This window comes from Crossiella sp. SN42 (assembly GCF_023897065.1).
Taxonomy (GTDB): domain Bacteria; phylum Actinomycetota; class Actinomycetes; order Mycobacteriales; family Pseudonocardiaceae; genus Crossiella.
On sequence record NZ_JAMHIV010000024.1, the window covers coordinates 1 to 57,671 of the forward strand.

Annotated in this window: 49 protein-coding genes (1 of these 49 running past the window's edge); 22 read left to right on the forward strand and 27 right to left on the reverse strand. The window is 71.1% G+C overall.

Annotated elements, in window-relative coordinates:
• The first annotated feature begins 398 nt into the window (after positions 1 to 398).
• The 3 genes from rsmG (at position 399) to M8C13_RS27190 (ending at position 3,051) form a co-directional block, all read left to right on the forward strand.
• Positions 399 to 1,100, forward strand: a complete 702-nt coding sequence (rsmG, locus tag M8C13_RS27180; protein WP_374213160.1) for a 16S rRNA (guanine(527)-N(7))-methyltransferase RsmG — start codon at positions 399 to 401, stop codon at positions 1,098 to 1,100.
• A 107-nt stretch (positions 1,101 to 1,207) separates the two neighbouring features.
• On the forward strand, positions 1,208 to 2,080 hold the full coding sequence (locus M8C13_RS27185) for a ParA family protein (protein WP_374213161.1): 873 nt from the start codon (positions 1,208 to 1,210) through the stop codon (positions 2,078 to 2,080).
• A complete protein-coding gene (locus M8C13_RS27190; protein WP_252483549.1) occupies positions 2,077 to 3,051 on the forward strand; it encodes a ParB/RepB/Spo0J family partition protein in 975 nt (324 codons plus the stop codon). The genes M8C13_RS27185 and M8C13_RS27190 overlap by 4 nt, the downstream gene beginning before the upstream one ends.
• 52 nt (positions 3,052 to 3,103) lie before the next feature.
• Here M8C13_RS27190 and M8C13_RS27195 read toward each other — a convergent pair whose 3' ends face one another.
• Both M8C13_RS27195 and M8C13_RS27200 read right to left on the reverse strand, forming a co-directional pair.
• Positions 3,104 to 4,051 carry a D-alanine--D-alanine ligase gene (locus M8C13_RS27195; RefSeq protein WP_252483550.1) on the reverse strand — a complete coding sequence of 316 codons (948 nt, stop codon included), beginning with the start codon at positions 4,049 to 4,051 and terminating at the stop codon, positions 3,104 to 3,106.
• An 81-nt stretch (positions 4,052 to 4,132) separates the two neighbouring features.
• The gene (locus M8C13_RS27200; protein WP_374213162.1) at positions 4,133 to 5,482 is read right to left on the reverse strand and encodes a PLP-dependent aminotransferase family protein; all 1,350 of its coding nucleotides are present in this window, start codon (positions 5,480 to 5,482) and stop codon (positions 4,133 to 4,135) included.
• Between the two features lie 162 nt (positions 5,483 to 5,644).
• On the opposite strand from M8C13_RS27200, the gene M8C13_RS27205 reads away from it, so the two are divergent.
• On the forward strand, positions 5,645 to 6,283 hold the full coding sequence (locus M8C13_RS27205; RefSeq protein WP_252483551.1) for a GNAT family N-acetyltransferase: 639 nt from the start codon (positions 5,645 to 5,647) through the stop codon (positions 6,281 to 6,283).
• A gap of 60 nt (positions 6,284 to 6,343) precedes the next feature.
• On the opposite strand, the gene M8C13_RS27210 is transcribed toward M8C13_RS27205, so the two are convergent.
• From M8C13_RS27210 to M8C13_RS27250, 9 genes are all read right to left on the reverse strand, one after another.
• Positions 6,344 to 7,498, reverse strand: coding sequence for an N-acetylmuramoyl-L-alanine amidase (locus M8C13_RS27210; RefSeq protein ID WP_252483552.1), 1,155 nt, complete (start codon positions 7,496 to 7,498; stop codon positions 6,344 to 6,346).
• Positions 7,499 to 7,789: 291 nt separating this feature from the next.
• Positions 7,790 to 8,116 carry a thioredoxin gene (trxA, locus tag M8C13_RS27215; protein WP_252483553.1) on the reverse strand — a complete coding sequence of 109 codons (327 nt, stop codon included), beginning with the start codon at positions 8,114 to 8,116 and terminating at the stop codon, positions 7,790 to 7,792.
• 43 nt (positions 8,117 to 8,159) lie between these two features.
• Positions 8,160 to 9,122: a thioredoxin-disulfide reductase gene (gene trxB / locus M8C13_RS27220; RefSeq protein WP_252483554.1), complete on the reverse strand. Its 963-nt coding sequence runs from the start codon at positions 9,120 to 9,122 to the stop codon at positions 8,160 to 8,162.
• 106 nt (positions 9,123 to 9,228) lie between these two features.
• A complete protein-coding gene (locus tag M8C13_RS27225) occupies positions 9,229 to 10,041 on the reverse strand; it encodes a hypothetical protein (protein WP_252483555.1) in 813 nt (270 codons plus the stop codon).
• Positions 10,038 to 10,655, reverse strand: coding sequence for an RNA polymerase sigma factor SigM (gene sigM, locus M8C13_RS27230; RefSeq protein WP_252483556.1), 618 nt, complete (start codon positions 10,653 to 10,655; stop codon positions 10,038 to 10,040). Before sigM ends, M8C13_RS27225 begins: the two co-directional genes overlap by 4 nt.
• A gap of 44 nt (positions 10,656 to 10,699) precedes the next feature.
• A complete protein-coding gene (locus M8C13_RS27235) occupies positions 10,700 to 12,298 on the reverse strand; it encodes a protein kinase family protein (RefSeq protein WP_252483557.1) in 1,599 nt (532 codons plus the stop codon).
• Between the two features lie 89 nt (positions 12,299 to 12,387).
• Complete coding sequence (murJ, locus tag M8C13_RS27240) at positions 12,388 to 14,037, reverse strand: murein biosynthesis integral membrane protein MurJ (RefSeq protein ID WP_252483558.1); 1,650 nt, start codon at positions 14,035 to 14,037, stop codon at positions 12,388 to 12,390.
• Complete coding sequence (locus M8C13_RS27245; protein WP_252483559.1) at positions 14,034 to 16,208, reverse strand: DUF6049 family protein; 2,175 nt, start codon at positions 16,206 to 16,208, stop codon at positions 14,034 to 14,036. Before M8C13_RS27245 ends, murJ begins: the two co-directional genes overlap by 4 nt.
• A complete protein-coding gene (locus M8C13_RS27250; RefSeq protein ID WP_252483560.1) occupies positions 16,205 to 16,726 on the reverse strand; it encodes an NUDIX hydrolase in 522 nt (173 codons plus the stop codon). The genes M8C13_RS27245 and M8C13_RS27250 overlap by 4 nt, the downstream gene beginning before the upstream one ends.
• Before the next feature lie 35 nt (positions 16,727 to 16,761).
• On the opposite strand from M8C13_RS27250, the gene M8C13_RS27255 reads away from it, so the two are divergent.
• The 3 genes from M8C13_RS27255 to M8C13_RS27265 all read left to right on the forward strand — a co-directional run bounded on the left by M8C13_RS27255 (position 16,762) and on the right by M8C13_RS27265 (position 19,173).
• On the forward strand, positions 16,762 to 18,243 hold the full coding sequence (locus tag M8C13_RS27255) for a CCA tRNA nucleotidyltransferase (RefSeq protein ID WP_252483561.1): 1,482 nt from the start codon (positions 16,762 to 16,764) through the stop codon (positions 18,241 to 18,243).
• Positions 18,244 to 18,297: 54 nt separating this feature from the next.
• On the forward strand, positions 18,298 to 18,672 hold the full coding sequence (locus M8C13_RS27260) for a PASTA domain-containing protein (RefSeq protein ID WP_252483562.1): 375 nt from the start codon (positions 18,298 to 18,300) through the stop codon (positions 18,670 to 18,672).
• A 96-nt stretch (positions 18,673 to 18,768) separates the two neighbouring features.
• Positions 18,769 to 19,173, forward strand: a complete 405-nt coding sequence (locus M8C13_RS27265) for a hypothetical protein (protein ID WP_252483563.1) — start codon at positions 18,769 to 18,771, stop codon at positions 19,171 to 19,173.
• On the opposite strand, the gene M8C13_RS27270 is transcribed toward M8C13_RS27265, so the two are convergent.
• Positions 19,131 to 20,480, reverse strand: coding sequence for an MFS transporter (locus M8C13_RS27270; protein ID WP_252483564.1), 1,350 nt, complete (start codon positions 20,478 to 20,480; stop codon positions 19,131 to 19,133). The two genes, M8C13_RS27265 and M8C13_RS27270, sit on opposite strands and share 43 nt — an antisense overlap.
• A 103-nt stretch (positions 20,481 to 20,583) precedes the next feature.
• On the opposite strand from M8C13_RS27270, the gene M8C13_RS27275 reads away from it, so the two are divergent.
• The gene (locus M8C13_RS27275; protein WP_252483565.1) at positions 20,584 to 21,165 is read left to right on the forward strand and encodes a YqgE/AlgH family protein; all 582 of its coding nucleotides are present in this window, start codon (positions 20,584 to 20,586) and stop codon (positions 21,163 to 21,165) included.
• On the opposite strand, the gene M8C13_RS27280 is transcribed toward M8C13_RS27275, so the two are convergent.
• Positions 21,152 to 21,595 (reverse strand): SdpI family protein, encoded by a 444-nt coding sequence (locus M8C13_RS27280; protein ID WP_252483566.1) that lies wholly within the window; start codon positions 21,593 to 21,595, stop codon positions 21,152 to 21,154. The two genes, M8C13_RS27275 and M8C13_RS27280, sit on opposite strands and share 14 nt — an antisense overlap.
• 75 nt (positions 21,596 to 21,670) lie before the next feature.
• Here M8C13_RS27280 and M8C13_RS27285 point away from each other — a divergent pair, with 75 nt between their 5' ends.
• The 4 genes from M8C13_RS27285 to M8C13_RS27300 all read left to right on the forward strand — a co-directional run bounded on the left by M8C13_RS27285 (position 21,671) and on the right by M8C13_RS27300 (position 27,539).
• Positions 21,671 to 22,768 (forward strand): esterase-like activity of phytase family protein, encoded by a 1,098-nt coding sequence (locus tag M8C13_RS27285; RefSeq protein WP_252483567.1) that lies wholly within the window; start codon positions 21,671 to 21,673, stop codon positions 22,766 to 22,768.
• A 141-nt stretch (positions 22,769 to 22,909) separates the two neighbouring features.
• Positions 22,910 to 25,744, forward strand: a complete 2,835-nt coding sequence (gene leuS / locus M8C13_RS27290; RefSeq protein WP_252483568.1) for a leucine--tRNA ligase — start codon at positions 22,910 to 22,912, stop codon at positions 25,742 to 25,744.
• A 32-nt stretch (positions 25,745 to 25,776) separates the two neighbouring features.
• The gene (locus M8C13_RS27295) at positions 25,777 to 26,460 is read left to right on the forward strand and encodes a DUF4433 domain-containing protein (protein WP_252483569.1); all 684 of its coding nucleotides are present in this window, start codon (positions 25,777 to 25,779) and stop codon (positions 26,458 to 26,460) included.
• The gene (locus tag M8C13_RS27300) at positions 26,457 to 27,539 is read left to right on the forward strand and encodes a macro domain-containing protein (RefSeq protein WP_252483570.1); all 1,083 of its coding nucleotides are present in this window, start codon (positions 26,457 to 26,459) and stop codon (positions 27,537 to 27,539) included. Before M8C13_RS27295 ends, M8C13_RS27300 begins: the two co-directional genes overlap by 4 nt.
• 7 nt (positions 27,540 to 27,546) lie before the next feature.
• Here the strand turns inward: M8C13_RS27300 and M8C13_RS27305 are convergent, their stop codons facing one another.
• On the reverse strand, positions 27,547 to 28,293 hold the full coding sequence (locus M8C13_RS27305; RefSeq protein ID WP_252483571.1) for a TetR/AcrR family transcriptional regulator: 747 nt from the start codon (positions 28,291 to 28,293) through the stop codon (positions 27,547 to 27,549).
• Between the two features lie 166 nt (positions 28,294 to 28,459).
• On the opposite strand from M8C13_RS27305, the gene M8C13_RS27310 reads away from it, so the two are divergent.
• The 4 genes from M8C13_RS27310 (at position 28,460) to M8C13_RS27325 (ending at position 34,427) form a co-directional block, all read left to right on the forward strand.
• Positions 28,460 to 30,631 (forward strand): MMPL family transporter, encoded by a 2,172-nt coding sequence (locus M8C13_RS27310; RefSeq protein WP_252483572.1) that lies wholly within the window; start codon positions 28,460 to 28,462, stop codon positions 30,629 to 30,631.
• A gap of 147 nt (positions 30,632 to 30,778) precedes the next feature.
• A complete protein-coding gene (locus tag M8C13_RS27315; RefSeq protein ID WP_252483573.1) occupies positions 30,779 to 31,507 on the forward strand; it encodes a hypothetical protein in 729 nt (242 codons plus the stop codon).
• Positions 31,508 to 31,541: 34 nt separating this feature from the next.
• A complete protein-coding gene (locus tag M8C13_RS27320) occupies positions 31,542 to 32,291 on the forward strand; it encodes a MerR family transcriptional regulator (RefSeq protein ID WP_252483574.1) in 750 nt (249 codons plus the stop codon).
• Between the two features lie 204 nt (positions 32,292 to 32,495).
• A complete protein-coding gene (locus M8C13_RS27325) occupies positions 32,496 to 34,427 on the forward strand; it encodes a DUF2339 domain-containing protein (protein ID WP_252483575.1) in 1,932 nt (643 codons plus the stop codon).
• Here the strand turns inward: M8C13_RS27325 and rbsD are convergent.
• The 8 genes from rbsD to M8C13_RS27365 form a co-directional block, all read right to left on the reverse strand.
• Positions 34,424 to 34,813 carry a D-ribose pyranase gene (gene rbsD / locus M8C13_RS27330; protein WP_252483576.1) on the reverse strand — a complete coding sequence of 130 codons (390 nt, stop codon included), beginning with the start codon at positions 34,811 to 34,813 and terminating at the stop codon, positions 34,424 to 34,426. The genes M8C13_RS27325 and rbsD overlap by 4 nt on opposite strands.
• Positions 34,810 to 35,721 (reverse strand): ribokinase, encoded by a 912-nt coding sequence (gene rbsK, locus M8C13_RS27335; RefSeq protein WP_252483577.1) that lies wholly within the window; start codon positions 35,719 to 35,721, stop codon positions 34,810 to 34,812. The genes rbsD and rbsK overlap by 4 nt, the downstream gene beginning before the upstream one ends.
• 34 nt (positions 35,722 to 35,755) lie before the next feature.
• On the reverse strand, positions 35,756 to 36,697 hold the full coding sequence (locus M8C13_RS27340; RefSeq protein ID WP_252483578.1) for a substrate-binding domain-containing protein: 942 nt from the start codon (positions 36,695 to 36,697) through the stop codon (positions 35,756 to 35,758).
• 54 nt (positions 36,698 to 36,751) lie between these two features.
• Positions 36,752 to 37,699 carry a substrate-binding domain-containing protein gene (locus M8C13_RS27345; RefSeq protein ID WP_252483579.1) on the reverse strand — a complete coding sequence of 316 codons (948 nt, stop codon included), beginning with the start codon at positions 37,697 to 37,699 and terminating at the stop codon, positions 36,752 to 36,754.
• A 33-nt stretch (positions 37,700 to 37,732) separates the two neighbouring features.
• Complete coding sequence (locus M8C13_RS27350; RefSeq protein WP_252483580.1) at positions 37,733 to 38,704, reverse strand: ABC transporter permease; 972 nt, start codon at positions 38,702 to 38,704, stop codon at positions 37,733 to 37,735.
• Positions 38,701 to 40,320 (reverse strand): sugar ABC transporter ATP-binding protein, encoded by a 1,620-nt coding sequence (locus tag M8C13_RS27355; RefSeq protein ID WP_252483581.1) that lies wholly within the window; start codon positions 40,318 to 40,320, stop codon positions 38,701 to 38,703. Before M8C13_RS27355 ends, M8C13_RS27350 begins: the two co-directional genes overlap by 4 nt.
• Positions 40,317 to 41,312 carry a LacI family DNA-binding transcriptional regulator gene (locus M8C13_RS27360; protein WP_252483687.1) on the reverse strand — a complete coding sequence of 332 codons (996 nt, stop codon included), beginning with the start codon at positions 41,310 to 41,312 and terminating at the stop codon, positions 40,317 to 40,319. The genes M8C13_RS27355 and M8C13_RS27360 overlap by 4 nt, the downstream gene beginning before the upstream one ends.
• Before the next feature lie 382 nt (positions 41,313 to 41,694).
• Positions 41,695 to 42,348, reverse strand: coding sequence for an SdrD B-like domain-containing protein (locus M8C13_RS27365; RefSeq protein WP_252483582.1), 654 nt, complete (start codon positions 42,346 to 42,348; stop codon positions 41,695 to 41,697).
• Between the two features lie 238 nt (positions 42,349 to 42,586).
• On the opposite strand from M8C13_RS27365, the gene M8C13_RS27370 reads away from it, so the two are divergent.
• The gene (locus tag M8C13_RS27370) at positions 42,587 to 44,227 is read left to right on the forward strand and encodes a phosphoenolpyruvate--protein phosphotransferase (protein ID WP_252483583.1); all 1,641 of its coding nucleotides are present in this window, start codon (positions 42,587 to 42,589) and stop codon (positions 44,225 to 44,227) included.
• Positions 44,228 to 44,233: 6 nt separating this feature from the next.
• Here the strand turns inward: M8C13_RS27370 and M8C13_RS27375 are convergent, their stop codons facing one another.
• From M8C13_RS27375 to macS, 3 genes are read right to left on the reverse strand one after another with little or no spacing between them, the layout of a single operon-like run.
• The gene (locus M8C13_RS27375; RefSeq protein WP_252483584.1) at positions 44,234 to 44,815 is read right to left on the reverse strand and encodes a DUF1707 domain-containing protein; all 582 of its coding nucleotides are present in this window, start codon (positions 44,813 to 44,815) and stop codon (positions 44,234 to 44,236) included.
• 2 nt (positions 44,816 to 44,817) lie between these two features.
• Complete coding sequence (locus M8C13_RS27380) at positions 44,818 to 45,489, reverse strand: response regulator transcription factor (RefSeq protein ID WP_252483585.1); 672 nt, start codon at positions 45,487 to 45,489, stop codon at positions 44,818 to 44,820.
• Positions 45,486 to 46,625, reverse strand: coding sequence for a MacS family sensor histidine kinase (gene macS, locus M8C13_RS27385; RefSeq protein WP_374213164.1), 1,140 nt, complete (start codon positions 46,623 to 46,625; stop codon positions 45,486 to 45,488). The genes M8C13_RS27380 and macS overlap by 4 nt, the downstream gene beginning before the upstream one ends.
• 222 nt (positions 46,626 to 46,847) lie before the next feature.
• Between macS and M8C13_RS27390 the strand changes: the two genes are divergently transcribed.
• Positions 46,848 to 47,972, forward strand: a complete 1,125-nt coding sequence (locus tag M8C13_RS27390; RefSeq protein ID WP_252483586.1) for a GGDEF domain-containing protein — start codon at positions 46,848 to 46,850, stop codon at positions 47,970 to 47,972.
• On the opposite strand, the gene M8C13_RS27395 is transcribed toward M8C13_RS27390, so the two are convergent.
• Entirely contained in the window at positions 47,969 to 49,141 is a 1,173-nt protein-coding gene (locus tag M8C13_RS27395) for an AI-2E family transporter (protein WP_252483587.1), read from the reverse strand. The two genes, M8C13_RS27390 and M8C13_RS27395, sit on opposite strands and share 4 nt — an antisense overlap.
• 100 nt (positions 49,142 to 49,241) lie before the next feature.
• On the opposite strand from M8C13_RS27395, the gene M8C13_RS27400 reads away from it, so the two are divergent.
• The 4 genes from M8C13_RS27400 (at position 49,242) to M8C13_RS27415 (ending at position 56,964) form a co-directional block, all read left to right on the forward strand.
• On the forward strand, positions 49,242 to 51,494 hold the full coding sequence (locus M8C13_RS27400; protein ID WP_252483588.1) for a translocation/assembly module TamB: 2,253 nt from the start codon (positions 49,242 to 49,244) through the stop codon (positions 51,492 to 51,494).
• Between the two features lie 119 nt (positions 51,495 to 51,613).
• The gene (locus tag M8C13_RS27405) at positions 51,614 to 52,462 is read left to right on the forward strand and encodes a hypothetical protein (RefSeq protein WP_252483589.1); all 849 of its coding nucleotides are present in this window, start codon (positions 51,614 to 51,616) and stop codon (positions 52,460 to 52,462) included.
• 248 nt (positions 52,463 to 52,710) lie between these two features.
• A complete protein-coding gene (locus M8C13_RS27410; RefSeq protein WP_252483590.1) occupies positions 52,711 to 55,953 on the forward strand; it encodes a hypothetical protein in 3,243 nt (1,080 codons plus the stop codon).
• A 111-nt stretch (positions 55,954 to 56,064) separates the two neighbouring features.
• Positions 56,065 to 56,964, forward strand: a complete 900-nt coding sequence (locus tag M8C13_RS27415; RefSeq protein ID WP_252483591.1) for a cobalamin-binding protein — start codon at positions 56,065 to 56,067, stop codon at positions 56,962 to 56,964.
• Here M8C13_RS27415 and M8C13_RS27420 read toward each other — a convergent pair.
• Positions 56,957 to 57,671, reverse strand: partial view of an E3 ubiquitin ligase family protein gene (locus tag M8C13_RS27420; protein ID WP_252483592.1) — the 3' portion only. 50 nt of this gene lie beyond the right edge of the window; 715 of the gene's 765 nt are visible here — the last part of the coding sequence; the start codon falls outside the window, past its right edge — the gene reads right to left on this strand; it ends in the stop codon at positions 56,957 to 56,959. The genes M8C13_RS27415 and M8C13_RS27420 overlap by 8 nt on opposite strands.

Consider the following 57,671-nt stretch of genomic DNA (forward strand, 5'->3'; position numbering starts at 1 on the left):
GGTGTGGGCGCGGGGCTGGGTTGTGGGTTTGAGAGGCGAGGCGGCTGGCGGTCTGGGGTCGTTTCTGGGGCGGGGTGCTGCGTGTTGCTGAGACCGGCTCTGCTCGGTGGGCCGGGTTGGCTGGGCGTGGCCGTTGGTTGCGGCCGTGGCTTCGGGTGAAGGGTGGCGCTTGTCCGGGCCGCTGGTTCCCCGCCCGCGCCTCCGCTTCCTCTGCGGAACGCTTTTCGGGGCGAAAAGGTTGCTTTCCGTCTTGATCTTGGGGGCGGGTTGGTGGGGAGCGTGGGGTGTTGGGGTGGAGTTGGGGGCTGGGGTGGCGGGGGTTCGTGGGGTCGGGCGGGGTTCGTGGTCTCATTGGGAGTCGTGTGGGGCGGTCGCCGTTTCACGTGAAACGGCGACGGATGGGACGGGGTGTGGGCGTGGTTTCACGTGAAACGGTGGCGGTGCCGGAGGTTGCGGCGCGTGTCTTTGGGGACCGGCTTGGGTTGGCGGTGCGGTTCGCCGAGATGCTCATCGAGCAGGGTGAGACTCGTGGACTGATCGGGCCCCGTGAGGTTGAGCGGGTGTGGGATCGGCACATGTTGAACTCGGCGGTGGTCTCCGACCTTCTGGCTCCGAACGCCTCGGTGGTTGACGTGGGTTCTGGGGCCGGGCTTCCTGGGTTGCCGATGGCGATTGCTCGGCCCGATGTGTCCATCACGTTGTTGGAGCCGATGGCTCGGCGGGTGGCTTGGCTGACCGAGGTCGTGGAAGAGCTGGATCTCGATGTGACCGTTGTCCGGGGCCGCGCTGAGGAGAAGGCCGTTCGGGAACAGCTTGCTGGCGCCGATGTAGTGACTGCGCGGGCAGTCGCTCCATTGGCGAAGTTGGCTGGGTGGTGTCTTCCGTTGACCCGGCCCGAAGGGCAGCTGCTGGCGTTGAAGGGGTCCAGTGCGGCTGAGGAGTTGGCGCGGGATGAACAGGCTGTGGCGGCGGTGGGGGGCGTGAACGGTCGGATTGTGGTGTGCGGGGAAGGGGTTCTTGAGGTGCCGACGACGGTAGTTGTGGTCGATCGTGCTCCAGGGCGTGACGGGAAGCGTCGGAGAAGGAAGGATCGGGGATGAGGCCGGAGTCGCCCCTGTTTTCGCATCCGGAGCGCGAAACGGCCGCTGTTCCACGTGAAACACTCGCACCGGATTCGGTGACACCCCACGCGCCCGAGGAGAGCACCGTGTGGACCCCCATTGCCGAGGAAGCCGAGCGCGCCACCCGCGTTCTTCACCCCGACGCCCTGCAGTTGCCGCGCCCAGCCCGGCGCCGCGTCCTCACCGTGGCCAACCAGAAGGGCGGCGTCGGTAAGACCACCAGCACGGTCAACCTGGCCGCCGCGCTCGCCCTGCACCACCTCAAAGTCCTGGTGATCGATCTCGACCCGCAGGGCAACGCGAGCACCGCCCTCGGCGTCGAACACCGCTCCGGCACCCCCTCCATCTACGAGGTGCTGATCGGGGAGATCTCGCTCGCCGACGCCGCCGCGCCGAGCAACCAGACCGACAACCTGGTGTGCGTGCCGGCCACCATCGACCTGGCCGGCGCCGAGATCGAGCTCGTCTCGATGGCCTCCCGCGAGTCCCGGCTCAAGGAAGCCCTCTCTCCCGAGGCGCTCGACTCGCTGCAGCCCGACTACGTCTTCATCGACTGCCCGCCCTCGCTCGGCCTGCTCACGTTGAACGCGATGGTCGCCGCGCAGGAAGTCCTCATCCCGATCCAGTGCGAGTACTACGCGCTGGAGGGACTGAGCCAGCTGCTGGGCAACATCGAGCTCGTGCAGCAGCACCTGAACCCGGACCTGGACGTGTCCACCATCCTGCTCACCATGTACGACGGCCGGACCAAGCTGGCCGACCAGGTGACCACCGAGGTGCGCAACCACTTCCAGGAACGTGTCCTCAAGACCGTGATCCCCCGCAGTGTGAAGGTCTCCGAGGCGCCTGGCTTCGGGCAGACGATCATCACCTACGACCCGGGTTCGCGGGGCGCGATGAGCTACCTCGACGCAGCCAAGGAACTCGCCGTACGCGGCGCCGAGATGGGAACTACATGACAGAACGAAAGGGCGGGCTCGGCCGAGGTCTCGCCGCACTGATCCCCAGCGGCCCGCCGCCCGGTGCGGCGGGCGCCTCCTCCCCCGCCGCCACCGCGGTGGCCTCCCGGCCCAAGGGTGAGGCGGCGGAGCCGGAGACCTCGGTGGCCGGTGCGGTCTACCGCGAGGTGCCGACCGCGGCGATCAAGCCGAACCCGAAGCAGCCCCGGCACGTCTTCGACGAGGACGCGCTGTCCGAGCTGGAGCACTCGATCCGCGAGTTCGGGCTCATGCAGCCCGTCGTGGTCCGGGAGCTCGGCAAGGGTCAGTACGAGCTCGTCATGGGCGAGCGGCGGCTCCGGGCCTCGCAGCAGGCGGGGCTGGACCGGATTCCGGCCATCGTCCGGCAGACCGCCGATGAGGCGATGCTGCGGGACGCGCTGCTGGAGAACATCCACCGGGTGCAGCTGAACCCGCTCGAAGAGGCGGCGGCCTATCAGCAGCTGCTGGAGGAGTTCGAGGTCACCCACGAGGAGCTGGCCGGCCGGATCGGCCGCAGCCGCCCGGTGATCACCAACACCATCCGGCTGCTGAAGCTGCCCCTCCCCGTGCAGCGCCGGGTCGCCGCCGGGGTGCTCTCCGCCGGGCACGCCCGCGCCCTGCTCGGGCTGGACGACCCCGGCCGCCAGGAGGACCTGGCCGCCAAGATCGTTGCCGAGGGTCTGTCGGTGCGCGCCACCGAGGAGGCCGTGGTGCTCGCCAAGAGCGAGCAGCCCGCCAAGGCCAAGCCGGCGGCGCGCAAGCCGATCCAGGCCCCCGGCCTTCAGGACCTCGCGGAGAAGCTGTCGGACGCGTTCGACACCCGGGTCAAGGTCGAGCTCGGCCGGCGCAAGGGCCGGATCGTGCTCGAGTTCGGCTCCGTGGACGACCTTGAGCGCATCGTGGAGCTGATGGGACATAACGGGACAAAACGGGCACAGCAGGGCGGCTAGCCAGGGTATTGCCGACTTATGTCACGGTGACGTTTTCAGATGGGAACGTCTGTCAGCTGCGGGCGAGCGCTCGCTCGACCAGGGTGCCGAACACCTCACCGAGCGAGCGCCCGGCGGCCTCCACCGCCATCGGCACCAACGAGGTCTCGGTGAGTCCCGGCGAGACGTTCACTTCCAGGAAGTGCACCGTGCCGTCCGGCGCCACGATCGCGTCCGTGCGGGAGATGTCGCGGAGGCCGAGCAACTGGTGCGCGGCCACCGCCAGCTCCCCCACCGCCCGCTGGGTCTCCGGCGCCAGCCGGGCCGGCGCGTGGAACGTGGTGAGTCCAGCGGTGTACCGAGCGGAGTAGTCGTACACGCCGTTCTCCGGCAGGATCTCCACCGCAGGCAGGGCCTGGGGCCCCTCCGGGGTGTCCAGCACGCCCACGGCCACCTCAACGCCGGAAACGTAGGTCTCCGCGAGCACGGTGTCCCCGTAGGCCAGGCAGTCCACCATCGCGGCGGGCAGGTCCGCCGCGTCCCGCACCACGGTCGCGCCCAGCGCCGAGCCGCCCTGGTCCGGCTTGAGCATCAGCGGCAGGCCGAGCCGGTCGACCAGCGCGTCCAGCACCGCCTGGGCGCCGAGCACCCGGAACGTGCTGTGCGGCAGCACCACCCAGTCCGGCGTGCTCAGCCCGGCGCGGGCCAGCTCGCCCTTGGCGGTCGGCTTGTCCCAGGCGCGGCGGCAGGCCCTCGGGTCGGTGCCCACGTACGGCACGCCGAGCATCTCCAGCACCGACTGCACCGCGCCGTTCTCCCCCTCGCCGCCGTGCAGCGCGATCACCGCGGCATCCGGCCGGTGCTGCCGCAGCCGCTCCAGCAGCGCGCCGTCGGCGTCCCACTCCTCCACCGTCAGCCCGGTCTCACGCAGCGCGGCGGAGAGCCTGCGGCCCGACCGCAGCGAGACCTCCCGCTCGTGGGACAGCCCACCGGCCAGCACCGCGACCCAGCGATCAGACACTGCACAGCTCCTTGCGTGAATGGCGACGGTCCACTGTGATCGTCCACAGTGGACCGTCGGGAAAAGCGTTGCGGGAAAAGGTCAGGCGGTGTCCGGGGACGGCGACTGCGGACCGGTGGACTGGCGGCGGTGCACCTGGCCGAAGGTGCTGATCAGCTCCAGCTCGCCCTCCAGCACGGTGGCCAGCCTGCGCACGCCCTCGCGGATCCGCTCCGGGGTCGGGTAGCAGAAAGACAACCGCATCTGCCCGTTGCCGGAGCCGTCGCCGAAGAACGCGGTGCCGGGCACGAAGGCCACCCGCTGGGTGACCGCGCGCGGCAGCATCGCCTTGGTGTCAATGCCTTCCGGCACGCTCACCCACACGTAGAAGCCGCCGTCCGGCTTGGTCCACCGGCAGCCGGCGGGCAGGTGCGCCTCCAGCGCGGCGAGCATGGCGTCCCTGCGCTCGCGGTAGACCTCGCGGTAGTTCTTGATCTGGCCCATCCAGTCGTGCTGGGCCAGGTACCGGGAGACCACCGCCTGGGTGAAGGTGGGCGGGCAGAGCGTGGCCGACTCCGAGGCCAGCACCAGCTTCTCCCGCACCGCGTGCGGGGCCAGCGCCCAGCCGACCCGCAGCCCCGGCGCGAAGGTCTTGGAGAACGAGCCGAGGTAGACCACGTTCTCCGGCTCCATCGAGCGCAGCGCCGGGTAGGTCTGGCCGTCGAAGCCGAGCATCCCGTACGGGTTGTCCTCGACCACCAGCACGCCGTGCCGGGCGCAGATCTCCAGCACCTCGGCCCGCCGGTGCACCGCCAGGGTCACGCCTGCCGGGTTGTGGAAGTTCGGGATCGTGTAGAGGAACTTGACCCGGCGACCGGCCGAGGCCAGCGCGGTCAGCGTGCGGTCCAGCTCGCCGGGGATGAGGCCCTCGTCGTCCAGCGGCACGTGCACGACCTCGGCCTGGTAGGCGGAGAAGGTGCCCAGCGCGCCGACGTAGGACGGCGCCTCGGCGACCACCACGTCACCGGGATCGCAGAAGATCCGGGTGACCATGTCCAGGCCGGACTGCGAGCCCACGGTGACCGTGACGTCGTCCGGGTGGGCCGAGATGCCCTCCAGCGCCATGATCTGGCAGATCTGCTCGCGCAGCGCCGGGATGCCCTGCGCGGAGGCGTACTGCAGCGCGGTCTGGCCCTCCGCCGCCATCAGCTGGGCCACGTCGGCCGAGAGCGACTCCAGCGGCAGCGCGGCCAGGTACGGCATGCCACCGGCCAGCGAGACCACCTCGGGGCGGCTGGCCACCGAGAACAGCGCCCTGATCTCCGAAGCCGTCATCCCCGCGGTGCGCGCCGCATAGCGCCTCAGGTGGGGGTCCAGGCTGCGCCCCGCTGCCGCCGCGGCCGGGACAGCGGACGGATTTTGCTGTTCGGGCGTTGAGGCAGGTAGGTTCATGCGGCGCTCCGGTATCGGCGATCGTCCGAGCCAGTCTAGGCCGCCGATGGCACCGATGGCGCCGAGTGTGATCCGGCCTCCCTGTCGAAGCCGGTGCGCTGCGCCTATGCTGGTTCTCGGTGCCCGTGGTGCGCGGGCATGCCGTTCTTGCTGGGAGGTCAGGTGTCGCGACGCGTAGTCGGCGTCACGTTGGACAACCTCGACCACCTGTCCCGGCACTCCCGGGGCTGTGTGTTCTGGGAGCTCGCTCCACACATGAAGGAGCAGTCCGAGGAGTTCGGCCAGACTGAGTTCGACAAGGAAGCCTGGATCTCCGCGGTGTTGCTGGAGTGGGGTTCCTGCGGCCGGATCATCTACGCCGACGGGGTGCCCGCCGGTCATGTGCTCTACGCCCCGCCCGGTGTGGTGCCACGGGCGTCCACCTTCCCCACCTCCCCGGTCAGCGCGGACGCGGTGCTGATCACCGCGTTGCAGGTGCTGCCGGAGTTCACCGGCGGCGGCCTCGGCCGGGTGCTGGTGCAGGCGGTGGCCAAGGACCTGACCAGGCGCGGGGTGAAGGCGATCGAGGCCTTCGGCGACGCGACGCCTGACCAGCCCAACTGCGTGCTGCCCGCGGACTTCCTGCTCAGCGTCGGGTTCAAGACCGTGCGCCCGCACCCGAAGTGGCCGCGGATGCGCCTGGAGCTGCGGACCGCGCTGACCTGGAAGGAAGACGTGGAGGCCGCGCTGGAGCGACTGCTGGGCACGGTGTCCATCAGCGCCACCGCCGGGAGCAAGGAACCGAGCTTCCGCCCCGTCTGAGACCAACGAGAAAGGCCCCCGACCCGGGAAACCGGGCGGGGGCCTTTCTCATTGGCTGGTTCAGGCCGTCTCGGCCTTGGACAGCTCGTACTTGAGCAGGTCGTCGAAGGTGAACGTGCCGGTGGGCTGGTCGTTCTTGCCCAGCAGGTACAGCCGCTTCACCGCGACCAGGATGCCCTCGGCCACCACGTCCCGGAAGGCCGGGTCGAGCAGCCGGCGACGGTCCTCGGGGTTGGTCAGGTAACCGGTCTCCACCCGGACCGCGGTGCAGCGGGTCAGCCGCAGCGAGTCCCAGGTCTTGGGGTGGGTGCCGCAGTCCAGCATGCCGGTGCGGGCGGTCAGCTCGCGCTGGATGAACCCGGCCAGGGCCTCACCCACGGTGGAGCTGGTGCCGTGGCCGCTGCTGCCGAAGTGGAAGGTGGCCACGCCGCGGGCGTGCGGGGAGGAGTTCGCGTCCGAGTGCAGGGACAGGAACAGGTCCGCGTTGGCGCTGTTGGCGAACTGGGCGCGGTCGGACTCCGGCGGGCACACCTGCGGGCCCCTGGAGAGCAGGGCCTCCATGCCGGTGGCCACCATGCGGCCCTCCAGCCGCCTGGCCAGGTCCCACATCAGGTCGGCCTCGGACACGCCGTCGACCACGATGCCCCGGTCGCCACCACCGTGACCGGGGTCGATCACGATCCGCTTGCCGGACAGGCGCGGGCCGGACCGGCGCAGGTGCTCCTGCTCGCGCAGGAACACCGGACGGCCGCCGCGCACCTTGGGCGCCAGCTGGCGCAGGGCGCGCAGCGTGCCAGGCCCGCACATGCCGTCGACGGAGAGGCCGTAGTCACGCTGGAAGTTGCGCAGCGCGTGCTCGGTCTGGTGACCGAAGACGCCGTCCGCGCGACCGGCGTTGAAGCCCAGTTCGAGCAGCCGCTGCTGCAGGGTGAGCACGTCGTCGCCGCTCATCGGCTGGGAGATCAGGTAGGCGAGGTTGCGGTCGCCGAGCTGCCAGCGCGCGTCGGTCAGCGCCCGGTAGGTGTTCGGACCGACGACGCCGTCGGTGATCAGCCCTCGTTGCTGCTGGAACGAGCGCACTGCGTGCTCGACCTGGCCATCGAAGTTGGTAGGCCTGATCTGGCCGTTGGTGGCCGGTAGCAGCCCCAGCTTCACGAGAGTCGCCCGGATCTCGGCGACGGCTGGACCGTCATCACCCCGGCGGAGCAGCAGCATGCACCCCTCGCATGACTCGGGCGCCGGAAATTCGTTCGGCGCGCAGTTGAAGACGTCCTATTGTGCCTTGCGGTTCGAGTACCCACGTGCGGGGCTACTCCCAGCAGTCGTTCCAGCACGAAAACGGCAACCCCGGCCTGCGGTTCACCATCCCGAGCGGCAGAACCACTCATCAGGATGACGAAGAACCGCGAACCGGGGTTGCACGATCCAGCTGGGGACTTTACGCCAGGTTCACCTGAACTAACTCATCGCACAGGTCAGCGCAGCGGGCGGGCCCTGGGGTAGGACTCAGATCACGTCGCTCAGGTCGTTGAGGATCGCGGCCTTCGGCTTGGCGCCCACGATCGTCTTCACCGGCTTGCCGTCCCGGAAGAGCAGCATGGTCGGCACCGACATGATCTGGTAGTCCCGCGCGGTGGACGGGTTGGCGTCGATGTCCAGCTTGGCGATGGTGATCTTGTCACCGTGCTCGCCCGCGATCTCCTCGAGGACCGGGGCGACCATCTTGCACGGTCCACACCAGGTCGCCCAGAAGTCCACCAGCACCGGCTTGTCGCTCTGCAGCACGTCCTCGACGAAGCTCGCGTCGGACACGACCTTGGTGTTGTTGCCCATCGTCACTCCTTGGTTGGGGGCAGGTGAATCGGGTCTGTGGGGCTCAGCTGACCGCGGCCACGGTCTCCGGCTCGGCGGCTTCCCGCTCGGCCAGCCAGCGCTCGGCGTCCATGGCGGCCGCGCAGCCGGACCCGGCCGCGGTGATCGCCTGCCGGTAGGTGTGGTCGACCAGGTCGCCCGCGGCGAACACGCCGTCGAGGTTGGTGGCGGTGCCGGGCGAGGCGACCTTGACGTAGCCCTCCTCGTCGGTGTCCACCTGGCCCTTGACCAGCGCGGAACGCGGGTCGTGGCCGACCGCGACGAAGAACCCGGTCACCGGCAGGATGGACTCCTCGCCGGTCACGGTGCTCGCCACCCGGACGCCGGTGACGGAGGTCTCGCCGAGCACCTCAAGCACCTTGGTGTCCAGCTGCCAGCGGATCTTCTCGTTGGCGCGGGCGCGCTCCAGCATGATCTTGGAGGCGCGGAACTCCTGGCGCCGGTGGATGATCGTCACCGACCGGGCGAACCGGGTGAGGAAGGTCGCCTCCTCCATCGCCGAGTCGCCGCCGCCGACCACCGCGATGTCCTGGTCGCGGAAGAAGAACCCGTCGCAGGTGGCGCAGGCGGACACGCCGCGGCCGAGCAGCTTCTGCTCACCGGGCACGTCCAGGTAGCGGGCGGCCGCGCCCATGGCCAGCACCACGGCCTTGGCCTGGTAGGTGACCCCGTTCGCGGTGACCGTCTTCACCGGGCCGGACAGCTCGACGGACTCGACGTCCTCGGCCCGCAGCTCGGCGCCGAAGCGCTCGGCCTGCGCGCGCATCTGCTCCATCAGGTCGGGACCCATGATCCCGTCCTTGAACCCCGGGTAGTTCTCCACCTCGGTGGTGGTCATCAGCGCGCCGCCGAACTGGGTGCCCTCGAAGACCAAGGGGTCCAGCTGCGCCCGTGCGGCGTAGGTGGCCGCGGTGTACCCGGCTGGGCCGGAGCCCACCACGATCAGGTTGCGTACCTGCGATGACACCTGGGGACCTCCGTGCCCGTGAGTCGACGTATGCCGGCTTCGTACCGGCACAACGCGATCCTAGGTGCGGCTGTTCCCAGGTGACTTCGACGTCACACCGCAACGGCTAGCCGACGGTGCTGTCCTTGATCAGCGACGGCTTCCCTGCGGCGCAGTCCGCGCCCACGACCAGCAGCCGGGTGCGGCCGGGCGTGGTGGTGAGCAGGACCAGCGCCACCCCTGGCTTGCCGTCCACGGTGACCTGGCGGCCGGCCACCGGGTTGAGCAGGTGGCCGGGCTGGTTGTTGGCCGCCAGGCACGCCTTGAGCTTGGCCTGGTCGCTGAACGGGCCGAACTCCTTGTTGCCGGAGATCCCCGGTGGGATCTTGCCGTCCAGGTCCGCGGACTTGAGCGCGAGCACGCCGTCCCCCGGCGTGCTGGCCACGCTGGTGGGCTGGGCGGTGCCGGTGACCGGCTGCTGTCCCGGCAGCACGGCGAAGATCAGGCCGGTGGCCGCGGCCAGGCCGGCCAGCGCGCCGATGCCCCAGCCGATGGCCTTGGTGCGCCTGCGGCGGGCGGAGGCGAGGTCGACCACCTGGGCCAGCTGCTGCGGCTGCTGGTGGACCTGCGGCGGCGCTGGCGGTGCCAGTGGCGCCGCGCCGGGGCGGGCGGCCATGGCCAACCGCACCTCGTTCTCGATCGCCGCCTCGATCCGGCTGGCCACGTGCTCCGGCATGCGCAGCGGGGGCAGTGCGGCGAGCTCGGCCTGCGTCTCATCAAGCGCGGCCAGCACGGCCCGCGCCTCCGGGTCGGCCTCGATCCTGGGCCGCAGCTGGGCGGCTACAGCGGGGTCAAGGACCCCGGCGTGCAGATCGGCGATGAGATCAACAGACCACGGCGGGCCATCCGGCACACCGGGCCGGCGCTCGTTGGTGGTCATCGTCCCTCCCGTGGACGCCGCGGTGCCATTGCTCCAGCGTCAGGTGAGACGTTCGCACTTGCATCGGGGTTCCGCAGGTGCCCGAGAAGTTTCGCCAGCTTCGCTCTTCCGCGAGCACATCTGCTCTTCACGGTACCTTCGGCGATGCCAAGGATCCGCGCGGACTCGGCCACCGAGTAGCCCTCCACATCCACCAGGATGATCGGCGCGCGTTGCTCTTCCGGCAGCTCGGCCAGGGCGTCCTGGACGGCCAGCGAGGTGACCCGCTCGTCCATGTGGTCCCTGGGCGCCATCGGTTCGCGGTGCGGTTCCTCGGGCATGGGCACGGTCGGCCGGGCCTGGCGGCGCCTCACCCGGTCGAGGCATGCGTTGACCACGATCCGGTGCAACCAGGTGGTCACCTGTGACTCGGCGCGGAAGGAGGCCGCGGCGCGGAAGGCGGAGATGAACGCCTCCTGCAGCGCGTCGGCCGCTTCCTCCGGGTCACGCAAAGTCCGCAGGGCGACGGCCCACATGCGATCCCGATGGCGACGCACGAGTTCGGTGAACGCGTGGGGGTCGCCGGCAGCATGGGCCGCTATGAGGTCCCCGTCCGAGCTAGCCGCGGCTGTCACGCGGCAGAGAATAGCGTCAGCTCATCCTTGTGGATGACGGGCGTTCACCCGGCACGGACGAAGGTCAGCTCCGACAGCTCCGAGACGTTGCGGTCGCCGCTGCCACCCAGGCCGGTGATCCACAGCAACATGAACTTGGTCGCGTCCCCGGCGTTGAGGGCGATCTCGGTGTCGCCCTTCTGCAGGGTGCCGCTGCCCAGCACGGTGGTCTCGTCCAGGTCGGCGTTGCCGGAGGGCGCGCTGCGCACCTCGACCTTGGTGCCCGCGCTCGGTGAGTCGATGACCACCTTGGCCAACTTGGCCGCGTCGGACAGGGTGATCATGACGCCGACGCCGGGCTTGCCGCGCGGGAACTGCTGCCGGTAGGTCATGGTCTTCCAGGTCGAGCGCGGGTCGCCGTCGACCACCCGCTTGATCCGGTGCGGGTTGTCCGGCTCGCCCTGCACGTTGTAGACGTTGACGCTGGCCACGTCCACGGTGCCGCCCGCCTGCACCGGCTCGCTGCTGGGCGGCGTGCTCGGCTGCGCCGGGTTGCTGGTCTCGGCCGGTGGTGCGGTCGTGGTGGGGGTGAGCGCCACGGTCGGGCCGGAGCGGGTCTCCGGGGTGGCGAACATGCCGATCACGGACAGGCCGATCCAGGCCAGGATGCCGACGGTGGCCACGGTCAGCAGGGTCATGCCGACCGCGAGCTTGCGCCGCCTGCTCTTCTCGTCGCGCTTGTCGTCCTCCTCGACGCCGACCGCCGAGTACTCCTCGGTCAGCGCGGCCTCCTGGGCACGCAGCGCGGCGGCCTCGGCCTCCGCGGCCGCGGTCTGCTCCAGCACCCGCAGGATCGCCGCGCCGGTGCGCAGGCCGCCGATGCTGGTGTCCACCAGGCTGCGCACCGCGACCGTGGACAGCTCGTGCGGCACGGTGGGGTGCAGCGTCTGCGGGGAGACCACGGTGCCGTCCGGGCCGGTGGGGGCCGACGGCAGGGTGTTCGGGCCGCCGTCGAGGGCCCAGCGGCAGGTCAGCATCAGGTACAGCACGGCGCCCAGGCCGCGCACGTCCTCGCGGGCGGTCACCTCGGCCCTGGGGCCGGGGAAGGCCAGCCGGAGCTTGCCGTCCGGGGTGACCCGCAGCCGCTGCGGGTGGTCCACGCCCAGCACCAGTCCGGCGTGGTGCGCGGTCTCGACCGCCGCGGCCAGCGCCTCCAACAGCCGGGACGCGGTGCCGGAGGGCAGCGGGCCCTCGGTGATCAGGTCCAGCAGGTCGGTGCCCTGGGTCCACTCGGCGACGATGATGCCGAGCACGCCGTCGCGCGGGTTGACCCCGTGGCCGGGCCAGAGCACATCGAGGGTCCGGGAGACGCCGGGGTGGGTGAAGCCCGCGCCGTGCGTCGAGCGTTCCAGGGTGCGGCGGGCGCGGGCGGCGGTGTGCTCGTCGGAGGCGTCACCGATCAGCACGGTGAGAGCAACATCACGTCCCAGCGCGTTGTCCCTCGCCCGCCAGAACTGGGCCGGAGCCCGGACGTCCTGGCCGGCCAGCGACAACAGGCGGTAGCGGCCGTCACCGAGAGTCGCACCCGGAACGAAGGCGGCAGCTCCTACCGCGCCGCCGGCTGGATTCCCGTGCGGCGCCGTGTAATCCGGCGTCCCACTCACCGAGCTTTCTCCCGTTCCGCACGTCGTCTGCGGTCGTAACCCCCGACCGCGTGCTGGTGCTCCCGGTCGAGGGTACGGGACGGCGGGCGTCAGCGGCGGCGCAAAAGTCGGGTGATCCGCGACATTGCCGGATTCAGCTCCGTCACCTTGAGTAGCATCATCGACCCGAATGCCACGGCGAGTCCGAGCAGACCGCCGACCACCACAACGATCCAGGCGATCACCCGCGGCGAGGTGCCGAGCGGGGCGAACTCCAGGGTCGCGGTGTGCACCAGCACCACGCTCAGCGCGCCGAGCAGCGAGCCGATGACGGTCAGGCCGAAGGTGCGGCCCAGCCGCCCGGTCTCCAGCCTGCCCAGCCGGACCCGCAGCCAGATGTTCCCGGCCACCGCGCCGACCAGGAACGACATCGAGTTCACGAAGGCGAGGCCCAGCACCATGGTGTGCTCGTCCAGCACCTGCACGCACAGGACGGACAGGCCGATCTTCACCGCCACCGTGAGCAACTGGAGCATGGCCGGGGTGCGGGCGTCCTTCATCGCGTAGAAGACCCGCAGCTGCATCATGGTGATCGCGTACGGCACCAGTCCGAAAGCGGACACCGCGAGCGTGGTGCCGATCTGCTGCGCCTTGTCCAGGGTGTTGGCGCCGTAGAAGAACAGCGCCACGCCGAGCTGGCTGCCGAGCACGGTCATGCCGGCGCTCAGCGGCAGCAGCATGGTGGTCAGCAGCCTGCTGCCCAGGGACAGGTCGGCGACCACCCCGCGCACGTCGTTGTCCGCGGCCGCCTTGCTCATCCGCGGCATGATCGCGGTGAGCAGCGAGAAGCCGAGGATGCCGTAGGGCAGCTGGAAGAGCTGCCAGGCGAAGTTGTAGGCGGTCATGCTGCCGGGCACCGCGGCGGTGGCGATCCGGGTCACCACGATCACCCCGGCCAGGCCGAGCACCACGTAGAACACCATCCACAGCGCCAGGCCGCCGAACTCGGTGAGCCTGCGGTCCCAGCCCCAGCGCCACTTGAACCGGATGCCGGCCCTGCGCATCGCGGGCAGCACCACCAGCGCCTGCACCACGATGCCCAGCGTGGTGCCGATGCCCAGCACCAGCAGCTTCGGGTCGCTCATGGCCAGCGGGTTGATGGTCGGGTCGCCCGGCACCAGCAGGTAGACGCCGAGGGTGACCAGCACGACCAGGTTGTTGAACACCGGCGCCCAGGCGGGCAGGCCGAACACGCCGCGGGAGTTGAGGATCGCGGTGAACAGCGCGCCGAGGCCGAAGAACACGATCTCCGGCAGCAGCAGGTAGGCGAAGGCGGTGGCCAGCTCCGGGTGCGCCTTGCCGCTGCTGCCGTCCACGTAGATGGTGGTGAGCAGCGGGGCGGCCAGCATCATGACCACGGTGGCGGCCAGCAGGATCACCGGCGCCATGGTCAGCAGGCGCTGGATGTAGGCCTCGCCGCCGTCGGCGTCCTCCTTCTCCGCGCGCACCAGCAGCGGGACGATGATGCTGGTCAGCACCCCGCCCAGGAGCAGCTCGTAGACCTGGAGCGGGATGGTCATGCCGACCTGGTAGGAGTCGGTGATCACGCCCGAGCCGACCACCACGACCAGCACGATCCGGGACAGGAAGCCGGTGATCCGGCTGGCCAGGGTGGCGATCGCCATCGACCCACTGGCCTTGGCCAGCGAGGGTTGGGCCTTGGCCGGGGCCGGCTTGTCCATCTGCCTCGTCTCGCTCACGCGGCGCTGTCCTGTTTGCCGGAGCGCAGGCGGCGGATCAGCCTGCGGGCCACCAGCAGCACCAGGGCCGCGCCCGCGGTGACCGTGATGCCGAGGGTGATGGTGCCGTACGCGGTGGAGATCAGGGTGATCCGGTTGGCCTCGCCGCCGCGGCCCAGCGGGGTGCCGTTGATGGTCTGCAGCAGCGCGTCCACCGAGAACTGGCCACCGCGGGTGATCTCGGTGGGCACCCGGATCGGCAGGTTGCTGTTCGCGCCGATGGTCAGGTCGTTGACATCGCTGGTGCGCAGGCCCTGGGTGCTGCTGAAGGTCACCCGCACCTTGATCACCACCGGCAGCTTGTTGCTGATGGTCAGCGGCAGCGGGCTGTCCGAGGAGGCCAGGTAGTACGGGCCGGGCGGCTGCACGATGCGCACCTGGGAGACCAGGTACTCCAGCTGGTCGCCGACCAGCGAGGAGGCCGCGCCGCCCGCGGAGTTGTTGCCGCGCCAGGCCCCGGAGGCGGCCCGGACCATGCCCAGGTCCAGCGGTTCGATCAGCGAGGCGGGCGAGGTGCCCTTGACGCCGTCGCTGCTCATCGCCGACAGCAGGTCCCTGGACCGGTCGCGCATGGCGCGCAGGTCGCCGGTGATGCTGGGTGAGATCTCGGCGCCGGTGGCGTCCACCGGGTAGGTCAGGCCGACGGTGCGGCCGCCGTTGGCGACCTGCTCGTTCAGCCCGCGCGGGGTGACCAGCCTGCCGCCGAGCAGGTGCTGCATGGACTGCAGGAACGCGGTCAGCTCGCCGACCGGGGCCTTCCACCGGCGCGGCGGGGCCACCACCAGCGAGCCGCCGGTCTTGCCCAGCGCGGTGGCCCGGTAGAGCAGCGCGCCCATGCCGTTCTGCAGGTCCAGTGGGCCGTAGCTGGCCGCACCGGACAGTGGCGCGGTGCCGCCGATGGCGTTGCGCACCACCGGGTCGATCGGCACCACGGAGGAGCCCGCCGCCGAGGAGTCGGCCGCGGCGGCCAGCTTGACCGGCGAGGTCACCGTGCGGCCGTCCTGCACCCCGCGTGGTTCCAGCAGCAGGGTGCGGCGGCCGAGGTCGGCCAGGGTGCGCTCGTCGATCACGCCGCCCAGCGGCCACACCATGTCGCCGACGGTCTGGATCTGCAGCAGCTCGGCGACCGCCTTGCTCCGGTCCACCGCCAGCTTCTCCAGGTCGGTGAGCCCCGCCTTGGACAGCGCGACCAGGTCGGCGTCGGCGAAGGGCAGCGCGAGCACGCAGCGGCCCCTGGCGATGCCCTTGAGCCGCTCCAGCCATTTCTGCGCCGCGGTCGAGCCGGAGCCCTCCACGGTGCTGTTGCCGCTGCGGATGCGGTAGACGCCGTTGGTGGTGTCGGCCATCGCGGTGACCGTCTGCACCAGGTCCGGGTCGATCACCAGGCACAGCGAGCCGGCCAGTGCCGAGCCCGAGGGCGCGGTCTGCTCCACCGCGGAGACCAGCTCGGAGAGCCTGCCGCCGGTGGTTAGCGAGCGGGCCAGGTCGTCGTTGGTCAGCACGGTGCCACCGCTGCTGGGCACCCGCACCGGCTGGTCGACGATCGGCCACAGCACGGTGGTGGCGGCCGCGTTCGGCGGGCTGGACAGCGCCGGGCCGCCGGGCACGCCGGTGACCGGCAGCAGGAAGCCGCGGGAGGCGATCCTGGCCTGCTTGCCGAAGTCCGGGGTGCCGTTGACGTTGAACAGCACCGGGTACACGCCGGGCCCGGTGATCTGCAGGACGCTCAGCGGCACCTCGACCCGCACCTGGGCGCTCTGCCCCGGTTCCAGGTCGGTGCCGATCCTGGTGAACTTGGAGTCCGCCCGGTCGGTCGCCGCCTCCCCCGCGACTGCCTCGTTGACCTTGTCCTCGCTGGTCAGCGGGCTGCCGGCCTGGAGCCGGACCATGACGTCGCTGAGCTTGCGGTCGCCGGTGTTGGTCAGCTTGCCCGCGGCCACCAGCTTGTTGTCACCGTCGCCGGTGACCACTCTCGGTTGCAGGGTGTCCAGCTCCAGCGTCGCGGGCTGGACGGGCGCCGGGCCGCTGGTGACGGGCTGGGCCCGCACGTCGTAGGTCTCCGCGCGCACCGGGACGGGCACGGTCAGCACGGTGCACGCGACCACAGCCGCGACCGTGAACAGCCTTTTCACGCCGGCTCCGAAGTCTCACTGGGCGCGCGCACGTGGTCGACCGCCTTGCGCACCAGGCGGCGCTCGTCCACGTAGGCCAGCAGCCCATCCAGTTCACCCAGCGGCACCCACGCCACCTCGGTGACCTCCACGTCCTCGTCGGAAAGCTCTCCGCCCACCGCCTCCAGCAGGAAGTGGTGCACGGTCTTGTGCACTCGCCGGTCCTCGGCGACGAACCAGTAGTCGATCGCCCCGAGCAGGCCCAGCACCCGGCCACGGATGCCGGTCTCCTCGGCGACCTCGCGGACGGCCGCCTCTTCGGCGGTCTCACCCTGCTCGATGTGGCCCTTGGGCAGCGACCACAGCAGCCGTCCTTTTCGATCAAGTCTGCCAATGAGCGCAGCGTGTTCGCGCGCGGCATCCACAACCAGCCCACCGGCGGACACCTCGTCCACCGTACGCAGCCGTTTTCCCCGCTGGCGCCTGGTCCGTCTACCCGGTTTGGCGCCACCGGCGCTGCCGGAGGACGACGGGGGCATGGCGCCGATGGTAGTGCGACGTAGGCTGGCTCCTCGTGTCCAGCACCTCTGTACCGGCCCAGCCGAACCAGGTCGACCTCGCCCGCGGCGCGCAGCAGAATGCGGTCGTGGAGTTGCTGCGGATCGCACCGGTCGCCGACGAGCTCGCCCAGCGGTTCGCCGCGGCGGGTCACCGGTTGTACCTGGTCGGTGGCAGCGTCCGGGACGCGCTGCTGGGACGGCCGCTGACCGACCTCGACTTCACCACCGACGCGCGGCCGGAACAGGTGCGCGCGCTGCTCACCGGCTGGGCCGACGCGATCTGGGACACCGGCATCGCCTTCGGCACCCTCGGCGCGGTCAAGCGCGGGGCCACCGTGGAGATCACCACCTTTCGCGCGGACAGCTACGACCGGGTCGGGCGCAACCCCGAGGTGGTCTTCGGCGAGTCCATCGAGGCCGACCTGGTGCGCCGGGACTTCACCGTGAACGCGATGGCGGTGCGGCTGCCGGAGAAGGTCTTCGTGGACCCGCACGACGGCACGGCCGCGCTGCTCGCGCGGGTGCTGGACACCCCGGCCACGCCGGAGGAGTCCTTCGCCGACGACCCGCTGCGGATGCTGCGGGCCTGCCGGTTCGTCGCCCAGCTCGGCTTCGACGTGGCGCCGAGGGTGCTGACCGCGATGACCGAGATGGCCGGGCAGATCCAGCGGATCACCGCCGAGCGGGTGCAGGCCGAGCTGTCCAAGCTGCTCTGCGGCGCGCAGCCGAGGCGGGGGCTGGAGCTGCTGGTGAACACCGGGCTGGCCGAGCACGTGCTGCCGGAGGTGCCAGCCATGCGGCTGGCCATCGACGAGCACCACCAGCACAAGGACGTCTACCAGCACTCGCTGGTGGTGCTGGACCAGGCGATCGCGCTGGAGGAGCCGGGCAGCGAGCCGGACCTGGTGCTGCGGCTGGCCGCGCTGCTGCACGACATCGGCAAGCCGGACACCCGGCGGTTCGAGCCCGGCGGCGGGGTGAGCTTCCACCACCACGAGGTGGTCGGCGCGAAGATGGCCCGCAAGCGGCTGCGCGCGCTGAAATATTCCAAGGACATCATCGAGGACGTGGCCACGCTGGTCTACCTGCACCTGCGCTTCCACGGCTACGGCAAGGGCGAGTGGACCGACTCCGCGGTGCGCCGCTACGTCACCGACGCGGGCCCGCTGCTGTCCCGGCTGCACAAGCTGGTGCGCGCGGACTGCACCACCCGCAACAAGCGCAAGGCGGCCGCGCTGCAGCGCACCTACGACGACCTGGAGACCAGGATCGAGCGGATCGCGGCCGAGGAGGACCTGCGCCGGGTGCGGCCGGACCTGGACGGCAACGCGATCATGCAGCTGCTCGGGCTGCCGCCGGGTCCGCTGGTGGGCAAGGCGTGGACGTTCCTGAAGGAGCTGCGGCTGGACCGCGGTCCGCTCGCGCCCGAAGAGGCAGAGGCGGAGCTGCTCGCTTGGGCAAGGGAGCAGGGCATCCAGCCACCTGATCGGGGCTAGTTTCTGCCGGTTCGGTTGCCTTTTCGCTACGTTCGGTAGCGAAAGGGGGCACGAATGAACATCCTCGGCAAAACCCTGTTTGGGCTGGTCACGGCCGGTCTGGTGGTCTCGGCGTGCAGTGCGCCACCGCCTCGGGAGACGGTCACGGTGACCCAGACCCAGCCGACGGCAAATCCGTCGCCAACCTCGGAGACCCGGGGTAAGACGGTGAAGGTGCCGAACGTGGTCGGCATGGTGCACCAGCAGGCTCAGGACACCATGCAGGCCGCCGGCCTGCGGAATCTCGCGGAAGAGGACGCCACGGGCAAGGGGCGGCTGCTGCTCAACGACCGGAACTGGAAGGTCGTGAGTCAGGAACCTGCCGCGGGCACCGTGGTCGAGCTGGACCGGAGGATCCTGTTGAAGTCCAAGAAGGACGGCGACAGATAACGCGATCAGCGGTTAGCGGGACGACAGCGGGATCGGTCACCATGTGTGGTGGAGGGAACTCGTTACTCAGGGGCATGGGGGTGCACCGTGTACAGGGTGTTGGTGAGTGCGGACGACCTGATAGTGGGGTTCGGGTTGCGGAGCATGGTGTCCGCGGGGGCGGACCTGGCTCTGGTCGATGAGGGGGATCGGGCCGACGTGGTGCTGGCCGACCTGCCGGACCTGTCCGAGTGGCGGCTGACCAAACTGGCCAGGCTGACCACCAGGACGCCGGTGGTGGCACTGCTCGGGGTGGACCGGGCGCACCAGGCGATCGGCCTGCTGCGCCAGGGCTTCCAGGGCGTGCTCTTCCACGAGACCTACACCCCGGAGAGCCTGGCCTCGGCAGCCCGTGCCGCGGCCGAGGGCAACCGGGTGCTCGACCCGCTGCTGGCCGTGCCGTCGGTGCCCGGCCCGCGTCAGGCCGAGCCGGCGCGACCGCTGCGGCTGGCCTGCGCCTGACCTCGGCGCTCGACCAGCAGGTAGCAGACCGTGCCGATCAGGTAGACCAGGACGACGCCGAGCATCACGCCGGTGGAGTGGCCGTCGGCGGGCACCAGCAAGGCCACGGTGCCCGCCGAGACCACCATGCTGACGTTGAACAACGTGTCGTAGAGGGCGAAGACGCGGCCCCGGGTCTCATCGCCGACATCGCGCTGCGCGGCCGCGTCCACGCACAGCTTCACCACCTGGCCAGCGCCGATGATCATGAACGAGGACAGCAGCAGCGCGGGCAGCGACAGGGTCAGGGTGAGCACCAGCTGGGTCAGCGCGGCCAGCACCAGCGAGCCGGTGATGGTGGCCCTGCGGCCGATCTTGGCCACCAGCGGCGGGGTGATGAAGGCCGCGGCCAGGATGCTCGCGCCGCCTGCCACCGCGACCACGCCGACCCCGCCCATGCCGGAGGGCAGCCAGCCCACGTCGTGGAAGGAGTTGCGCAGCAGCAGCACGCCGAGCAGCACCAGCGCGCCGTAGGCCAGCCGGTGCGCGATGAGCGCGACGAACCCGGCGGCCACACTGGGCGTGTTCGCCGCCGACCTGGCGCCGTCCATCAGCCCGTGCGCCACCGCGACCAGCGCCTTGGCCGGTTCGTTGACCTCGTCCGGGCCGAGCTGGCCGCGCCGGAAGCCGAGCATGGCCAGTGCCGCCGCGATCGAGCCGGCCACCGCGATCGCGGTGACCGTGCCGGAGCCGGCGTCGCCCGCGCCGAGCAGCGCGCGCAGGCCGATCGCGCAGCCCGCGCCGACCACCGCCATGCCCGCGCCGAGGGTGGCGGCCACCGCGTTCGCCTCGACCAGGTCCTCCCTGGGCACCAGGTGCGGCAGCGAGGCGGACAGCCCGGCCAGCACGAACCGGCTCACGCCGAGGGTGAGCAGCGCGGCCACGTAGAGCGCGGGCCCGGTCAGCCCGCCGAAGACGGCCAGCGCGGTGGTCAGCACCAGCACCCCGCGGATCACGTTGGACAGCACCAGCACCTGCCTGCGGTCCCAGCGGTCCAGCAGCGCGCCGGCGAACGGGCCGACCACCGAGTACGGCAGGAAGATCACCGCGAACCCGGCGGCCGCGGCCAGCGGGTCGGCCGCGCGCTCGGGGTTGAACAGCACCGCGCTGCCCAGCCCGGCCTGGAAGACGCCATCACCCCACTGGGCGGTCGCCTTGACCGCGAGCAGCCGGAAGAACCCGGGATTGGTCAGGAGATGGCGGAGTCCGACCCGAGCTTTGTGCGGGGTCTGGCCACGACCGGCCAGGCTGTCTTCGGCCGTCTGCACACACCCAGCGTACGGGTCCGGGTGCGCACGGCAGCACCCCGGACTACCTGGTCTTGACGGCGCGCGGTGCGGTGCGGCGAACGGCGCAGCGACGAGTGGGATCATGTGCACCGTGTCTTCCGACGCCGAAGTCGAGCCGGGGTCCCTGCTGGTGGCCACGCCAGGGCTGCTCGACCCCAACTTCCGTCGCACAGTGGTCTACATAATCGACCACCGCGACGAGGGCACGCTCGGCGTTGTGCTGAACCGGCCGAGCGAGGTCGCCGTGCACGACGTGTTACCTGGCTGGGCCCCGCACGCCAGCCGCCCGCCCGCGGTGTTCGTGGGCGGTCCGGTGGAGCAGAAGACCGCGTTGTGCCTGGCCAACCTCAAGGCGGGCGAGGACATCGAGACCATGGACGGCGTGATCGGCGTGCGCGGCCCGGTGGCCCTGGTCGACCTGGACTCCGACCCGGACGAGCTGGCGCCGCGGATGCGCGGGCTGCGGGTCTTCGCCGGGTACTCCGGCTGGAGCGAGGGGCAGCTCGACGACGAGATCGAGCGCGGCGACTGGCTGGTGGTGCCCGCGCTGCCGGATGACGTGCTCACCCCGCCGAGGGTGGACCTGTGGGGCCGGGTGCTGCGCCGTCAGGGCATGCCGCTCTCGCTGCTGGCCACGCACCCGGTGGACATCAAGCGGAACTAGCGCCCAGCTTCGCGCAGATCCCGCCGCAGCAGCCGCCGCAGCCCTTGGCGGCGGGCTCGGGGTCGGGCAGGGCGTCGGCCGCGCGGTGCCCCAGCATGCCGCCGGCCGCGGTGATCAGCACCGCGCCCAGGCCGCCGAGGATGAGCAGGGTCAGGTACAGCCCGGCCTCGGTCAGCGGCGCGGTGACCACGCCGGTCAGCGCGAGCAGCAACCCGGAGACCAGGACCGGCAGCCCGGCCACCTTGTTGGCCAGCGCGAAGGCCTCGTCGCTGCGCATCGCGCGGGCGGTGCGCACGCCGGCGTAGGCGTTGCGGGGCAGGGTGCCGCGCAGGCCGCGCAGCCCGATCACGGCCAGCGCGATCCCGGCGATGACGAGCAGGAAGGTCACGCTGATCCGTGGCACGATGGCGATGACTGCGAGCTGCTGCACCCCTTGAGGGTAAGCGCCGTGATTCCGCGACTCGCCCGCTACCTTCCCGTCACCGTTGTGAGGTGTGCTGCACCCATGTCTGTACGTCTCTGCGCCGCAGGTGCGCTCACCGGAGTCCTGGTGCTCGCCCTCGCCGCGCCCGCCACGGCCGAACCCGCAGGTCAGCGCGTTCGTCTGGTCTCAGAGCAGATCATCGGGAAGATCACCTTCCAGGGCACGACGGTGGGCGGCCTCTCCGGCCTCGACTACGACCGGCGCACCGGGGAGTGGGTGCTGATCTGCGACGACCGCTCCGACCGGCAGCCGGTCCGCTACTACACCGCGCGCAGGGGCGAGCAGGGCTTCGAGCTGACCGGCACCAAGCCGCTGCTGCGCCCGGACGGCTCGACCTACCCGAAGCTGTCCCTGGACACCCCCGACCCCGAGGAGATCCGGGTCGACCCGCTGACCGGGGACCTGTGGTGGACCAGCGAGGGCGACCGGCTGCCGCCGCTGGTGATCGACCCGGCCATCCGCCGGGCGCACCGGGACGGCTCCTTCGCCGGTGAGCTGCCGCTGCCGGCCAACCTGCGGATGTCCACCGACGAGCGCGGGCCGCGGCGCAACGAGGTGCTGGAGGGGCTGGCCTTCGCCGCGGGCGGGCGGCTCGTGGTCTCCACCGTGGAGGGGCCGCTGATCCAGGACGGGCCCTCCCCCACCCCGGCCGCGGGCGCGCTGGGCCGGATCTCGGTGCAGACCAGGTCGGGGCAGCTGCTCGCGCAGTACGCCTACCCGATGGAGAAGGTCTTCGCCGAGCCGGTGCCAGCCGGGGCCTTCGCCAACAACGGCGTGGTGGCGATCCTGCCGGTCACCGAGCAGGACCCGCACCGGTTCCTGGTGATGGAGCGCTCCTTCGTCACCGGGGTGGGCAACAAGGTGCGGATCTACGAGATCACCACTGCGGGAGCCTCCAACGTCAAGAATGTGGACTCGCTGGCAGGCGCGGAGATCCGCCCGGTGCGCAAGAAGCTGCTCGCCGACCTCGGCACCCTTGGTCTGTCCACTGTGGACAATGTGGAGGGGATGACCTGGGGTCCCCGGCTGCCCTCGGGCGAGCGCAGCCTGGTGCTGGTCAGTGACGACAACTTCTCCGCGACGCAGGTCAGCCAGATAATCACTCTCGCGGTGCGCTAACCTGGTGGATGTGAGCACGGCCCACCTGCTTCTTAGCCAGCCGCGCTGACCGGTTCCCGGTTCGCGCGGCAACCCCTCATGCCCTCCATGGGCTGAGGGGTTTTTGGTTGTCAGGGGCAGGCAAACACGACAGGACATGACATGAGCACGGACCAGGACGCCGTTCCGGCGCACCGCTACACCGCAGCCATGGCCGGCGAGATCGAGCGCCGCTGGCAGGACCGCTGGGAGTCCAGCGGCACCTTCCACGCCCCGAACCCGGCCGGATCGCTCGCGGGTGACGGCGAGGTGCCCGCGGACAAGCTGTTCGTGCAGGACATGTTCCCCTACCCGTCCGGGGCCGGGCTGCACGTCGGGCACCCGCTGGGCTTCATCGGCACCGACGTCTTCGCCCGGTACTACCGGATGACCGGGCGCAACGTGCTGCACACGATGGGCTTCGACGCCTTCGGTCTGCCCGCCGAGCAGTACGCGGTGCAGACCGGGCAGCACCCGCGCAAGACCACCGAGGAGAACATCAACACCTACCTGCGGCAGATCCGCAGGCTGGGGCTGGGCCACGACGAGCGGCGGCGGATCTCCACCATCGACCCCGGCTACTACCGGTGGACCCAGTGGATCTTCCTGAAGATCTACAACTCCTTCTACGACACCGCGCTGGGCAAGGCGCGGCCGATCGCCGAGCTGGAGGCCGAGTACGCCGAGGGCACCCGGCCCACCCCGGACGGCCGTGGCTGGGCCGAGCTGACCGTGGCCGAGCGGGCGAAGATCATCGACTCGCAGCGGCTGGCCTACCTGTCCGAGGCGCCGGTGAACTGGTGTCCCGGTCTGGGCACGGTGCTGGCCAACGAGGAGGTCACCGCGGACGGCCGCAGCGAGCGCGGCAACTTCCCGGTGTTCCGCCGCAGCCTGCGCCAGTGGATGATGCGGATCACCGCCTACGCCGACCGCCTGGTCGACGACCTGGACCGGCTGGACTGGCCGGAGAAGATCAAGTCGATGCAGCGCAACTGGATCGGGCGCTCGCACGGCGCCAGGGTCCGCTTCGCCGTCGGCGAGCAGCAGATCGAGGTCTTCACCACCCGCCCGGACACCCTGTTCGGCGCCACCTACATGGTGCTGGCCCCGGAACACCCGCTGGTGGACGTCATCTCGGCGGCCGAGTGGCCTGCCGATGTGGACCAGCGCTGGACCGCGGGCGCGGCCACCCCCGGCGAGGCGATCGAGGCCTACCGGGTGGCCGCCTCCCGCAAGTCCGAGCTGGACCGGCAGGAGAACAAGGACAAGACCGGCGTGTTCACCGGCGCGTACGCGGTGAACCCGGTCAACGGCAAGCAGATCCCGGTGTTCATCGCCGACTACGTGCTGATGGGCTACGGCACCGGCGCGATCATGGCGGTGCCCGGCCAGGACAGCCGCGACTGGGACTTCGCCACCGCCTTCGGCCTGCCGATCATCCGCACCGTGCAGCCGGGCGAGGGCCACCAGGACGGTCCGTACCTGGGCGACGGACCGGCGATCAACTCCGAGTTCCTGGACGGCATGGCCGTCGACGAGGCGAAGAAGACGATCATCGAGTGGCTGCAGGAGCGCGGCGCCGGTGAGGGCACCGTGCAGTACAAGCTGCGCGACTGGCTGTTCTCCCGGCAGCGCTACTGGGGCGAGCCGTTCCCGGTGGTCTACGACGAGGCCGGCCGGGTGCACGCGCTGCCGGAGTCGATGCTGCCGGTGGAGCTGCCCGAGGTCGACGACTACTCGCCGCGGACCTTCGATCCCAACGACGCCAACACCGAGCCCTCCCCGCCGCTGTCCCGCGCCACCGAGTGGACCACGGTCGAGCTGGACCTGGGCGACGGCCTGAAGAAGTACCGCAGGGACACCAACACCATGCCCAACTGGGCGGGTTCCTGCTGGTACCAGCTGCGGTACGTGGACCCGGACAACAGCGAGCGGTTCGTCGACCCGGCCAACGAGCGCTACTGGCTGGGCCCGCGCACCGAGCAGCACGGCGCCACCGACCCCGGCGGCGTTGACCTGTACATCGGCGGCGTGGAGCACGCGGTGCTGCACCTGCTGTACTCCCGGTTCTGGCAGAAGGTGCTCTTCGACCTGGGCGAGGTCAGCTCGGACGAGCCGTACCGCAAGCTGTTCAACCAGGGCTACATCCAGGCCTACGCCTTCACCGACGCCCGCGGCGCGTACGTGCCCGCGCACGAGGTGGAGGAGGTGGACGGCAAGTTCTTCTGGCAGGGCCAGGAAGTCAGCCGCGAGTACGGCAAGATGGGCAAGAGCCTGAAGAACGTGGTCACCCCGGATGAGATGTGCGACAACTACGGGGCGGACACCTTCCGGCTGTACGAGATGTCCATGGGCCCGCTGGAGGTCTCCCGCCCCTGGGCGACCAAGGACGTGGTCGGCGCCCAGCGCTTCCTGCAGCGCCTGTGGCGCAACCTGGTCGACGAGGTCACCGGCGAGCTGCGGGTCACCGCGGACACCCCGGACGAGACCACGCTGCGGCTGCTGCACAAGACCATCGCCGGCGTCCGCGAGGACTACGCGGCCATGCGCTACAACACCGCCGCGGCCAAGCTGATCGAGCTGAACAACCACCTGACCAAGGCCTACAGCACCGAAGCGGGCACCCCGCGCGCGGTGGCCGAGCCGCTGGTCCTGATGCTGGCCCCGCTGTGCCCGCACCTGGCCGAGGAACTGTGGTCCCGCCTGGGCCAGGAAACCTCCCTGGCACACGGCCCGTTCCCGGTCGCCGAGGAGCGCTACCTGGTCGAGGACAGCATCGAGTACCCGGTGCAGGTCAACGGCAAGCTGCGGTCCAAGGTCGTGGTGCCCGCCTCGGCCGGCCAGGACGAGATCAAGGCCGCGGTGCTGGCCGATGAGAAGGTGGTCGCGCTGCTGGACGGCGGCTCCCCGCGCAAGGTGATCGTGGTGCCGGGCCGGCTGGTCAACCTGGTCGTGTGATCGGTGTCGGTACGGCGCAGTAGCCTGCCCGCATGACGTGGACGTGGGACAGATTCGTGGGTGGTGAAGACCCACGAATCTTCCACTTCACCCATATCGACAACCTTGCGGCGGTTCTCGGTTCAGGAGCTCTTGTCGCCGATTGCTCGATGCGTGCGGCAGGCACGCGCTGTTCGGAAACCGGGAATCCGGACATCAAGAAACGCAGAAGGTCCCGGATGGTTCCAGTGCATCCGGGTGGCGTGGTCGGTGACTACGTTCCCTTTTATTTCGCGCCACGCTCGCCGATGTTGTTCAAAGTGGCGAGGAAGAATTTCGCTCAAGGTCGCCGAGTGCAAGACGAGCTGATCTACTTGATTAGCCGCACATCCAAGGTCGATGCCGTTCGGCCCATCGTGTGTTCGGATCGCAATGCTGCCGCCAGCCTTGTCGATTTTCGGTCGGGAACGGCCGACCTGGGGCGGTTTGTCGACTGGGACCTCATGCGAAGTGCGATGTGGAACGACACGGACGACGACCCTGACCGTCGCCAGCGCCGGATGGCGGAGTTGCTCGTACACGAAAGTGTGCCGCTCGAGTGCCTGACGGGGATCGGCGTGCGTGACGCCACTGTCGCGGACCGCGCTATTCAGTGCCTGGCTGGCACAGCACTGGCGCGTCTTGAGGTGCGTGTGTTAACTGACTGGTACTTCGACGAACGGGGGTGGCAGCCATGATCACATTCGCGTCCGGAAACCTGCTGAAGCAGGACGTCGAAGCCATGGTGAACCCGGTGAACTGCGTCGGAGTGCTGGGCAAGGGACTGGCCCTGCAATTCAAGCGGGCCTTCCCGGAGATCGTGGTGCCGTACGAGGAAGCTTGCAGATCAGGCGAGCTTCGTCCTGGTGTGGTGCACGTGGTCGACCTGGGCGAGGGGAACACGCCGCGCTGGATTGTGAACGTTCCGACGAAGCGGCACTGGCGTAATCCAAGTCGACTGGATGACGTGGAGTCGGGTGCGGCGGAGCTTGCCGCGACCATTCAGCGGCTGGGAATCCGTTCGATCGCAGTCCCGCCGCTGGGATGCGGCAATGGTGGACTTCCCTGGGAGCCGGTCCGCGCTCTCCTGCTTCGTCATCTGGAAGACCTGACTGATGTTCAAGTGCGTATATTTCCTCCTGAGGGCGCTCCTCCGCCCGAGCAAATGCTCAACCGCACTAGTGCTCCCGATCTGACTGAGGATTCCGCAAATCTGCTGGCTTTGCTGGCCGAATTTTTGAGACGCGCCTCGCCGTTCCGGATTGAAGAGCGTTCCGACACGCTTGCCAGGATTGAAATTCAAAAGCTCTCCTACTTCGCTCAGGTTCGCGGTGGCCTGATCAAGAAGAATTTCGGCAGAGGGCACTATGGTCCGTACTCGCATGAGCTGGAGCGAGAGCTGAGGAGCTGGGAGGGACACTTCCTGCTCGGCTACGGCGATGGCACGGACAAGGTGCTCGAACTGCGCCCGATCAGGTTGTTGCCGGATGCGGTACGCGCTGCGGATGAGTTGGTGGGCGCGGAACACCGCGAGCCCATGGGTCATGTCCTCGATCTCGTCGAGGGCTGGGAGAACACTTACGAGCTCGAGCTCTTGGCCACCACGTTGTTCGTGCACGAGGAAGGGACGGCCGCCGACCCGGCTGCCGCGCACGCGGTGATAGACGACTGGAAGAAGACGCCCGAGAGGTTGTTCACTGCTCGGCACATCCGGCTTGCCTGGGAGCACCTGGTGCGGATGGGCTGGATCGGCGAGCGATCACCGGCCAACGCTTGAGCTGGGGCTACGACGGCTCCGGCAGGCCGACCTCCCTGGCCAGTTCGGCGATCATCGACTCGAACAGCGTCTCGGCGTTGTTCAGTGCGAACGGGAAGCGGCCGAAGACCTCCAGTGCGACGTGGCCGTAGAGGCGGACCCAGCACTGGAGCATCAGGTAGACCGTGGACAGGCCGAGGCGGTCGGCGGTGAGCTCGATGCCGGTGTCGGCCAAGGACTTCAGCAGGTCGTCGCGGTAGCCGCGGAGGTCTTCCTCCAGTGCGGCCGGGACCTCGCCGGTGCCCGCGGCGAGCTCCTGGTTCTCCGCGAGCAGTTTTCCGGCCACGCCCAGGAAGACCCGGCCGAACATGTCCTCGCCCAGGGTCTTGCGGCCGCCGCGGGAGCTGTTGTTGACCTCGACCTCTGGCGAGGCGAAGACCAGGGTGAACTCCTGCGGGTGGTCCAGGGCCCAGCGGCGGAAAGAACGGAAGACGGTGAACACCTGGCCGAGGAGGTCGCCGTCGCCGACCGCGGCCAGCTTGGGCTGGAGCTCCTCGGCCATGGACACGCAGACGTCCTCGCAGAGCTGGCGGAGCAGGTCCTCGCGGGAGTTGTAGTAGCGGTAGAGCGCCGGTGCGGTGATGCCCAGGTCGCGGGCGATGGCGCGCAGGGTCACCGCGTCGCGGCCGTTCTCCACGAGTAGGCGACGGGCCGCCGCACGGATATCACGCTCGGTGTGAGCGCGTAGCCGTTCTCGACGGGTGGCCTCCGTCATACTTCACCCCTTCGGGTTGTAAACACCGTTCACTCTCGCCTATGGTCACCGACGGTAGGTGAACACCGTTTACTGACCTCGCGTTCACCAGCACGGTAGTCGCTGGCTACGCCACCGACCAGTTTCGCCGGAGGGCTGGATCATGTTCCTTTCCTGGGGATCGGTGGTGCATCGGCGCCGCTGGGTGGTGCTCGTCGCCGCCGCCTTGCTGACCGTCCTCGGCGGCGCCTGGGGCAGCGGTGTCTTCGACAAGCTCACCCAGGGTGGTTACGAGGACCCGGGCAGCCAGGCGATCACCGCGGTCAAGACCATGGACGCGGCCCTGGGCAGGCAGAGCGGCGACGTGGTGGTGATCTACGAGGCACCCAGCGGCAGCTCGATCGACGACCCGGCGCTCGGGCAGAAGATCACCGACAAGCTCAAGGCGCTGCCCAGCTCCGAGGTCAGCCGGGTGATGTCCTACTGGATGATCCCGGACCCGGCCGCGCGGGCCGCCTTCGCCGACGCCGAGCACAAGCGCGGCCTCGCGGTGATCACCATGACCGCGGGCGATGACTCCAACAAGATGCTGCGGTCCTACGAGAAGATCAAGGACCAGCTGGCCGTCGACGGGGTGACCAGCCAGGGCGGCGGGTTCGCGCCGACCGCGGCCGCGATCAACACCAGCTCCCAGAACGACCTGATCACCGCCGAGCTGGTGGCGGTGCCGATCACCCTGCTGCTGCTCGTGCTGATCTTCGGCGGCCTGGTCGCGGCCGCGCTGCCGGTGCTGGTGGGCGGCCTGTCCATCCTCGGCGCGCTGGGCGTGCTCAACGTGCTGACCAGCTTCGTCGAGGTGAACACCTTCGCGGTGAACGTGGCCAGCCTGCTCGGCCTTGGCATGGCCATCGACTACGGCCTGTTCATGGTCGGCCGGTTCCGCGAGGAGCTCGCCACCGGCCTCGAACCCGGCAAGGCGGTGCGCCGCACGGTGGCCACCGCGGGCCGCACGGTCGCCTTCTCCGCCACGCTGCTGATCATCGCGCTGGCCGGGCTGCTGCTGTTCCCGCAGGGCTTCCTGCGCTCGGTCAGCTACGGCGGCATGGCCGCGGTCGCGGTGGCCATGCTGGTCTCGCTGACCCTGCTGCCCGCCCTGCTCGCGGTGCTCGGCCGCCGGGTGGACTCGCTGGCCCTGCCCTGGCGCAAGCGTGCCGCGGCCAAGCCGGTGGAGGAGGAGGGCCGCGGCTGGCGCAAGCTGGGCCTGGCCGTGATGAAGCGCCCGGTGATCTTCGCGGTGCCGATCATCGCGGTGCTGGTGCTGCTCGGCACGCCGTTCCTGGGCGCCAGCTTCGGCGAGGTCACCGAGAAGGTGCTGCCCGCGGGCAACCCGGCGCGGGTCACCGCGGAGACGCTCAACCGGGACTTCCCCGCGCTGAGCAAGGACGCCGCGCAGATCGTGTTGCAGGGCAAGGACGGCAAGGCTCCCGACCAGGCCGCGGCGCAGCAGTTCGCCGGTGAGCTCGGCAAGGTCCCCGGCGTCACCAACGTGCAGCCGGCCGGCGCGGGCAAGGACGTCATCGCCTTCACCGCCAAGCTGCCTGGCGACGTGCTCAGCGACGAGGCCAAGAACGCGGTCAAGGAGATCCGGAACCTGACCCCGCCAGGGGACAGCAAGGTCCTGGTCGGCGGGATCAGCGCCAGGGTGCTGGACAGCCTGAACGCGATCACCGCCGGACTGCCCTGGATGATCCTGGTCATCGTGGGCGCCACCCTGGTGCTGATGTTCCTGGCCTTCGGCTCGGTGCTGCTGCCGATCAAGGCCGTGGTGATGAGCGCGCTCAGCCTCTCCGCCACCTTCGGCGTGCTGACCTGGGTGTTCCAGGACGGCCACGGCGCGGACCTGCTTAACGTCTCGCCAGGTCCGCTGGAGGCGGGCATCGTGGTGCTGATGGCGGCCGTGGTCTTCGGCCTGTCCACCGACTACGAGGTCTTCCTGATGTCCCGCATGGTCGAGGCCAAGAGCAAGGGCGCCAGCAACGAGGAGGCGGTGGCCACCGGCCTGGCCCGGACCGGCCGGGTGATCAGCTCGGCCGCGCTGCTGCTGATCGTGGTGACCGGCGCCTTCGCCTTCGCTGAGGTGACCATGATGCGCTTCGTCGGCGTCGGCATGATCCTGGCCCTGGCCCTGGACGCCACCGTGGTGCGCATGCTGCTGGTGCCCGCGGTGCTCAAGCTGATGGGCAACGCGGCCTGGTGGGCGCCCGGACCGCTGCGCAGGTTGCAGCAGCGGGTCGGCATCCACGAGGGCGAGGACGCCGAGGACAAGCCCAGGACCCGCGAGCCGCAGCCGGTCGGCTGAGCTCGGACGGCACCCCGGCCACGATTCACGTGAAACCGTGGCCGGGGTCCCCCTTCGGGTGAGCCTCGCGGTGGAACGGCTTTTCCGGGGTCGGCGGCCCCTAGGATTCCGGCGCTCCGCCCGCGCCGACTGTTCTGGAGATCGACTGTGAAACCCCGCCGGGTCCGCCTGGTCGCCGCCATCATCGTGTTCGCGCTGCTGCTGGTGCCGGTGATCGGCGTGCTGATGAGCTGCGCCCGTCCCGAGGACGGCAGGCCGCGCTCGCTCAGCGGCGCCGAGGCCGAACGGCTGGCCCTGGTGCGCTTCATCAACTACGAGTCGCGGACCGCCGCGGTGCGGGCCGCGGTGCCCAGCACCAGCGGGATCGTGGTGCTGGACGGGCGGATCGACTTCGTCTCGCACCTGGGCTACGCCGCGATGCGCACCGAGGGCCGCAACGACTCCGCCTCCGCCGGGCTGCTCCAGTGGAGTCCCGAGGTGCTGGCTTTCCGCGCGGGCGCCGGTCAGCTCGCGGTGGACCCGGTGCCCGGCAACGGCTGGCAGGTGCGGCCGATGCAGCGGGCCGGCAACGAGCTGGACACCGCGCTGACCCTGCTGGTCGACCTGGCCGCGGACCGGCCGGACAACGCCGAGCTGCTCCGGCAGAGCAGCGCCCGCTGGCTGCGCGCGGACCGGGTGGGCGAGGTGCCGGTGGACGTGTTCGAGGGGCCGCTGGAGCCGGGCAAGGACGCCAACGGGCGGCTGCGCTACTGGGTCGGCGGGGACGGGCGGCTGCACCGGCTGGAGGCCAAGACGGGGGCAGGCGAGACGCCCGCGATGATCGACCTGAAGCCGGGTGCGGCGCCGATCACACCCATTGCCGCGATCCGGGCTTGAACCTGACGCGACGTCAGCTCCTACCGTCATCGACGTGAACGGAGAGACCAAGCGGTGGAGCGTCGGGGAGCTGGCGCGGGCCACCGGACTGACCGTGCGCACGCTGCACCACTACGACCAGATCGGGCTGGTGCGGCCGAGTGAACGGACCTCGGCGGGCCACCGCAGGTACACCGCCGCTGACCTGCAGCGGCTGTACCGGGTGCGGGCGCTGCGCTCCTTCGGGCTGTCGCTGGAGGACGTGGGTGTCGCGCTGAGCGAGGCCGACCCCGATCCGGGGGTGCTGCGCGAGGTGCTGCACACCCAGCTCACCCAGCTCGACAACCAGGTGCGCGAGGCCCAGCGGCTGCGGGCCCAGGTGCGCTCGCTGCTGGCGAAGCTCGACGGCTCGGTCACTCCGGACGCCACCGAGTTCCTGCAAGCGTTGGAGACGATGACGATGATCGAGAGCTATTACACCCAGGAGCAGCTCGACCAGCTGGCCCGCCGCCGGGAGGAGTTCGGTGAGGAGGCCATCAAGGAGGTCGAGAACGAGTGGCCGCGGCTGTTCGCCGAGGTCGACGCCCTGATGGCGGAGGGCGCGGCGCCGACCGACGAGCGCGCGGTGCGCGTGGTCGAGCGGATGGACGAGCTGATCTTCGCCTTCCACGGCGGCGACGAGGGCATCAAGGCCGCGGTGGAGAAGATGTGGGCGGAGCAGCGCGAGCAGATGCGCGAGCAGCAGTGCGGTCCCTCCGACGAGGTGAACGCGTTCCTAGCCGCGGTGCGCGCGGCCAAGGGCTGAGTTGTGCACCGGTCCCCGGCAAGCTGTGGACAACTGGGGATCTGTTGTGGAGAAACCTGGCGACAGATTGCTCCTCGTGGGTGAAAATTGCGCCTCTGAGCTGCGGATATGAGTTATCCACAGCTCGGTCGCGGCCAGTTTGTAACGCGGTCTGAGTAGTCCTGCGGATTCACCAGGACGGGTTCAGGCCCCACCCTGTCGCACATGACCGCTCAACCGGTGTTGCGCGTGGCGCAGGAGCTTCGCGAGATGGGTCTGCGACTGCAGGCGCTGGAGACGGAGCTGCGCTCCGCGGTGGAGACGAGCACGGGACAGGCGCCGCCCGTGCCCACGCCACCGGCCACACCGGTCCCGACCAGGCAGTTCGAAGGACTGGACCCGGCCACGACAGGTCCGCAGCAGGGCTTCGCGCCCGCCGGGACGTCGCAGGGCTTCGTACCCGCCGGAGCGCAGCCGGGCTTCGCGCCTGCTGGAGCACCGCAAGGCTTCGCGCCCGCCGGGCCGCCGCCCGGGCACGTGCCCACCCACCGGCCGCCGGGGTTCGCCCCGCCGCCCGGCCACCCGCCGCAGTGGCAGCCGCCGCCTCCCCCACCTCCGGTGGACCCGGGCGCGCGGCAGCGCCGCAACAGCCGGATCGTCACCTGGGTCGGCGGCGGGGTCACCCTGCTCGGCCTGGTGTTGTTCCTGGTGCTGGCCGCCCAGCGGGGCTACTTCGGGCCGCTGCCCAGGGTGGCCGGCGGTGCGGTGCTGGGGCTGGCGCTGGTCGGGCTCGCGTTGCGCGCCTACGGCAGGCCCGGTGGGCGCACCACCGGGTACGCGCTGGCGGCCACCGGGTTCGCCGCGCTCTACCTGGACATCGTGGCGGCCACCTCGCTGCACGAGTTCCTGCCCGTGCACCTCGGACTGGTCGCCGGGCTGGCGGTGACCGCGACCGGGCTGTGGCTGGCGGTGCGCTGGGACGCCCAGCCGCTGGCCGTCGGGGTGGTGCTGGGCGCCGCGGTCAGCGCGCCGATGCTGACCATGGCCTTCACCCCGCTGCTGGTCGGCTTCCTGATGGTGCTCGCGCTGGCCGCCGCGCCGGTGCGGCTGATCAAGGACTGGTCCGGGCTCATCGCCGCGGCGACCCTGCCCGCGCTGCTCGGCGCGGTGCTGGCCGGGCTGCGCGCGATCCTCACCTCGGCTGAGCAGCACGCCACCATCGCGGTCAGCTTCGGCGCCGCGGTGCTGGCCATGCTGCTGGCCGCGGCGGCCGCCCGGCTGCGGCCCTCGGACCCGGTGCCGCTGGTCGTGCTGGCCTCGGCCGCGGTGCCGCCGCTGCTGTCCGCAGGCATCTTGGACCAGGTCGGGGCGAGCAGGGCCGCGCTCGGGCTGGCCGCGGTGGCCTTCGCCTTCGCCGCCGCCGGCAAGTGGCTGACCAGCAGGTTCGCCATCACGGCCGCTGCGGTCGGGCTGGTCGGCATATTCCAAGCGATCATGACCTACGCCGAGGGCGGCTCCAGGGGACTGACCCTGCTCGGCGCGGCGCTGGTGCTGGCCGGGCTGGCCTGGTGGCTGCGCAGCAGGCTGCCGCTGTTCGGCGCGCTCGGCTACGGGATCGCCGGGTTGTTCGCCGCGCTGATCACCACCGTGCCGGTGCGCCTGCTCTTCCGCGAGCCCACGGCGCTGGTCGAGGCGAGCGTTCCGGTGACCGGGCTGCTGCTGGCCGCGGTGGCGGTGGCGCTGCCGGTGGCCGCCTTCCGGACCGGGCTGCTGCGCGGACCGGCCGACAGCGCGGAGCGGGTGCTGTGGCTGATCGCCGCGGCGGTCGCGCTCTACGGCACCGCGCTGACCATCCTCGGCTCGGCGCTGCTCGCGCTGCCGGACCGGGACGGCTTCCTCACCGGGCACGTGCTGGTCACGCTCAGCTGGACCGCGGCCGCGCTGGTGCTGTTGCTGCGCGGCATCCGCTCGGCGCACCTGCGGGTCACCGGGATGGTGCTGCTGGGCATCGCGCTGGCCAAGCTGTTCCTGTTCGACCTGGCCACGCTGGACGGACTGGCCAGGGTGGCCGCGGTGCTCGGCGCCGGACTGGTGCTGCTGGTGGTCGGCACCCGGTACGCCCGGCTGGTGGCGGCGGTGAAGGAGGAGGCGAGCTAGAAGGGCACGCCGCAGCGGAGCAGGATGTTGGCGTACGGGCTGGCCTCGCCGGTCCGCACGACCAGCTTCACCCCGGCCACCCGGCGCTTGAACTCCTCGTGGTCCACCCGCTCCAGCTTGGTCAGCCGCTCGGTCACCGCCACCGCGCAGTCCGGGTTGCCGGCCTCCAGCTCGGTGGCCACCACCGCGCCCTCCACCACCAGCTCGTTCAGCAGCCCGTCCAGCACGTCCAGGAAACCGGGCACGCCGAAGGAGAAGGCCAGGTCGATCAGCTGCGGGCCGGCCGGGATGGGCAGGCCGCAGTCGGCCACCACCAGCTCGTCGGTGTGGCCGAGCCGGGCCAGCGCGGCACTCAGCTCGGCGTGCAGGATGCCGGTCCGCTTCACGCGCGCACCTCGCTCCTGGTCGGGTAGGAGGGCTGTGCGCCGGGGCGGGTCACCGAGATGGCCGCCGCGCGGACCGCGAAACCGGTCGCGGCCAGCAGCTCGTCGCCTGCGGAGAGCCGGGCGGCCAGCGCGCCGGCGAAGGCGTCGCCCGCGCCGGTGGTGTCCACCGGGCTGACCCTGGGCGCGGCCACCGTGCTCACGCAGTCCGGGGTGGCCACCACCGCGCCGCGGCCGCCGAGGGTCACCACCACCGAGCGCGGGCCGAGCGCGAGCAGCGCCTCGGCCAGGGCCGGGCCGTCCGCGCTGGTGGTCTCCGCGCCGAGCAGCCAGCCCGCTTCGTGCTCGTTGACGATCAGGGGGTCCAGCGCGGCCAGCGCGTCCGCGGTCAGCGGGCCGGGCGGGGACAGGTTCAGCACCGTGCGCACCCCGGCCGCGCGGGCCAGCTCGATGGCGCGCAGAGCGGCGGGCATCGGCACCTCCAGCGAGACCAGCACCACGGTGGAGATCGCGATCACCGAGGCGGCCCGGTCGATGTCCCCGGTGGTCAGCGTGCCGTTGGCGCCGGGTGAGACCACGATCGAGTTCTCCCCGTCCGGGGTGACCGTGATGTGCGCGATGCCGGTGGGCCGGTCGGGCGTGCGCACGTGTTCGGTGCGCACCCCGGCCGACCGCATCGACTCCAGCAGCAGCTGGCCGTGCTCGTCATCGCCGACCGCGCCGAGGAAGGCCACCCCGGCACCCAGCCTGGCGGCCGCGACCGCCTGGTTGGCGCCCTTGCCGCCGGGCGAGACCCGCAGGTCCGAGCCCAGCACCGTCTCACCGGCTGCTGGGCGGCGGTCCACCGTGGTCACCAGGTCCGCGTTCGCGGAACCGACGACGACGACATCGACAAGCACGGCCAGTTTCATTGTCGACCCTGACGAGCAGGTCTCCGTGATGTGATCACTTCTTGAACTCGGCCAGGTTGTCCTTGGTGATGACCTTGACCGGGACGGAGATCTTGGCCTCGGTCTTCTCGTTCTTGGCCGCCTTCACCGCCTGCTCGATGGCGAGCTTGCCCAGCTCGGCCGGCTGCTGCGCGACGCTGGCCGCCAGCTTGCCCGCCTCGATCGCGGTGAGCGCGTCCGCGGTGCCGTCGAAGCCGACCACCTGGACGTCCTTGCCCGCCCGGTCGCCGAGGGCCTGGACCGCGCCGAGCGCCATCTCGTCGTTCTCCGCGAAGATGCCCTTGGTGCCGGCCTGCGCCTGCAGCAGGTCGGTGGTCACCGACATGCCCTTGGCCTTCTCGAACTCCGCGGTCTGGGTCGCGGCGACCTTGATCCCGGCGGCGTTCTTGATGTTGGTGGTGAAGCCCTGGCCGCGGTCCCGGCTGGCCGAGGTGCCCAGCACGCCCTGCAGGTGCAGCACGTCACCGGAGCCGACCAGCTTGGCCAGGGTGTCCGCGGCGAGCTGACCGCCCTGCACGTTGTCCGAGGCGATCGCGGACGCGACCGTGGCGTTGTTGATCACGCGGTCCACCGCGATGACCGGGATCTTGGCGTTCTCCGCGGCCTTGGCGGCCGGGGTCGCCTGGTCGGAGTCGACCGGGTTGATGATGATCGCCTTGACGCCCTGGCTGACGAAGTTCTGCACCTGCGTGAGCTGGGTGGCAGCGTCGTTCTGCGCGTCCTGGACGACCAGCTTCACCTTGGCGGAGTCGGCGGCCTTCTGGGCCGCGTCCCGCAGGGTGGTGAAGAAGGTGTTGGACAGCGTCGACAGGGTCATGCCGATCACGACCTCACCGGAGCCGGAGTTGCCGGTTCCGGCGCCGCCGCCGCATGCCGCGGTGAACGCCAGCGTCGAAGCCGCCAGCGTGGCGAACACGGCGCGGTTGAGCATCTTCATTCGGGGTTACCTTTCCTTGCCTACCGGGTGGGGGCCGGTGGAACCTGCATCCGCTTAGTTGGTCAGGAACTCGCGCACGTTGGCCTTGGTGACCACGCGGGTGGGGATCTCCACGAGGTTGCGGACGGTCTGACCCTTGAGGTAACGAATGGCCTGCTCAACCGCCTGACGGCCCAGTTCCTTGGGCTGCTGGGCCACAGTGGCGGCCAGCTTGCCGCTCTCCACCGCGGCCAGCGCCTCGGGCGTGCCGTCGAAGCCGACGATCTGGAAGGTCTTGCCCGCCTTGTCACCCAGGGCCTGCACGGCGCCCAGCGCCATGTCGTCGTTCTCCGCGAACAGGCCCTTCACCCCTGGCTTGGCGGTGAGCATGTCCGTGGTGACCGACATGCCCTTGGCCCGGTCGAACTCGGCGGACTTGGACAGCGCGATGCGCACGCTGGAACGCAGCGCCAGGCCCTGCTGGAAGCCTTCGCCGCGGTCCCGGCTGGCCGAGGTGCCGAGCAGCCCCTGCAGATGCAGCACCTCGCCGGGGCCGGTGGCCTTGGCCAGCGCCGCGGCCGCGTCCACCCCGCCCTGCACGTTGTCGGAGGACACCTCGGAGATCACCCGGCCGCCGGTGACCGCGCGGTCCACCGCGACCAGCGGGATGCGCGCGTTCTCCGCCGCCTTCGCCGACTCGCCGGACTGCTGGGTGTCCACCGGGTTGAGCAGGATCGCCTTCACCTTCTGCGTGACCAGGCTCTGCACCTGCTCCAGCTGGGTGGCCGCGTCGTTGTTGGCGTCCATGTAGACGATCTTGACGCCGAACTCCTTCTCCGCCTGCTGGACACCCTCCCTGAGCTGGATGAAGAAGGGGTTGGTCAGGGTCGAGGACGCGAAGCCGATCGTGATGTCCCCGCCGGCCGCGGGGGTGTTGGCGTCACTGCTCGGGTCACAGGCGGCGACGAACACGAGTGCGGCGGCGGTCGCGGCGGCGAGCAAGGCCCGCCTGGAGTGCCTCATTGCGGAGAGTCCCTTTCTGCTGGTCCCTGACGGTCAGCGACTGCGGCGGCGAAGCGTGTCAACCAGGACGGCCACGGCGATCACCACGCCGATCACGACCTGTTGCCAGAAAGGAGAAACCTGGACCAGATTGAGTCCGTTGCGCAATACCGCGAGGACCAACGCCCCGACGAAAGCACCGCTGGCCTTGCCCACACCGCCGGAAAGGGACGCCCCGCCGATCACCACGGCGGCGATCGCGTCCAGCTCGTAACCCACTGCCGCCTGCGGACCGGCGGAACCGAGCCGCCCGGCCAGCAGGATGCCCGCGATACCCGCGAACAGCCCGGACAGCGCATAAATGATCAACTTGTTCTTGCGCACGTCGATGCCGGAGAGCATCGCCGCCTCCTCGTTGCCGCCGATGGCGTACATCGTGCGGCCCGGGTAGGTCCGGTTGAGGATGAAGCTTGTGAGAGCCAGCACACCGAGCATCACCAGCAGCGGCACCGGGAGGAAGTCGCCGATGGTGGAGCCGAGGAAGGTGACCTCGTCCGGGGTGGCCTTCGGCGCGCCCTGGGAGACCACCAGGGTCAGGCCGCGGGCCACGCTGAGCATGGCCAGGGTGGCGATGAAGGCGGGCAGCCTGCCGTAGCTGACCAGCACGCCGTTGACCAGGCCGGCCAGCGCGCCGACGCCGAGGCCGGCGATCAGCGCCAGCCAGCCGGGCAGGCCGGTCTCGGCCGCGGTGTAGGCGGCCACGATGCCGGAGAGCGCGGCCACGCTGCCCACCGACAGGTCGACCCCGGAGGAGACGATCACGAAGGTCTGGCCGAAGGCGAGCACCGCGACCACCGCGGCCTGCACGCCGACGTTGAGCAGGTTCTGCGTGGTCAGGAAGGTCGGGGTGAGCAGGCTCAGCGCGACCACGAGCAGCAGCAGGCCGCCGAGGGCCCCGTTCTCCGACAGCAGCCGCCCGACATCGGGCGCCTTTCGCCGCTGCTGGGTGGTTCCGGTGGTGGTCATGCCCGCTGCTCCCGAGTGCTGTCGACGGTGATCCCGCCGGGTTCGTCCTGGTCCTGCCGCTGCTGCGCGTCGAGCTGCTCGGCCTGCTCGGCCTCGTTCCAGGCCGCGCTGAAGGCGGGCACCCGCCTGCGCGCCGCCGGGTCGGAGACGGCCAGCGCCATCACCGAGTCCTGGGTGGCCTCGGCCGCGCTGAGCTCGCCCGCCACCCGGCCGCCCGCCATCACCAGCACCCGGTCGCTCATGCCGAGCACCTCGGGCAGGTCGCTGGAGATCAGCACCACCGCGCGGCCGTTGGCGGTCATCTGGTTGATCAGCTCGTAGATCTCGACCTTGGCGCCCACGTCGACCCCTCTGGTGGGCTCGTCGAGCACCAGCACCTGCGGGTCGGCCAGCAGCCACTTGCCGATGGCGATCTTCTGCTGGTTGCCGCCGGAGAGCTCCTTGACCGTCTGGCCCAGCCCCGAGCAGCGCACCCGCAGCTTGCCGGCGATCTCGTCCGCCTTGCGCTGCTGGCCGCGCCGGTCGATCAGGCCGAGGTGGCTGGCCCCGCGCAGGGTGACCAGGCCCAGGTTCTCCCCGACGCTGGAGGTCAGCACCAGGCCCTGGCCCTTGCGGTCCTCCGGCACCAGGCCCAGCCCGGCCCGCATGGTCGCCTTGACGTTGCCCGCGGGCAGCTGCCGTCCGGCCACCTCGACCCGGCCCGAGTCGTAGCCGTCCACGCCGAAGATCGCGCGGGCCACCTCGGTCCGGCCGGAGCCGACCAGACCCGCGATGCCGAGCACCTCACCGGCCTTGACCTCGAAGGAGATGTCGGCGAACGCGCCCTTGCGGGTCAGCTTCTCCACCTTCAGCGCGACCGCGCCGCCCTCTTCGGCCCGGCGGGGGTACTGCTCCTCGATGGTCCGGCCGACCATCAGCTGGACCATCTCGTCCTCGGTGGACCCGGCGGGCAGCACGCCCACGCTGCGCCCGTCGCGCAGCACGGTGATCCGGTCCGCGATCCGGCGGATCTCCTCCAGGTGGTGGGTGATGAACACCAGGCCCACCCCCTGCCGCCGCAGCTGGTCCATGATCTCCAGCAGCCGGTCGGTCTCGCTCTCGGTGAGCACCGCGGTCGGCTCGTCCAGCACCAGGATCCGGGCGTCCTGGTCCAGCGCGCGGGCGATCTCCACCATCTGCTGCTGGGCGATGCCCAGGCGGTGCACCGGGGTGGCCGGGTCGACCTTGAGCCCGACCCGCTCCAGCAGCGGCACCGCGTCCCTGCGCATCCGCCGGTGGTCGATCACGCCGAAGCGGCGCGGCTGGCGGCCCAGGAACAGGTTCTCCGCCACGGAGAGCTGGCTGACCAGGGTCAGCTCCTGGTAGATCACGGCAAGGCCGAGCGAGCGGGCGTGCTGCGGCGAGGCGACCTTGACCTGCTCACCGGCCAGGAACACCTTCCCGGCATCCGGCTTGTGCACCCCGGCGAGCACCTTGACCAGCGTGCTCTTGCCTGCCCCGTTCTCCCCGAGCAGGACGTGCACCTCGCCCGCGCGCACCTCGAGATCCACATCGGCCAGCGCGAGCGCGCCGGTGAACCGCTTGGTGACACCTTCGACGCGGAGCAGGACGCTCATGCAATTCCTCCGGGTTCGCCACACGAGCCGCGGGCGATCAACTTGGCCGACAGACTCACGTTCTGCGCGCGGTCGCCCGAGATGAGCCCGAGCAGCTCGCGCACGGCCGCGCTGCCCATCTCCTCGGTGGGCTGGGCCACCACGGTGATCGGCGGATCGAACAGCGGGAACCAGGCCAGGTCGTCGTAGACGGCCAGGCCGACGTCATCGGGCAGCCGCAGCCGCCGCCTGCGCAGCTCTTCCAGCGCGCCGAGGCCCATCAGGTTGTCCATCGCCACCAGCACGCTGGGCGGCTCGGCGAGGTCGAGCAGCTCCCCGGCGGCGCGGGCGCCGCTGGCCCGGCGGAAGTCGCCGTGCGCGATCTGGGTGGCCTGCGCGGCCAGGCCCAGCTCGGCCAGCGCCGAGGTGAACGCGGCCAGCCGCTCCCGGCCGGTGCTGGTGTTCTCCGGCCCGGCGATCACGCCGATCCGCTGGTGCCCCAGGCTCAGCAGGTGTTTGGCCAGCTCGCGCAGTGCGGCGGTGCCGTCGGCCATGATCACCGGGGCGTCGCTGGCCGGCACCGCGCGGTCCAGCAGCACCAGCGGCACGCCGCTGTCGGTCACCTCGGCCAGCCATTCCGGGTCGTCACTGGCCGGGCACACCAGCAGGCCGTCGACCCTGCGGTCGAGCAGGGTGCGCACGTAGCGCCGCTGCTGCTCGTCGCTCTCATCGGCGTTGCCGAAGACCACGCAGTAGCCGTGCTTGCGCGCCTCGTCCTCGACCGCCCTGGCGATCTCGCCGAAGAACGGGTTCAGCAGGTCGCTGATCACCAGGCCGAGGGTCTGGGTGCTGTGCATGCGCAGGGACCGGGCCAGCACGTTGGGCCGGTAACCCAGTTCCGCGACCGCGGTGAGCACGCGTTCGCGAGTGGCGTCGGTGGGTGCGGCATGGCCGTTGAGTACCCGGGACACCGTGGCGGTGGAGACGCCCGCACGCAGCGCAACGTCCTTCATGGTCGCCAACGACCCGATCCTCCAGACGTGGGTGGGGAAGTCCCCCGTCGTGTATCTGACTTACTACGTTCCGTTGTGTATTCGATTACAGACCAAGGTTATTCGATTACACAAGCCGCCAAAAGTTCTGTATCGTTACAGTAGCCAACAGATCACGAAGGGTTAACCCGTGCGAGATGTAGGTATTCGCACGGATGTCTCGGACCGCCCCTTGCGGGCAGAGTGTGTGTCGTGGGAGCCGGAGGTGCCACTCCCCGGGAGGCGGCACCAAGGTCTTTTCCGTGCACAAGGTGCCTGCTCCGCCGTCGCGGGCAGTGACGAGGGGGTGGACGGAAGAGAACGTTGTGTCAGGCGGGGGACGACTGACACAGGAGAAGGGCCGTCATCTGGGGAGGTGGCGGCCCTTCGGCTTGTCCACCCACACGTAGTCCCGGCCGAGGCCGATGTCCAGCGTGCGGTCCTCCCGGTGCTCGGGCCCGAGCCGCACCGGCTCGGTGCAGCCGGTGGCCGGATCGGCGTCGGAGTCCGCGGTGTCCTGGCCCGCGTGCGGCGGTCCCGGCATGTGCTCGGCCACCACCGGCGGCAGGCTCTTCAGTGCCACGCACACCTGGTAGTCCCCGTCCGGCAGCTCGCCCACCAGGTAGGTGCCGTAGGCGTCGGTGGTGGTGCTGGTCACCTCGGCGCCTGCCGCGGTGAGCACGGTGACCGTGACCTCCGGCGCGCCCGGCTCCGGCGCGTCCTGCTGGCCGTTGTGGTTGGAGTCGATCCACACGTAGTCGCCGAGCCGGTTCACCGCTGACGACCGGCCTGCCTGGGGCGGGCGATTGCGATCGAGCCACACGTAGTCGCCGAGGTGGTTCGGCGCCCGGCGGGCCGGGTCGGGGAATTCCGGCAATGGCTCGGACTGGCTCGCGGGAATGTCCGGCGTGGCCTCGTCGGGGTCAATTCCGGCCGCTGCGGCTGATCCGGCGCCGAGGGCAGCCGTGCAGGTCACCGCCAGGGTGGCGGCCGTGGCCAGGCCGGTCGGTCGTCTCACGCGCTGCTCCTGGGAACGGTTGCCGGAATTGACCGGGGCAGGTTATTGGCAGGCGAGTGTGATGAGGGGTCCCGCATTGGGGTTGTTCCGTCGCGGGGCCCGGCTACAGTCGGTAGGAAATCCAGGAGCGCCATTCGGTTGAGGAGGGCGGGCCGTGCTGCTACGTGATCCGGGTCACGGTCAACTGGCCCCGGCCGGCCGGGGTGCGGCCGGCTGGTTCTTGGGTATGGTCTAGACCATGTCCGCGACTCAGCTTGTCGGTGTCGGAGTCAGCCCAGGTCAGGCCGCTGGGCCGGTGGTCAGGGTGGCCGAGCCGCTGCCGGAACCGCCCGCGAGCCCGGCGCCCGGCGACACCGCGGCCGAGGCCGCGCGCATCCGCCCGGCCGCCGAGGCGGTGGCCGCTGAGCTGAACCGGCGGGCCGCCACGGTCGAGGGCGAGGGCCGGGTGGTGCTGGAGACCACCGCCGCGATGGCCGCCGACCCCGCGCTGCTGGCCGAGGCGGAGAAGCTGGTCAACGGCCGGTGCCTGCCCGCGCCGCGCGCGGTGTTCGAGGCGGCCAACGGCTTCGCCACCATGCTCGCCGCCGCGGGCGGCTACCTGGCCGAGCGGGTCCGCGACGTGCACGACGTGCGGGACCGGATCGTGGCCACCCTGCTGGACGTGCCCATGCCCGGCGTGCCGCCGCTGACCGGACCCAGCGTCCTGGTCGCCCGCGACCTGGCCCCCGCCGACACCGCCGGCCTGGACCCCGAGCTGGTGCTGGCCCTGGTCACCGAGGAAGGTGGCCCAACCAGCCACACCGCGATCCTGGCCCGCGCGCTGGGCATCCCCGCGGTGGTCGCCTGCCGCGGCGTGCTCGCGCTGGAGACCGAGGGCCTGGTCGTGGACGGCGGCACCGGACTGGTCACCGCGCCCGCCGGCGTGGTCGAGGTGCGCGCGGTCGAGCGCGCGCCGAAGGTGGAGTGGAACGGTGTGGGCAAGCTGGCCGACGGGCACCGGGTGAAGGTGCTGGCCAACGTCGGCTCGGCGGAGGACGCCAAGGCCGCGGTGGCCACCGGCGCCGAGGGCGTCGGGCTGTTCCGCACCGAGTTCTGCTTCCTCTCCGCCACCGAGGAACCGGCGGTGGCCGCCCAGCGCGCCGCCTACGCCGCGGTGCTGGCCCCGTTCGCCGGCAAGCCGGTCGTGGTGCGCACCCTGGACGCGGGCGCGGACAAGCCGCTGCCCTTCCTGAACACCGTCGAGGAGCCCAACCCGGCGCTGGGCGTGCGCGGCCTGCGCATCGCCAGGGACGCCGCGGGCGTGCTGGACCGCCAGCTGGAGGCCATCGTCGCGGCCACCGAGGACAGCGGGGCCGAGGTCTCGGTGATGGCGCCGATGGTGGCCACCGCCGAGGAGGCCGCCTGGTTCGCCGAGCGGGCCAGGGCAGCCGGGGTGACCAGGGCCGGGGTGATGATCGAGATCCCGGCCGCCGCGCTGGCCGCGCGGGAGATCCTGGACGCGGTGGACTTCGTCAGCCTCGGCACCAACGACCTGGCCCAGTACGTCTTCGCCGCCGACCGCATGCTCGGCGCGCTGGCCACCCTCAACGACCCCTGGCAGCCCGCGCTGCTCCGGCTGATCGCGCTGGTCGGCGAGGCGGCCACGGCCACCGGCAAGCCGGCCGGGGTGTGCGGCGAGGCCGCGGCCGATCCGGACCTGGCCTGCGTGCTGACCGGGCTGGGCCTGACCAGCCTGTCCATGAACAACGCCGCGCTCACCCAGGTCGGCGCCCGGCTGGCCGGGGTCCGGCTGGACGCCTGCCAGCTGGCCGCCCGCGCCGCGCTGGCCGCCAAGGACCCGGCGCACGCCAGGACCGCGGCGCACGCCGCCCTGCACTGAACCGCCTCAGCGGCGGAAGAACCGGGACTTCCGCGGCGGGTGCTTGATCTCCACCGAGCCGAAGCGGACCGCGCCGGTGAGAATGAAGTGCGGGTCGCCGGGCAGGTCGCCGCCGCCGACCTTGTCGGTGACCGTGCCCGCGGTCATGGCCAGCGAGTCCACGTTCACGGTGGCGCCCAGCGGCAGGATGAGCGAGGTCGCGCCGAGCGCGTTGTGCAGCTCGATGGTGACCACCGGCTCGGCGATCACCGCCTCGGTGAAGTCGAGCAGGGTGTTGCCCGCGGTGCCGCGCAGCACCACCCGGCCCGGCACGGTCCACCGGCCGCGGCGCTCCAGCGAGGACATCGCGTTGTGGCCGAGCACCAGCTCGCCGCGGGCCACCGACTCGTTGAGCACCATGCCGGGCACGTCCACCAGCACCGCGTTCAGCTCGCCCCTGGTGCGCGCGGCCAGCGCCGCCTCGGAGCGCTGGGTGAACTCGGTCAGGCTGATCCGGCCCAGGCCGGTGGCCCGTTCCAGCAGCTGTACCACGTGCATCCGCTCGGCGTCGGAGACCAGCAGTCGCCGTTGTTCCAGCGCTCCGTCCACGCTCACTCCTCGACGTCCAGGCCGTGCTCGATGGCGTAGCGGGCCAGCTCGACCCGGTTGTGCAGCTGCAGCTTGCGCAGGGTGGACTGCACGTGGTTCTCCACCGTGCGGTGCGAGATGACCAGCCGGGTGGCGATCTGCCGCGCGGTCAGGCCCTTGGCCACCAGCCGCAGCACCTCGGTCTCCCGCTCGGTCAGCTGCGGCGCGGCCGGTTCGCCGTCCGGCGTGGTGGCCATCCGCCGGTACTCGCCGAGCACCAGCCCGGCCAGGCCGGGGGTGAACACCGCGTCCCCGGCCGCGGTCCGGCGCACCGCGTCGACCAGCTCCTCCACCGAGGCCGACTTCACCAGGTAGCCGGAGGCCCCGGCCTTGACCGCCTCCAGCACGTCGTCGTGCTCGCCGCTGGCGGAGAGCACCAGCACCCTGGTCTCGCGCAGCTCCGCGGTGATCAGCCCGGCCGCCTGCACGCCGGAGGTCTCGCCCATGTTCAGGTCCATCAGCACCACGTCCGGGCGCACCGCGCGCGCGATGCGCACCGCGGCGTCCCCGTCGCCTGCCGTGGCCAGTACCTCGAAACCGCGTTCGGCCAGGTCACGGGCCACGCTGTCGCGCCAGATCGGATGGTCGTCGACGACCATCACGGTCACTCTGGGCTCGTTGACGGGCTCGCTCATCGCTTTCCCCCCTTGCTCGTCTGCCTCGGGATGCGGACCTCCCACTCGGTGCCCTCCCCGGCGCCGGTGTGCAGGGCGAGCGTGCCATGCAGGTCCTGCACCCGCCCCCTGATCGACTGCGCGATGCCCATTCGTCCCTCCGCCTCGGCCTCGGTGATCCGGCCATCCGGGATGCCGGGGCCGTCGTCGCGGATGCTCACCACGACCTCCTCGCCCAGGTCCTCCACCAGCACCCAGGCCCGTGCCCGCTCACCGGCGTGTTCGTCCACATTGGACAGTGCTTCTCTGGTCAGCGCGCACAGCTCGGCCGCGGTGTGCGCGGGCAACAGCACCTGGGTGGCCGGCGCGGAGACCTGGAACCTGGGCGTGGCCAGCAGCTGGAGCTGTGGCCGCAGGTCCACCTCACCGTCCACAGTGGACTCCGGCGGGGCGCTGGAGACCAGTGCCCGCAACGCGATCTCCTGCTCCCCGGCCAGCTCGGCCAGCTCGGTGGCCTCCCCGCCCAGCTCCCGGCCGCGCCGCCGCACCCTGGCCAGCACCTGGAGCACGCCGTCGTGGATGGAGCGGGCCAGCCGCTCCCGTTCCCTGGTCGCGGCCTCCGCCTGCAACGCCCGGTGCAGCTGTTCGGCCGAACGCCTGGCCACCGAGGAGGCCAGGCCGATGACGAAGCCGACCCCGAGCAGCAGCACGGTGTCCCGCGCGATGTCGGTGTCGAAGCGGGCCCTGATCAGCCAGCTCATCCCGGCCACCACGGCCCCGGCCAGCATGCCCGGCCCGCGCCCGTGCAGCACCGCGGCGGCCACCACGCAGCCCGGCGCCCACACCGTCACCACGGTTGGCGCCGAGGAGAGCATGTAGGCCCGGTCGTGCACGAACCAGCAGGCCAGCAGCAGGCCCGCGGTGATCAGCACATCGGCCACCACCACCGAGGTCCGGCGGCCGCTGTCCCTGGAGTAGCAGTAGACGGTGACCGCGGTCCAGGCCGCCATCACGCCGAAGACCACCCAGCCGAGCCACTCCCGCTCGTACTGCTCGCGGTGGACCAACACCCCGCCGAGGGCGAACAGCAGTGTGACCACGCGCAACCACACCAGCGCGCGCCACAGTGGCATCACCGTCTCTCCCACGGGAGACATCCTGCCTCACCAACGGCATACCAATCCCCCCGCTTGGACGCAGTCCACGGCCACTATCTGTGCCACCCTTGAGCCGGGGTGACGGTCGGCAGGGGGCCGGCTACGCATCGCCACGGGTTTCTTGGTGTCCGCACCATGGGGGAGGCCGTCTTGCGCGACTGGCCACTGTGGACACTGCGTGGACCGGCGCTGGTGTACTGGCTGGTGGTTGACGGTTTCGCAGTGTCCGCCGCGGTTCTGTTGATGGTGCTCGGGCATGCCCCGCGCACCGAGGACCTACCGAAGTTCGTCATGCTCGTGGCCACCGCCGCCCTGGTGGTCATCGGCACCAGCGTGGTCGGCGCGCTGCGGGTGGAACCCCAGCGCAGCCCGTGGGCGGTGCACGTGGCCTACCTGCTCGCCGGGGTGTTCGCGCTGCCGGGCAACCTGCTGGTGGTGCTGATGCTCGGGCCCGCCCTGCACGGCGCGCTCAGCCCCCGGCACCGGCCGCACCACTGGATCTTCACCACCTCGGCCACCGTGCTGGCCACCCTGGCCGCGCGCACCGTGATCGGCTGGGCCGACCCGCGCACCGACCTGCCCGCCATGATCGCCGCCGGGGTCACCCTGCTGGTGGTGCGGGCGATGATCGTGGCCGTCGGCCTGCGGCTGCGCACCCCGACGGCCAAGGCGGAGCACGTCTTCGGCCAGCGGCTGGACGTCACCGTCGGCGTGGTCGCGGTGTGCCTGGGCGGGCTGATGGCGATGGCCATGGCCGAGGATCCGCTGCGGCTGCTGCTGGCCGCGCCGCCACTGCTGCTGCTGGAGAGCGCGGCCCAATTGCCGCAGTGGCAGCGCTCGGCCCAGCGGGACGCCAAGACCGGCCTGGCCAACTCCGTGCACTGGGACCGGCTGGCCCGCGAGGCGCTGGACCGCGCCCGCAACCGCAAGGCCGCCGCCGCCCTGCTGCTGCTCGACCTGGACCACTTCAAACGGGTCAACGACCAGCTCGGCCACCTGGCCGGGGACGCCGCGCTGGCCGCGATCGGCAGGCTGCTGCTGGGCAGCGTGCGGCACGGCGAGCTGGTCGGCCGCTTCGGCGGCGAGGAGTTCGTGGTGCTGCTGCCGGACACCACGCCAGGCGAGGCCGAGCGGACCGCGCAGCGGGTGCGCGCCGGGGTGGCCCAGCTGCGGGTGCCCACCACCGCCACCGACGGCCGCGAGCACGAGCTCTCCGGGCTGACCGTGAGCATCGGCGTGGCCACCTCACCGCGCTACGGCTACGGCCTGCCGGAGCTGATGGTGGCCGCCGACTCCGCCCTGCTGGCCGCCAAGAGCTCCGGCCGCAACCTGGTCACCGTGGCTTAGGCCGGTTCGTCGCCCTTACCGCTGGGGATCGCGTCCGCCCGATTGGTCGGGTCCACCGAGTCCGGGTCCGGGTCGTCCTCGTTGACCAGGGAGCGGATCGCCGCGTTGAGCACCGCCAGCACCGGCACACCGAGCAGCGCGCCGGGGATGCCGGCCAGGGACAGGCCGCCCATGATCACCAGGATCACCGCGAGCGGGTGCAGGGAGACCGCCTTGCCCAGCAGCAGGGGCTGGAGCACGTGGCTCTCCAGCTGCATCACCGCGATCACGATGATCAGCACGATCAGCGCCTCGATCGGGCCGTTGGCCACCAGCGCCACCAGCACCGCGACCGAACCGGCCACCAGCGAACCGATGATCGGCACGAACGCGGCCAGGAAGACCAGCGCGGCCAGCGGCACCGCCAGCGGCACGCCGACGATGGCCAGGCCGATGCCGATGCCGACCGCGTCCACCACCGCCACCACCACGGTCGCCCGCACGTAGCTGACCAGCGAGGCGAAGCCGCGGCGACCGGCCACGTCCACCCGGTCGCGCACGTTGCGCGGCACCGCCTTGGTCATGAAGTGCCAGATGTTGCTGCCGTCGTGCAGGAAGAAGATCAGCGTGAACAGCAGCAGCAGGAAGCCGGTGAGCAGCTCGCCGACGCCGACCGCGGTGGTCACCGTGGTGTTCACCGCGTTGGTGGCGATGGTGGAGACGTTGCTCTTGAGCATCTCCACGAACCGGTTGAGGTACTGGTCCAGGTCCTGCTGGGTCAGCTGGAGCGGCCCGTGCACCAGCCAGTCCTTGATCTGGTCGAGGCCGACCACCACCTTGGACTGGAGCTCGGGCACGCCGTTGACGAACGCGGCCACCACCGAGACCAGCACGCCGACCACCAGCAGCAGCCCGCCCACCAGCACGATCGTGGTGGCCGCCCAGCCCGGCACCCGCCAGGACACCAGCTGCCGCACCGCGGGCGCCATCAGCGCGGCCAGCAGCAGCGCGATGCCCACCGGGATGACCAGGCCGGCGAAGTAGCCGACCAGGAAGACCAGCACGGCCAACGCGCCGCACAGGGTGAGGAAGCGCCAGGACAGCGCCGCGCTCACCCGGAGCCCGTAGGGGACCTGTTCCACAACCTCACGCCGGATCGGAGTCGGCGGCACCTGCCTGCGGCTGCTCACGCGATCACGGTAGCCGTGACCGAGTCGCCATGGGGGGAACGCGCGGGGCGTCCTGGCGGTCTATTGCCCATCGGGACTCCTCCGGGTGAGATCAACGGCAATGGACCCCTATCCGAAGCCGTCGGACTTCACCGAGGTCGAGCGCGCGGTCTGCCGCGCCTTCGCGGTCGGCAGGCAGCTGGTGCTCCCACTGCCCGGCAGCCCTGACACCAGGGTGCGGGCCGCGCTGCTCGCCGGCCTGCTGACCGGCCTCTACCGGCTCAAACCGGCCGGGATGCCCGCACTGCGGCTCACCGGGGCGACCATCACCGGCTGCCTCGACCTGGAGGCGCTGGACGTGCGCACCCTGATCGAGCTGACCCGGTGCACCTTCGACACCGCGCCGGACCTGCGGATGGCCCAGCTGATCGGCCTGCGCCTGCCCGGCTGCCGGTTGCCCGGCCTCAAGGGCCGCAACCTCCAGGTGGACAGCGACCTGGTGCTGGAGGCCGGGTTCACCGCCACCGGCTGCGTGGACCTCACCGACGCCACCGTGCGCGGCACCCTGCGGCTGGCCGGTGCGGTGCTGCGCAGCCCGCAGGACCACGCGCTGCTCGGCGCCCGGCTGCGGATCAGCGGCTCGTTGCAGGCCACCGCGTTGCGCGCGACCGGCGAGGTGCGGCTGCGCGGGGCCACCGTCAGCGGCAACGTGCACCTGGGCGGCGCGCACCTGAGCAACCCGGGCGCGGACGCGCTGGAGGGCTCCGGGATCGTGGTCTCCGGCAACCTGTTCTGCGACGGCGACGGCGGCCGGTTCACCGCCAGCGGCCGGGTGGTGCTGGCCGGGGCCAGGATCGGCGGCGACGCGGTGTTCTCCGGCGCCCGCCTGCAGGCCGATGACTCCACCACCGACTCCCCGGTGCCGATCGTGCCGCACGGCCAGGCGCTGGACTCGGCCTCGCTGGTGGCCGACCGGATCACCGTGGACGGCAACGTGCAGCTCGACGACGGCTTCACCGCCGCGGGCTCGGTGCGGCTGCCCAACGCCAGCATCGGCGGCTACCTGCGCATGGTCGGCGCCACCCTGGGCTCGGAGACCGCGCTGGCCGTGCTGGAGGCCGAGCACGAGAAGCAGCCGGTGCAGCGGTTCCCGGTGGCGCTGTTCGCCGACGGCATCGAGGTGCGCGGCGACCTGGAGGCCCGCGGCCGCGCGGTCCGGCTGGCCGACGGCCGGTTCGAGCGGCAGGGCGGGATGCGGGCCTTCGGGCAGGTCCGGCTGGTCGACGCCTACGTGCACGGCAGCGCCAGCCTGTCCGGGGTGCAGCTGCACGGGCCCGGCATCGACGTGCTCTTCGCCGACCGGCTCCGCGTCGGCGGCACCCTGTTCCTGCGCGACCTGGCCGCCCGTGGCTCGATCCGGCTGCAGAACGCCAGCATCGGCTCCACCCTGGACTGCTCGGGGGCCAAGCTGACCGACCCGCGCCGCCGCGGCGACGGCACCATCAAGCCCTCGCTGGACGCCCGGGTGGCCTCGGTGGGCAAGGACCTGCTGTGCAGCTGGGGCATGGTGGCCGAGGGCGGGGTGCGCATCCGGCTGGTCGAGGTCGGCAAGATGGTCACCTTCACCGGCTCCGAGCTGGGCAGCGCGCCGGACGGGATCGCGCTCAACGCCTACGGCCTGACCGCGCAGCAGCTGGTGGTGCGCTTCGGCCGCAAGCCGCTGGGCCGGGTCATCCTGAACCGGGCCAAGGTGGTCACCGTCACCGACGGCGAGCTGCTCTGGCAGGCCAGCGGTGGGGTCGAGCTGGAGGACTTCTCCTACGAGGGCATCGCGGCCGACCCTGACGTGGACGTGCGCACCCGGCTGCGCTGGCTGCGCACCGTGGTCCCGGACTACGCGCCAGGCCCCTACGAGCAGCTGGCCACCGTCTACCGGGACGGCGGGCACGAGGAACGCGCCGAGCGGGTGCTGCTGGAGAAGCAGCGCCGCCGCTACACCGAGCTGGGCGTGGCCGGGCGGCTGTGGGGCCTGCTGCAGGAGGTCACCGTGGGCTACGGCTACCGGCCGTGGCTGGCGCTGGTCTGGTTACTGGTCTTCTGGGCGGCGGGCGGCATCTGGTTCAACGAGATGTACAGCGCGAACCCGGGGCCGCAGCAGTATCCGATCGAACGCCTGGACAGCGACCAGAACCCGGTGTGGAACCCGTGGCTGCTCTCCGCGGACATGCTGCTGCCGATCGTCACCCTCGGCCAGGACAACATGTGGCGGATCACCGGGGCCTCGCAGTGGATATCCGTGGTGCTCACCGCGGTGGGCTGGATTCTGGCCTCGACCGCGGCGGCCGGCGCGACCCGCGTTTTGAAACGAAACTGAGTCACCTTGAGCCGATTAACTCGATAGTGGGTATTCGGCCGCAGAGTTTGCGGGCGGCCTTCTCGGTCTGACATCTTTTGCGTTGTCCAGCTCAAGATTCTCCAGACGGAGGCGTGCACGTGCCGGGTACGGACCAGAATGTCGCGGGGGGTGGCCGAGCGCGTCGGCTGCTGTCCCGGGCGCTCCTGGTCTCCGGTGGCGCGCTGGTCGGCTGGCTGGTCGCGGCGGGTTCGGCGAACGCGGCCGAGCTGCTCCCGGCCCCCCAGGCGACCGAGCCGGTGCGGACAGTCGCGCAGGTCCTGAGCGGCTCGGCCGAGCAGGCCACCGGCCTGGTCGGCGAGGTCGGCCACACCGCGGACGAGGGCGTTCGCAGGGCGATCAGCGAGGCAACCTCGGTGATCAGCCAGCCCGCGATCCGCAGGGTCAAGGCCGAGAACCCGATCGAAGACGCCGTGCACAACGTGGCCAAGCTGTTCGAGCAGGCCCCCGTGCTCAGCGAGGTGACCGAGGCGGTCACCAGCAACACCGGGCAGTCCGCCCGGATGTACGCCAGGGACGCCGCCTACTTCGATGGCGCCCCCGTCGCCGACGCCGAGTCCGCGAAGGTGGAACCGGCGGCGACGGCTCCGGCGAGTCAGCCCGATCGCCACCACCCCTCACCCGCGCCGAGTACGGCGCCGGTGCAGAAGCCCGGCCAGGTCGAGGACGCGCCCCGGCAGCAGCCGCAGCCTGTCCAGCCTGGCCTTCCACTTCTCCCGCTGGTCCCGTTGCCGATGCCGGTGCCGACCAGCAATCCCGGTTCCTGTTCGTGCGGACACGACGGAACCGACGCGGCGCTGGTCGCCCTCGGCGGCAGCCTGCCGATGCACTCCTCGATGAACAACGCGCACGGCCTGCCGGTGGACTCCGCCGCGGCCGACTGCGTGCTCGCCGGGCAGGCCAAGCAGCCCGGCATCACTCCTGACTGACCACCCCGGCGCGATAAGCGACCTCTCCTCCTGAGGTCGGCGCGCTGGCCGGGGTTTTTCTCTCGGCGCTCCGCTCGCCGTTCTCGTAGGTCGCAGAAATCGCGCCATTCCGGTGCACGTCAGTTTTATTCGGCGTGCCGGAAATACCCCATAGACCCGGGTGGCCGATTGCCCCGACGTGAATTCACGTCCGGCCATCCGACCCCATTCCCCCTCCCGCCAGGGGGAACAACAAAAGGAGATCCACAATGCACATCTGGGCGAAGCGCGGTCTGAAGACCGTACTCGTCACCGGTGGGCTGCTCGCCCTCGGCACTGGCGTCGCCAGTGCCGGCGAGAACCCCGACGCCGAGTCCACTCCCCTGGGCGCGTCGGTGACCCTGCCGATCCACCTCGACAACAACGCCGTTGGCACCGCGCTGGGTGAGGTCGACCTGCCGCCTGCGCACTCCGAGGCGATCAGTGTCGACACCCGCAAGATCCTGCCGAAGCTGCCCTTCGGTGGCGCCGCCACCGAGGCGGGCAAGTCGGTGAAGCTGCCCCAGCTGGGCGGCAAGAGCAAGACCGCGACCAAGGCCGACGACGCCCCCAAGCTGGGCGAAGCCGACCTGCTCCGCGCGAACCAGATCCACGCTGACGCCGTGATCCCGGTGGTCATCGAGGGCAACGCGATCGCCGCCACCGGTGACGCGGATGTCGAGAACGTCAGCGAGTACAGCTACAGCAAGCCCGAGCTCGTCGTGACCAACGGCGACAAGGGCAGCATCGCGGGCAACGTGGTCGACGTCGACGGCGTGGTGCCGGTGCTCATCTCGGGCAACGCGATCGCCGCGGCGGGCCACGCCGAGGCGCAGAGCGTGTCCATGCTGGAGGCCCAGTCCGGCGGCGACGTCGAGACCTCGGGCAAGGACTCCTCGCTCTCCGGCAACGGCGTCGTGGTCCCGCTGGCCGTCCCGGTCCAGCTGACCGGCAACGCCATCTCCGGCGCGGCGGGTGTCGCCGACACCGACAACGAGTCGGCCATCGCGGCTGACGCCGGCGGCAACGTCGACACCGACGGCGAGGGCTCGACCCTCGGCGGCAACATCGCCCACGCCCAGGGCGCGCTGCCGGTGGAGCTGAACAACAACGCGCTCGGCGTGTTCCCGGTCAACAACTCCAACGCCACGGGGTCGACCACCGCGGACGCCGTCGCGGGTGGGGACAGCGTCACCTCCGGCTACGACAGCGGCATCGGCGGCAACCTGATCACGCCGAACGTGGCCGGTCCGGTCACCGTCGCGGGCAACGCCCTCGCCTGGGGCGGCCTGTCCGACTCGGTGAGCGACTCCACCAGCACCGCGCAGACCGGCGGCATGCTGATGACCAACGGTGACGAGAGCACCGGCGGTGGCAACATCGTCGACGCCGCGATCGCCGAGCCGGTCCAGGTGCTGGGCAACTCCGGTGGCTGGGTGTCCAACACCGACGCGCAGCACACCCAGGTGACCGAGTCGGTCGCCGGTGGGGACGCCTTCACCAACGGCGACAACTCCCTGGTCGGCGGCATCATCGGCTCCGCGCCGCTGACCCTGCCCGCCGAGGTTTCCGCCATCTCCGGTGGCTGGATCGCCAACGCGGACTCCGCCGCCAGCACCGACACCACCACCGACGCCGGTGGCCTGATCGGCACCCGCGGCAACGACTCGCTGGTCGCCGGTGACGGCGTCCAGGTGCCGGTGGCCGTGCCGGTCAGCGCCGAGGCCGGGTCCCTCGGCTGGATCGTCAACGCCACCTCGCAGTCCACCAGCACCACGGACAGCGAGGCCGGCGGCGACAACACCGCGACCGACGACGACGCGCTGGGCAGCGGCAACGCCGTCTCCACGCCGATCTCCGGCCCGGTGACGCTGAACGCGCTCTCCGGTGGCTGGATCGTCCGCGGTGAGTCCTGGAGCGAGTACACCGCCGACGTCGTCTCCGGTGGCGACGTCACCGGCAACGGCACCGACGGTGGCCTCTCCGGCAACGTCGTGCAGACCCCGGTCGCACTGCCCATCCAGGGCCAGGGCATCTCCGGTGGCTGGATCGTCGTGTCCGAGGCCGAGTCGGAGAACGCCGTGTCCTCCGTGGCCGGTGGCGACTCCACCTCCGAGGGCTCCTACGGCGTGCTGACCGGCAACCTGATCACCCCCGCGGCGGCCGGGCCGGTCCAGGTCGAGGGCGTCGGCGCGGGCTGGCTGGTCAACTCCAGCGGCGCGGCGGAGAACACCACCGACGCGGTCGCCGGTGGCGACAAGACCACCGCGGGCGACATGGGCGGCCTGGCCGGCCTGATCGCCGACGTGCCGGTGGCAGTGCCCACCAACGTGGGTGGCCTCGGCGCGGGCTGGATGGTGCTGGCTGACGGCGCCGAGTCCTCCGCGGTCACCTCCGAGGCCGGTGGCGACAACGAGACCAGCGGCGTCAAGGGCACCGGGACCGGGACCGTCGCGTCCGTGCCGGTCGCCGCGGCGCTCGAGGTCGCGGGCGACTCGGTGAACTGGATCGGCACCACCTCCGGTGTGGCCGACAACAGCATCGAGTCCGAGGCCGGCGGCACCACCGTGACCGACGGTGTGAGCAGCTTCCTGGGTGGCGACATCGTCACCGCTCCGCTCAGCCCGGTCGTCGGGGCCAACGGCCTCGCCGCCTCGCTGAACGGGACCGCCGACGCGGTGTCCGCCTCCGCGGTGGAGACCGAGTCCGGTGGCGACCTCGCCACCGCCGGTGACGGCGGCTCGGTGGCCGGCGACATCGTGAACGTGCCCGTGGGCGCGGCGGTCCAGCCGTTCGGTGACGCCGTCGCCGCGCTGGCTGTGGCCGACTCGATGGCCGACAGCTCGGTCGACAGCACCGTCGGCGGCACCGGTGAGACCACCGGGTCCGAGGGCGGCGGCCTGTCCGGCTTCAACCTGTTCGCCCCGATCGGCGCGGTCGCGCAGGTCTACGACATCCCGGTCGAGGTCGTCGGCAACGCCATGGCCAACGCCTCCGAGGCCACCAACATGGAGGTCGGCGGCGCCCCCGCCGAGCTGCAGATCCCGGTGACCGACCTGGAGCTGGGCAAGAACCTGCCCGGCGCGACCGACGTGCCCTTCGGGTTCTCCGGCGCCCAGGGCCGCACCGCGGCTCCGGTCAACGGACCGCTGGGTGTCTCCGGTGGCAAGCTCGACGTGCTGTCCGGGCTGACCGGCGGCGGGCTGGTGCCGAGCGTGCCGACCCTGCCGAAGGTCTCGGTGCCCACCCTCCCGGGTGTGCCCGCGCTGCCCGGTGGCGCCCGTGAGGCCGGTCTGCCCGGTCTGAACCTGCTGCCGGCCGTGCCCGCACTGCCGAAGCTGGGCCTTCCCGCGCTGCCCGGTGGCGCGCGTGAGGCGGACCTGCCGGGTCTGAACCTGCTGCCCGCCGTGCCCGCACTGCCGAAGGTCGCCGTGCCTGGCGTGCCCGCCATGCCGAAGGTTCCCGGCGTCTGATCAACGGTCCAGGGCCTCTTCCATTAGTGGGTGCAGGGAGGCCGTAGACCGGTAACACCAACTCGGGTAGGCCCGGGACGCAGCCAGCGTCCCGGGCCTACCTTTTGGCGTATGCGGATCATCTCGCTGCTGCCCGCGGCCACCGACATCCTCGCCGTGCTGGGCAAGGCGCCGGAGCTGGTGGGCCGCACGCACGAGTGCGACTGGCCACCGGAGGTCGCCTCGGTGCCGGTGGTCACCACCAGCTCGATCGACCAGGACCGGATGAGCAGCAGGGAGATCTCGGCCGCGGTCGGCGGCGCGCACCGGGGCTCCTCGCTGTACGGCCTGGACACCGCGCGCTTCGCCGAGCTCGCGCCGGACCTGGTGCTCACCCAGGACCTGTGCGAGGTGTGCGCGCTGTCCTACCGCCGGGTCGCCGCGGAGCTGCGGGTGCTGGAGACCGACACCAAGGTGCTCAGCCTGGAGCCGCGCACGCTGGGCCAGGTGCTGGGCTGCATCCAGCTGGTGGGCGCGGAGCTCGGCCTCGGCGAGCTGGCCGAGCACCGGGTGGCCGAGCTGACCGCGCGGCTGGACGCGGTGCGCGCGGCAGTGGCCGGCCGGCCGAAACCGAGGGTGGCCGCGATCGAGTGGCTGGACCCGCTGTGGCCTGCCGGACACTGGGTGCCGGAGCAGATCGCGGCCGCCGGTGGGCTGCCGCTGCTGGCCACCGCGGGCGAGCACACCAAGTCCGTGCACTGGGACCTGCTGGTCGCGGCCCGGCCGGACATCGTGCTGGTGCTGCCCTGCGGGTTCCCGCCGGAACGGACCGAGGCCGAGCTGCACCTGCTCACCGACCATCCACAGTGGACAGACGTGGCCCCGTCGGCGGTGTGGGTGCTGGACGGGCCCGCCTACTTCAACCGGCCGGGACCGAGGGTGGTGCGCGGTGCGGAGGTGCTCGCCCAGGTGCTGCACGGGATCCAGGTCGGCGAGCCGGTGACCTCAGCGGAGGCGCGCCGGGTCAGCTGACCAGCTTGACGACCACCAGCGCCAGGCCGATCAGGAACACCCCGAGGCTGCCGAAGGCGAACATCAGCTGGTCGTGGCTCTTGGCCACCCTGACCTCGGCCTCGCTCCGGGTGGAGATCACGTACGGGCCCTTGGCCGGTCGGCCGAAGACCAGCGGGCCCTGGCCGCGGTCGGCGAGCTGGCCGTGCACGAACAGCCTGGTGCCCGGCCGCAGCACCCACTCGTTGTACTCGTAGCCGATGGTGCCCGCCTGCCGGGACGGGCCGAGCAGCTGGTCCAGGAAGCCCTGCGGCGCCTGTTCGGCAGGCTCGAACCGCTGCATCACCAGCTCCGGCGCGTCCGGCCGGGCGCCAGCCGGGTCGACGTAGACCAGGCCGCTGCCGTCCCGCACCCCGAACAGCGGGCCGGAGCTGTTCTCCGCCACCGTCTCGGTGTGTTCGCTGACCTTGCGCCTGCCGTGGGAGTCGGTGGAGACCTTGCGGTACCGGCGGCGCACCAGGTGCCGGTGCCACACGCACGGGGTCCGGCTCAGCTCGGAGACCAGCGGGCCGTGCGGGCCGGGTTCCGCGTGACCCAGCACCTCGGCCACCCGGCGCACGCTGGTGGCCACCTCGGCCGCGGCGCCCCGGTAGACCTCCAGCTCGGCCACCGGCTGGGTCTCGGTCGCGATCAGCGCGTGCACGTGCCGCCGCAGGTGGTGCGCGTAC

Coding starts and splice junctions, on each gene's coding strand:
- rsmG (WP_374213160.1), top strand. CDS start 399: ATGGGACGGGGTGTGGGCGTGGTTTCACGTGAAACGGTGGCGGTGCCG.
- M8C13_RS27190 (WP_252483549.1), top strand. CDS start 2,077: ATGACAGAACGAAAGGGCGGGCTCGGCCGAGGTCTCGCCGCACTGATC.
- M8C13_RS27200 (WP_374213162.1), bottom strand. CDS start 5,482: ATGAACCTACCTGCCTCAACGCCCGAACAGCAAAATCCGTCCGCTGTC.
- M8C13_RS27210 (WP_252483552.1), bottom strand. CDS start 7,498: ATGCTGCTGCTCCGCCGGGGTGATGACGGTCCAGCCGTCGCCGAGATC.
- trxA (WP_252483553.1), bottom strand. CDS start 8,116: ATGGGCAACAACACCAAGGTCGTGTCCGACGCGAGCTTCGTCGAGGAC.
- M8C13_RS27225 (WP_252483555.1), bottom strand. CDS start 10,041: ATGACCACCAACGAGCGCCGGCCCGGTGTGCCGGATGGCCCGCCGTGG.
- M8C13_RS27250 (WP_252483560.1), bottom strand. CDS start 16,726: ATGCCCCCGTCGTCCTCCGGCAGCGCCGGTGGCGCCAAACCGGGTAGA.
- M8C13_RS27260 (WP_252483562.1), top strand. CDS start 18,298: ATGAACATCCTCGGCAAAACCCTGTTTGGGCTGGTCACGGCCGGTCTG.
- M8C13_RS27275 (WP_252483565.1), top strand. CDS start 20,584: ATGTGCACCGTGTCTTCCGACGCCGAAGTCGAGCCGGGGTCCCTGCTG.
- M8C13_RS27285 (WP_252483567.1), top strand. CDS start 21,671: ATGTCTGTACGTCTCTGCGCCGCAGGTGCGCTCACCGGAGTCCTGGTG.
- leuS (WP_252483568.1), top strand. CDS start 22,910: ATGAGCACGGACCAGGACGCCGTTCCGGCGCACCGCTACACCGCAGCC.
- M8C13_RS27295 (WP_252483569.1), top strand. CDS start 25,777: ATGACGTGGACGTGGGACAGATTCGTGGGTGGTGAAGACCCACGAATC.
- M8C13_RS27300 (WP_252483570.1), top strand. CDS start 26,457: ATGATCACATTCGCGTCCGGAAACCTGCTGAAGCAGGACGTCGAAGCC.
- M8C13_RS27305 (WP_252483571.1), bottom strand. CDS start 28,293: ATGACGGAGGCCACCCGTCGAGAACGGCTACGCGCTCACACCGAGCGT.
- M8C13_RS27325 (WP_252483575.1), top strand. CDS start 32,496: ATGACCGCTCAACCGGTGTTGCGCGTGGCGCAGGAGCTTCGCGAGATG.
- rbsK (WP_252483577.1), bottom strand. CDS start 35,721: ATGAAACTGGCCGTGCTTGTCGATGTCGTCGTCGTCGGTTCCGCGAAC.
- M8C13_RS27340 (WP_252483578.1), bottom strand. CDS start 36,697: ATGAAGATGCTCAACCGCGCCGTGTTCGCCACGCTGGCGGCTTCGACG.
- M8C13_RS27345 (WP_252483579.1), bottom strand. CDS start 37,699: ATGAGGCACTCCAGGCGGGCCTTGCTCGCCGCCGCGACCGCCGCCGCA.
- M8C13_RS27350 (WP_252483580.1), bottom strand. CDS start 38,704: ATGACCACCACCGGAACCACCCAGCAGCGGCGAAAGGCGCCCGATGTC.
- M8C13_RS27355 (WP_252483581.1), bottom strand. CDS start 40,320: ATGAGCGTCCTGCTCCGCGTCGAAGGTGTCACCAAGCGGTTCACCGGC.
- M8C13_RS27360 (WP_252483687.1), bottom strand. CDS start 41,312: ATGAAGGACGTTGCGCTGCGTGCGGGCGTCTCCACCGCCACGGTGTCC.
- M8C13_RS27370 (WP_252483583.1), top strand. CDS start 42,587: ATGTCCGCGACTCAGCTTGTCGGTGTCGGAGTCAGCCCAGGTCAGGCC.
- M8C13_RS27380 (WP_252483585.1), bottom strand. CDS start 45,489: ATGAGCGAGCCCGTCAACGAGCCCAGAGTGACCGTGATGGTCGTCGAC.
- macS (WP_374213164.1), bottom strand. CDS start 46,625: ATGTCTCCCGTGGGAGAGACGGTGATGCCACTGTGGCGCGCGCTGGTG.
- M8C13_RS27400 (WP_252483588.1), top strand. CDS start 49,242: ATGGACCCCTATCCGAAGCCGTCGGACTTCACCGAGGTCGAGCGCGCG.
- M8C13_RS27410 (WP_252483590.1), top strand. CDS start 52,711: ATGCACATCTGGGCGAAGCGCGGTCTGAAGACCGTACTCGTCACCGGT.
- M8C13_RS27415 (WP_252483591.1), top strand. CDS start 56,065: ATGCGGATCATCTCGCTGCTGCCCGCGGCCACCGACATCCTCGCCGTG.